The 54,522-nt window shown below is 68.9% G+C and carries 66 protein-coding genes (1 of these 66 only partly in view); 11 read left to right on the top strand and 55 right to left on the bottom strand.

What is annotated here, in order from left to right:
* Positions 1-668, top strand: the 3' portion of a protein-coding gene (locus tag AB0K18_RS17335; RefSeq protein WP_364914971.1) for a hypothetical protein. 1,174 nt of this gene lie to the left of the window's left edge; the window shows 668 of its 1,842 coding nt (coding positions 1,175-1,842); the start codon falls outside the window, past its left edge; its stop codon occupies positions 666-668.
* Between the two features lie 286 nt (positions 669-954).
* Here AB0K18_RS17335 and tsaD read toward each other — a convergent pair whose 3' ends face one another.
* From tsaD to AB0K18_RS17275, 12 genes are all read right to left on the bottom strand, one after another.
* Complete coding sequence (gene tsaD / locus AB0K18_RS17330; protein ID WP_364914970.1) at positions 955-1,986, bottom strand: tRNA (adenosine(37)-N6)-threonylcarbamoyltransferase complex transferase subunit TsaD; 1,032 nt, start codon at positions 1,984-1,986, stop codon at positions 955-957.
* On the bottom strand, positions 1,979-2,410 hold the full coding sequence (gene rimI, locus AB0K18_RS17325; protein ID WP_345409520.1) for a ribosomal protein S18-alanine N-acetyltransferase: 432 nt from the start codon (positions 2,408-2,410) through the stop codon (positions 1,979-1,981). The genes tsaD and rimI overlap by 8 nt, the downstream gene beginning before the upstream one ends.
* Before the next feature lie 11 nt (positions 2,411-2,421).
* Entirely contained in the window at positions 2,422-3,069 is a 648-nt protein-coding gene (tsaB, locus tag AB0K18_RS17320; RefSeq protein WP_364914969.1) for a tRNA (adenosine(37)-N6)-threonylcarbamoyltransferase complex dimerization subunit type 1 TsaB, read from the bottom strand.
* A gap of 27 nt (positions 3,070-3,096) precedes the next feature.
* A complete protein-coding gene (locus tag AB0K18_RS17315) occupies positions 3,097-4,065 on the bottom strand; it encodes a phosphotransferase (RefSeq protein WP_364914968.1) in 969 nt (322 codons plus the stop codon).
* A gap of 5 nt (positions 4,066-4,070) precedes the next feature.
* Positions 4,071-4,613, bottom strand: a complete 543-nt coding sequence (locus AB0K18_RS17310; RefSeq protein WP_364914967.1) for a class F sortase — start codon at positions 4,611-4,613, stop codon at positions 4,071-4,073.
* Between the two features lie 4 nt (positions 4,614-4,617).
* Positions 4,618-5,301 (bottom strand): hypothetical protein, encoded by a 684-nt coding sequence (locus AB0K18_RS17305; protein ID WP_364914966.1) that lies wholly within the window; start codon positions 5,299-5,301, stop codon positions 4,618-4,620.
* A 168-nt stretch (positions 5,302-5,469) separates the two neighbouring features.
* Positions 5,470-5,976: a tRNA (adenosine(37)-N6)-threonylcarbamoyltransferase complex ATPase subunit type 1 TsaE gene (gene tsaE, locus AB0K18_RS17300; protein ID WP_364914965.1), complete on the bottom strand. Its 507-nt coding sequence runs from the start codon at positions 5,974-5,976 to the stop codon at positions 5,470-5,472.
* Positions 5,977-7,053, bottom strand: coding sequence for an alpha/beta hydrolase (locus tag AB0K18_RS17295; RefSeq protein ID WP_364914964.1), 1,077 nt, complete (start codon positions 7,051-7,053; stop codon positions 5,977-5,979).
* Between the two features lie 45 nt (positions 7,054-7,098).
* Entirely contained in the window at positions 7,099-8,232 is a 1,134-nt protein-coding gene (gene alr, locus AB0K18_RS17290; RefSeq protein ID WP_364914963.1) for an alanine racemase, read from the bottom strand.
* Between the two features lie 56 nt (positions 8,233-8,288).
* Complete coding sequence (locus tag AB0K18_RS17285; RefSeq protein WP_364914962.1) at positions 8,289-9,740, bottom strand: NAD(P)H-hydrate dehydratase; 1,452 nt, start codon at positions 9,738-9,740, stop codon at positions 8,289-8,291.
* A 9-nt stretch (positions 9,741-9,749) separates the two neighbouring features.
* A complete protein-coding gene (locus tag AB0K18_RS17280; protein WP_355425531.1) occupies positions 9,750-10,100 on the bottom strand; it encodes a holo-ACP synthase in 351 nt (116 codons plus the stop codon).
* A gap of 18 nt (positions 10,101-10,118) precedes the next feature.
* Positions 10,119-11,525: an alkaline phosphatase PhoX gene (locus tag AB0K18_RS17275; RefSeq protein WP_364914961.1), complete on the bottom strand. Its 1,407-nt coding sequence runs from the start codon at positions 11,523-11,525 to the stop codon at positions 10,119-10,121.
* Between the two features lie 176 nt (positions 11,526-11,701).
* Here AB0K18_RS17275 and coaA point away from each other — a divergent pair, with 176 nt between their 5' ends.
* From coaA to AB0K18_RS17245, 6 genes are all read left to right on the top strand, one after another.
* Entirely contained in the window at positions 11,702-12,604 is a 903-nt protein-coding gene (coaA, locus tag AB0K18_RS17270; RefSeq protein ID WP_364915381.1) for a type I pantothenate kinase, read from the top strand.
* A gap of 163 nt (positions 12,605-12,767) precedes the next feature.
* Complete coding sequence (locus AB0K18_RS17265; protein ID WP_364914960.1) at positions 12,768-13,694, top strand: DUF389 domain-containing protein; 927 nt, start codon at positions 12,768-12,770, stop codon at positions 13,692-13,694.
* Between the two features lie 40 nt (positions 13,695-13,734).
* A complete protein-coding gene (locus AB0K18_RS17260) occupies positions 13,735-14,643 on the top strand; it encodes an ABC transporter ATP-binding protein (protein WP_364914959.1) in 909 nt (302 codons plus the stop codon).
* A complete protein-coding gene (locus AB0K18_RS17255; protein WP_364914958.1) occupies positions 14,636-15,496 on the top strand; it encodes an ABC transporter permease in 861 nt (286 codons plus the stop codon). The genes AB0K18_RS17260 and AB0K18_RS17255 overlap by 8 nt, the downstream gene beginning before the upstream one ends.
* Positions 15,493-16,407: an ABC transporter ATP-binding protein gene (locus tag AB0K18_RS17250; RefSeq protein WP_345395716.1), complete on the top strand. Its 915-nt coding sequence runs from the start codon at positions 15,493-15,495 to the stop codon at positions 16,405-16,407. The genes AB0K18_RS17255 and AB0K18_RS17250 overlap by 4 nt, the downstream gene beginning before the upstream one ends.
* The gene (locus AB0K18_RS17245; protein WP_364914957.1) at positions 16,407-17,123 is read left to right on the top strand and encodes an ABC transporter permease; all 717 of its coding nucleotides are present in this window, start codon (positions 16,407-16,409) and stop codon (positions 17,121-17,123) included. Before AB0K18_RS17250 ends, AB0K18_RS17245 begins: the two co-directional genes overlap by 1 nt.
* A gap of 74 nt (positions 17,124-17,197) precedes the next feature.
* Here the strand turns inward: AB0K18_RS17245 and glmM are convergent, their stop codons facing one another.
* From glmM to rplM, 3 genes are read right to left on the bottom strand one after another with little or no spacing between them, the layout of a single operon-like run.
* Positions 17,198-18,544, bottom strand: a complete 1,347-nt coding sequence (gene glmM / locus AB0K18_RS17240; RefSeq protein ID WP_364914956.1) for a phosphoglucosamine mutase — start codon at positions 18,542-18,544, stop codon at positions 17,198-17,200.
* A gap of 1 nt (position 18,545) precedes the next feature.
* The gene (rpsI, locus tag AB0K18_RS17235) at positions 18,546-19,070 is read right to left on the bottom strand and encodes a 30S ribosomal protein S9 (protein WP_364914955.1); all 525 of its coding nucleotides are present in this window, start codon (positions 19,068-19,070) and stop codon (positions 18,546-18,548) included.
* A gap of 26 nt (positions 19,071-19,096) precedes the next feature.
* The gene (gene rplM / locus AB0K18_RS17230; protein WP_345395704.1) at positions 19,097-19,540 is read right to left on the bottom strand and encodes a 50S ribosomal protein L13; all 444 of its coding nucleotides are present in this window, start codon (positions 19,538-19,540) and stop codon (positions 19,097-19,099) included.
* A 307-nt stretch (positions 19,541-19,847) separates the two neighbouring features.
* Between rplM and AB0K18_RS17225 the strand changes: the two genes are divergently transcribed.
* The 3 genes from AB0K18_RS17225 (at position 19,848) to AB0K18_RS17215 (ending at position 26,073) form a co-directional block, all read left to right on the top strand.
* Entirely contained in the window at positions 19,848-20,612 is a 765-nt protein-coding gene (locus tag AB0K18_RS17225) for a CAP domain-containing protein (protein ID WP_364914954.1), read from the top strand.
* 24 nt (positions 20,613-20,636) lie between these two features.
* Entirely contained in the window at positions 20,637-22,421 is a 1,785-nt protein-coding gene (locus AB0K18_RS17220; RefSeq protein ID WP_364914953.1) for a hypothetical protein, read from the top strand.
* 2,737 nt (positions 22,422-25,158) lie between these two features.
* Complete coding sequence (locus AB0K18_RS17215; protein WP_364914952.1) at positions 25,159-26,073, top strand: hypothetical protein; 915 nt, start codon at positions 25,159-25,161, stop codon at positions 26,071-26,073.
* A 293-nt stretch (positions 26,074-26,366) separates the two neighbouring features.
* On the opposite strand, the gene truA is transcribed toward AB0K18_RS17215, so the two are convergent.
* The 19 genes from truA to rpsH form a co-directional block, all read right to left on the bottom strand.
* A complete protein-coding gene (truA, locus tag AB0K18_RS17210) occupies positions 26,367-27,227 on the bottom strand; it encodes a tRNA pseudouridine(38-40) synthase TruA (RefSeq protein ID WP_364914951.1) in 861 nt (286 codons plus the stop codon).
* Positions 27,228-27,311: 84 nt separating this feature from the next.
* The gene (gene rplQ / locus AB0K18_RS17205; RefSeq protein WP_364914950.1) at positions 27,312-27,857 is read right to left on the bottom strand and encodes a 50S ribosomal protein L17; all 546 of its coding nucleotides are present in this window, start codon (positions 27,855-27,857) and stop codon (positions 27,312-27,314) included.
* A gap of 93 nt (positions 27,858-27,950) precedes the next feature.
* Entirely contained in the window at positions 27,951-28,967 is a 1,017-nt protein-coding gene (locus AB0K18_RS17200; RefSeq protein ID WP_043623495.1) for a DNA-directed RNA polymerase subunit alpha, read from the bottom strand.
* A 97-nt stretch (positions 28,968-29,064) separates the two neighbouring features.
* Positions 29,065-29,691, bottom strand: a complete 627-nt coding sequence (gene rpsD / locus AB0K18_RS17195) for a 30S ribosomal protein S4 (protein WP_344896332.1) — start codon at positions 29,689-29,691, stop codon at positions 29,065-29,067.
* A gap of 23 nt (positions 29,692-29,714) precedes the next feature.
* Positions 29,715-30,119: a 30S ribosomal protein S11 gene (gene rpsK / locus AB0K18_RS17190; RefSeq protein WP_020542285.1), complete on the bottom strand. Its 405-nt coding sequence runs from the start codon at positions 30,117-30,119 to the stop codon at positions 29,715-29,717.
* A gap of 117 nt (positions 30,120-30,236) precedes the next feature.
* Complete coding sequence (rpsM, locus tag AB0K18_RS17185; protein ID WP_132617274.1) at positions 30,237-30,617, bottom strand: 30S ribosomal protein S13; 381 nt, start codon at positions 30,615-30,617, stop codon at positions 30,237-30,239.
* A gap of 211 nt (positions 30,618-30,828) precedes the next feature.
* Positions 30,829-30,942, bottom strand: a complete 114-nt coding sequence (rpmJ, locus tag AB0K18_RS17180; RefSeq protein ID WP_003956441.1) for a 50S ribosomal protein L36 — start codon at positions 30,940-30,942, stop codon at positions 30,829-30,831.
* 23 nt (positions 30,943-30,965) lie between these two features.
* On the bottom strand, positions 30,966-31,187 hold the full coding sequence (gene infA, locus AB0K18_RS17175; protein ID WP_012887858.1) for a translation initiation factor IF-1: 222 nt from the start codon (positions 31,185-31,187) through the stop codon (positions 30,966-30,968).
* Positions 31,188-31,466: 279 nt separating this feature from the next.
* Positions 31,467-31,874, bottom strand: coding sequence for a hypothetical protein (locus AB0K18_RS17170; protein WP_364914949.1), 408 nt, complete (start codon positions 31,872-31,874; stop codon positions 31,467-31,469).
* A 102-nt stretch (positions 31,875-31,976) separates the two neighbouring features.
* Positions 31,977-32,408: a DUF1707 domain-containing protein gene (locus AB0K18_RS17165; protein WP_364914948.1), complete on the bottom strand. Its 432-nt coding sequence runs from the start codon at positions 32,406-32,408 to the stop codon at positions 31,977-31,979.
* An 18-nt stretch (positions 32,409-32,426) separates the two neighbouring features.
* Positions 32,427-33,236 carry a type I methionyl aminopeptidase gene (gene map, locus AB0K18_RS17160; protein ID WP_364914947.1) on the bottom strand — a complete coding sequence of 270 codons (810 nt, stop codon included), beginning with the start codon at positions 33,234-33,236 and terminating at the stop codon, positions 32,427-32,429.
* Between the two features lie 112 nt (positions 33,237-33,348).
* On the bottom strand, positions 33,349-33,999 hold the full coding sequence (locus tag AB0K18_RS17155) for an adenylate kinase (protein WP_355425584.1): 651 nt from the start codon (positions 33,997-33,999) through the stop codon (positions 33,349-33,351).
* Positions 33,999-35,303 (bottom strand): preprotein translocase subunit SecY, encoded by a 1,305-nt coding sequence (gene secY, locus AB0K18_RS17150; RefSeq protein WP_364554739.1) that lies wholly within the window; start codon positions 35,301-35,303, stop codon positions 33,999-34,001. The genes AB0K18_RS17155 and secY overlap by 1 nt, the downstream gene beginning before the upstream one ends.
* A 171-nt stretch (positions 35,304-35,474) precedes the next feature.
* Positions 35,475-35,930, bottom strand: coding sequence for a 50S ribosomal protein L15 (gene rplO / locus AB0K18_RS17145; RefSeq protein ID WP_345395681.1), 456 nt, complete (start codon positions 35,928-35,930; stop codon positions 35,475-35,477).
* Positions 35,931-35,932: 2 nt separating this feature from the next.
* The gene (gene rpmD / locus AB0K18_RS17140; RefSeq protein WP_080043226.1) at positions 35,933-36,115 is read right to left on the bottom strand and encodes a 50S ribosomal protein L30; all 183 of its coding nucleotides are present in this window, start codon (positions 36,113-36,115) and stop codon (positions 35,933-35,935) included.
* A 2-nt stretch (positions 36,116-36,117) separates the two neighbouring features.
* On the bottom strand, positions 36,118-36,747 hold the full coding sequence (gene rpsE, locus AB0K18_RS17135; protein ID WP_345395678.1) for a 30S ribosomal protein S5: 630 nt from the start codon (positions 36,745-36,747) through the stop codon (positions 36,118-36,120).
* A gap of 52 nt (positions 36,748-36,799) precedes the next feature.
* Positions 36,800-37,183: a 50S ribosomal protein L18 gene (gene rplR, locus AB0K18_RS17130; protein WP_345395675.1), complete on the bottom strand. Its 384-nt coding sequence runs from the start codon at positions 37,181-37,183 to the stop codon at positions 36,800-36,802.
* Positions 37,184-37,185: 2 nt separating this feature from the next.
* On the bottom strand, positions 37,186-37,728 hold the full coding sequence (gene rplF / locus AB0K18_RS17125; RefSeq protein WP_345395672.1) for a 50S ribosomal protein L6: 543 nt from the start codon (positions 37,726-37,728) through the stop codon (positions 37,186-37,188).
* A gap of 16 nt (positions 37,729-37,744) precedes the next feature.
* Positions 37,745-38,143: a 30S ribosomal protein S8 gene (gene rpsH / locus AB0K18_RS17120; protein ID WP_020542297.1), complete on the bottom strand. Its 399-nt coding sequence runs from the start codon at positions 38,141-38,143 to the stop codon at positions 37,745-37,747.
* Between rpsH and AB0K18_RS17115 the strand changes: the two genes are divergently transcribed.
* On the top strand, positions 38,142-38,291 hold the full coding sequence (locus AB0K18_RS17115; RefSeq protein ID WP_345395668.1) for a hypothetical protein: 150 nt from the start codon (positions 38,142-38,144) through the stop codon (positions 38,289-38,291). The two genes, rpsH and AB0K18_RS17115, sit on opposite strands and share 2 nt — an antisense overlap.
* A gap of 45 nt (positions 38,292-38,336) precedes the next feature.
* Here AB0K18_RS17115 and AB0K18_RS17110 read toward each other — a convergent pair whose 3' ends face one another.
* From AB0K18_RS17110 to AB0K18_RS17010, 21 genes are all read right to left on the bottom strand, one after another.
* Entirely contained in the window at positions 38,337-38,522 is a 186-nt protein-coding gene (locus AB0K18_RS17110; protein WP_020542298.1) for a type Z 30S ribosomal protein S14, read from the bottom strand.
* 2 nt (positions 38,523-38,524) lie between these two features.
* A complete protein-coding gene (gene rplE, locus AB0K18_RS17105) occupies positions 38,525-39,100 on the bottom strand; it encodes a 50S ribosomal protein L5 (RefSeq protein ID WP_345395665.1) in 576 nt (191 codons plus the stop codon).
* Positions 39,100-39,393, bottom strand: coding sequence for a 50S ribosomal protein L24 (gene rplX, locus AB0K18_RS17100; protein WP_364915379.1), 294 nt, complete (start codon positions 39,391-39,393; stop codon positions 39,100-39,102). The genes rplE and rplX overlap by 1 nt, the downstream gene beginning before the upstream one ends.
* An 8-nt stretch (positions 39,394-39,401) precedes the next feature.
* The gene (gene rplN / locus AB0K18_RS17095) at positions 39,402-39,773 is read right to left on the bottom strand and encodes a 50S ribosomal protein L14 (protein ID WP_026214151.1); all 372 of its coding nucleotides are present in this window, start codon (positions 39,771-39,773) and stop codon (positions 39,402-39,404) included.
* Positions 39,774-39,964: 191 nt separating this feature from the next.
* Entirely contained in the window at positions 39,965-40,264 is a 300-nt protein-coding gene (rpsQ, locus tag AB0K18_RS17090; RefSeq protein ID WP_345395660.1) for a 30S ribosomal protein S17, read from the bottom strand.
* Positions 40,257-40,493 carry a 50S ribosomal protein L29 gene (gene rpmC, locus AB0K18_RS17085; protein ID WP_043623744.1) on the bottom strand — a complete coding sequence of 79 codons (237 nt, stop codon included), beginning with the start codon at positions 40,491-40,493 and terminating at the stop codon, positions 40,257-40,259. Before rpmC ends, rpsQ begins: the two co-directional genes overlap by 8 nt.
* On the bottom strand, positions 40,493-40,912 hold the full coding sequence (rplP, locus tag AB0K18_RS17080; protein ID WP_111180887.1) for a 50S ribosomal protein L16: 420 nt from the start codon (positions 40,910-40,912) through the stop codon (positions 40,493-40,495). The genes rpmC and rplP overlap by 1 nt, the downstream gene beginning before the upstream one ends.
* 2 nt (positions 40,913-40,914) lie before the next feature.
* The gene (rpsC, locus tag AB0K18_RS17075; RefSeq protein WP_355425609.1) at positions 40,915-41,757 is read right to left on the bottom strand and encodes a 30S ribosomal protein S3; all 843 of its coding nucleotides are present in this window, start codon (positions 41,755-41,757) and stop codon (positions 40,915-40,917) included.
* Positions 41,757-42,110: a 50S ribosomal protein L22 gene (rplV, locus tag AB0K18_RS17070; RefSeq protein ID WP_103960883.1), complete on the bottom strand. Its 354-nt coding sequence runs from the start codon at positions 42,108-42,110 to the stop codon at positions 41,757-41,759. Before rplV ends, rpsC begins: the two co-directional genes overlap by 1 nt.
* Positions 42,111-42,134: 24 nt before the next feature.
* Positions 42,135-42,413 carry a 30S ribosomal protein S19 gene (rpsS, locus tag AB0K18_RS17065; protein WP_080043236.1) on the bottom strand — a complete coding sequence of 93 codons (279 nt, stop codon included), beginning with the start codon at positions 42,411-42,413 and terminating at the stop codon, positions 42,135-42,137.
* An 11-nt stretch (positions 42,414-42,424) separates the two neighbouring features.
* Positions 42,425-43,261 (bottom strand): 50S ribosomal protein L2, encoded by an 837-nt coding sequence (gene rplB / locus AB0K18_RS17060; RefSeq protein WP_080043237.1) that lies wholly within the window; start codon positions 43,259-43,261, stop codon positions 42,425-42,427.
* A 106-nt stretch (positions 43,262-43,367) separates the two neighbouring features.
* On the bottom strand, positions 43,368-43,670 hold the full coding sequence (gene rplW, locus AB0K18_RS17055; RefSeq protein WP_080043238.1) for a 50S ribosomal protein L23: 303 nt from the start codon (positions 43,668-43,670) through the stop codon (positions 43,368-43,370).
* Entirely contained in the window at positions 43,670-44,317 is a 648-nt protein-coding gene (rplD, locus tag AB0K18_RS17050; RefSeq protein ID WP_345395638.1) for a 50S ribosomal protein L4, read from the bottom strand. The genes rplW and rplD overlap by 1 nt, the downstream gene beginning before the upstream one ends.
* A complete protein-coding gene (gene rplC, locus AB0K18_RS17045; RefSeq protein WP_355425618.1) occupies positions 44,314-44,967 on the bottom strand; it encodes a 50S ribosomal protein L3 in 654 nt (217 codons plus the stop codon). Before rplC ends, rplD begins: the two co-directional genes overlap by 4 nt.
* A gap of 14 nt (positions 44,968-44,981) precedes the next feature.
* Positions 44,982-45,290, bottom strand: coding sequence for a 30S ribosomal protein S10 (gene rpsJ / locus AB0K18_RS17040; protein WP_012887830.1), 309 nt, complete (start codon positions 45,288-45,290; stop codon positions 44,982-44,984).
* A gap of 303 nt (positions 45,291-45,593) precedes the next feature.
* Positions 45,594-46,787, bottom strand: a complete 1,194-nt coding sequence (gene tuf, locus AB0K18_RS17035; RefSeq protein ID WP_345395632.1) for an elongation factor Tu — start codon at positions 46,785-46,787, stop codon at positions 45,594-45,596.
* Between the two features lie 153 nt (positions 46,788-46,940).
* Entirely contained in the window at positions 46,941-49,040 is a 2,100-nt protein-coding gene (gene fusA, locus AB0K18_RS17030) for an elongation factor G (protein WP_364914946.1), read from the bottom strand.
* 33 nt (positions 49,041-49,073) lie between these two features.
* Positions 49,074-49,544 carry a 30S ribosomal protein S7 gene (gene rpsG / locus AB0K18_RS17025; RefSeq protein WP_020542314.1) on the bottom strand — a complete coding sequence of 157 codons (471 nt, stop codon included), beginning with the start codon at positions 49,542-49,544 and terminating at the stop codon, positions 49,074-49,076.
* A gap of 2 nt (positions 49,545-49,546) precedes the next feature.
* Complete coding sequence (gene rpsL, locus AB0K18_RS17020; RefSeq protein WP_020542315.1) at positions 49,547-49,921, bottom strand: 30S ribosomal protein S12; 375 nt, start codon at positions 49,919-49,921, stop codon at positions 49,547-49,549.
* A 509-nt stretch (positions 49,922-50,430) separates the two neighbouring features.
* Entirely contained in the window at positions 50,431-54,306 is a 3,876-nt protein-coding gene (locus AB0K18_RS17015; RefSeq protein ID WP_364914945.1) for a DNA-directed RNA polymerase subunit beta', read from the bottom strand.
* 16 nt (positions 54,307-54,322) lie between these two features.
* On the bottom strand, positions 54,323-54,522 hold a 200-nt coding region (locus AB0K18_RS17010; protein WP_355425630.1), incomplete at its 5' end, for a hypothetical protein.

Below are 54,522 nucleotides of genomic sequence, written 5' to 3'. Positions count from 1 at the left end.
ACAAGCGCCTCGGCACCCTCGACGGCCACCTCGGGCGGCACGACGACCGCTTCGACGCCCTCGACGTCCGCATGGACACCCGCTTCGCCTCGCTCGACGAACGCCTGCAGGCCACCGACCAGCGCGCCGCCGAGATCGCGACCCGCAACGAGGGCCGCTTCAACCGCCTCGACAGCCAGGTCGACGCCATCGACGAACGCCTGGTCGAGGCCGAGGAGCACATCAGCAGCCGCTTCGACTCGCTCGACGACCACTTCGGCGGCCTCGACAGCCGCTTCAACGGCCTCAACACCCACCTGAACGGCCTCGCCACCCGCGCCGAACAGGCCACCGAACACCTGGAGTCGGTCGACGACCGCATCGAAGCGGTCAACCGCCGCGTAGGCGACCTCCCCGACCTGACCGACCGAATGACCCAACAGGTGGGCGAACTCCTCCAGACCCACGCAGGCGAACAGTCAGAACGCCTCGCCGCCGCCACAGAAGCCCTCAGCGAACTGGTCCGCTCCCGCCCCGACGGCGAGGCGATGACCGGCGCCGTCTCAGGCGTGGTCACAGAGGTCGTCCAGCCGGCAACAGACGAACTGACCAAGCGCCTGAGCGCACTGGAGGAAACCATGCTCGCCCTGGCCGAAGCCCTCCTCCGCCCCACCCGCCCCAAGGACTGAGCGGACCACTCCTGCCCGCCCCCATGATCGGGGGCGGGTAACCCTTGTCACCAAGGAAGGCGGCAGGGGCGAGGCCAGAAAGCCTCAGGGAGGCCTCTGGGCCCCTTAGGCATGGGCAACGCCCTCTCCCCTGACCGGCGGCCCGCACACGACGGCGGGGCTGAGATCTGCAGGGGTCAGGAGCGCGTCCGAGAAGACGCTGAACCCTCACTCCCCCCAACCGACGCCCGCGCACGACGGCGGGACGAGAGCTGGGGGGAGCGCGTCCGGGAAGACCCCGACCCCCTTAGACGTGGATGGTGGTGATCGGGAGGGAGGAGTCGGCGGGGATTTGGAGGGAGGACGGGGTGATGCCGGCGGCCACCAAGTCTGAGCCCAGGGCGGCGACCATGGCACCGTTGTCGGTGCACAGACCGGGACGGGGCACGCGCAGGCGGACTCCGGCCGCGTCGCAGCGCTCCTGGGCCAGGGCGCGCAGGCGGGAGTTGGCGGCGACGCCGCCGCCGATGAGCAGGTCGTGGACGTCGTACTTGCGGCAGGCCTGCAGCGCCTTACGGGTGAGTACGTCGACCACCGCCTCCTGGAAGGACGCGGCCACGTCGGGTACGTGCACGGACTGCCCCGACGCCTCCCGGGCCTCGACCCACCGTGCCACGGCCGTCTTGAGCCCGGAGAAGGAGAAGTCGAGCGTCCCGTCGTCGATCTTGCCGCGCGGGAACGCGATGGCCGCCCCGGAGCCGTCACGGGCGGCCTTGTCGATGTGGGGCCCGCCGGGGAACGGTAGCCCCAGCACCCGCGCCACCTTGTCGAACGCCTCACCGGCGGCGTCGTCGACGGTGGACCCGAGCGAGATGACGTCCTCGGCGACGTCGGGGACGAGCAACAGCGAGGAGTGCCCGCCGGAGACGAGCAGCGCGATGCAGGGCTTGGGCAGCGGCCCGTGCTCGAGCTGGTCGACGGCGACGTGGGCGGCGAGGTGGTTGACGCCGTAGAGGGGCACGCCGAGGCCGAGCGCGTAGGACTTGGCGGCGGCCACCCCCACGAGCAGCGCACCGGCCAAGCCAGGGCCCGCGGTGACGGCGATGGCGTCGATGTCGGAGAACGTCAGCCCGGCCTGGGCCAGCGCGGCCTCCACGGTCGGCGTCATGGCCTCCAGGTGGGCGCGCGAGGCGACCTCGGGCACGACCCCGCCGAACCTGGCGTGCTCGTCCATGCTGGAGGCGACGGTGTTGGCGAGCAGCGTGTGGCCCCTGACGATGCCGATGCCGGTCTCGTCGCAGGACGTCTCGATACCCAGGACCAGGGGTGCGTCAGTCATCCAGCCGTTTCCTCATCATGATCGCGTCGGTGCCGTCGTCGTAGTAGCGGCGGCGGGTGCCGATCTCCTCGAACCCGAAGCGCCGGTAGACGCTCTGGGCGCGCGGATTGTCGGCGCGTACCTCAAGGAAGATCTCTCGCGCGCCCCTGCGGCGCGCCTCGGCGAGCAGCTCGGTCAGCATGGCGCTGCCGATGCCGTTGCGCTGGTGTTTCTCCAGCACCGCGATGGTCTGCACGTCCGCCTGGTCCGCCGCGGCGGCGAGCCCGGCATAGGCGACGATCTCGTCGTCGACCAGCGCGACGACGTAGTGGCGGGTGCGCGGTATCTCGTCCAGCTCGCCGCGCATCATGCCCTCGCTCCACGCGTCGAGCGGGAACGTGACCCGCTCGATCTCCATGACCGCCGGCAGGTCGGCCTCGGTCATCGGCCTGAGTCTCACGCCGTCACCTTCTTGGGGGCGCCCGGTACGACCGCGTCGGGCCTGCGCAGGTAGATCGGACGCGGCGGGTCGAGCGCCACCCCCTTGGCCAGCCGCTCGGCCGCCAGGGCGGCGAGCGCGCCCGCGTAGGGGTAGGGGGGCGCTCCCGCACCGTCGCCGAGCAGGTCGGGGTAGAGCCGGGCGCCCGCGCCGACCACCGGCAGCCCCTCGGTGGGGACGTCGGCGGGCCGGTCGACGAAGGGACCGTCGACGCGGGTGCGCAGATCGGAGTAGCGGGCCCAGAACACCTCTTTGCGCCGCGCGTCGGTGGCGGCGATGAAGGGCTCGGTGCGCCCGCTCGCGTAGGCGACGGCGTCGAGCGAGCAGATGCCGTACGCCGGCACGCCCAGGGTGGTCGCGAGGCCCTGCGCGGTCATCAGCCCCACCCGCAGACCGGTGTAGGGGCCGGGCCCGCTGCCCGCCACGATGGCCGTGACCTCGCGCAGCGTCACCCGCGCCGCGTCGAGCACCAGCTCGATGGCGGGCGCGAGCAGCTCACCGTGGCGGCGGGCGTCGATGGTGGTGTGTTCGGCGAGCACTCGCTCGCCGTCGTGGAGAGCCGCGGTGACGGCGGGCGTCGCGGTGTCAAAAGCCAGGACCAGCACGACTGTTTAGCCTACCCGCAGGCGGGGTCACACCCAGCCGGTACGCCGCTTCAGCCAGTCGAGCGCCACCACGCCCTGCGCCCGCTGGAACGCCCTGAGCGTGGGCAGTCCAGGCGGGGCCGGCTGCCTGGACATGCGGACGAAGTAGCCGGTCATGGCGGCCACGACCCGGGTGACGTCGTCGCCGGGCAGCTCGGCCAGCTCGTGCGGCGCCGGCCCGCCCTGCATGCCGATCGACGGCAGCATGCCGACCAGGTCGAACCAGGACGCGGCGCGGGCGGCCCACGGCCAGTCCACGACGTAGACGCGGTCGTCGGTGAGCAGGATGTTGTCGGCCCGCAGGTCGGCGTGGGCGAGGGTGTCGCCGGCGGCCGCGGCGGCCCATCCGGACTCCAGCTCGGCCAGCTCGCCGAGGTGCCGCACCACCCAGGGGTCGAGCCCGGTGGTGTCCTCGTTCATGAGGTTGCGCCAGCCGTGGAACTGCTCACCGAACACCTCCTCGATCGGGGGCGCGTCGATGGGCGACGGGGTGAGCGCGGCGGACATCTCCTCGACGGCGGCCAGCACCCGGTCCAGCTCGTCGCGCCGCCAGGGCATGGCGGGGTGGCGGCCTTCGACGTCCTCGAAGACGAGCACGACCCAGCCGTCGCGCTCGAACCCGGTGAGCAGCCTGGGCGCGGGCACGGACGCGGGCAGCGCGGCGGCGTTCACCAGCTCGGAGCGGTAGATGCGGACGGCGTCGGCGTTGGGCTCGGGACCGACGGCCTTGACGAAGGCGCGCCTGCCGCCGCGCGTGCGCAGGCGGACGGCGGCGGCCGGGGAGAAGCCGCCCGGCTGCGTGACGGCCTCGGCCACGGCGTCACCCAGGAAGTCCTCGATCGCGGCGCGCACCGCCGAGGGCACGTCGGCCCAGGGTACGCGGGCACCGGTGGCGGGCGGGTTGGTCTCGATCTCGATCTCGGTGTCGGTGTCGGTGTCGGTGTCGGTGTCGGTCATGAGCCTCAGACCTGGGATGCGTAGACGATGATGTTGTCGACGTATTCGCCCTTGGCGTAGTCGAACTTGCCACCGCACGTTACCAGTTTGAGGCCGTCTTCCAGGTACACCTTTTTCGCCGGGAAGCTGTCCTTGTGCACCTGCTCGATCGCGTCCACCTTGTAGCGCACGACCTTGCCGTCACTGCGCTCGACCTTCACCGTCTCGCCTTTGCGTAACTCCCTGAGCTTGTAGAACACGGCGGGCGCCGTCTTGGTGTCGACGTGCCCGATGATCACTGAGGCGCCCTTCTCGCCGGGCACGGAGCTGCCGGTGTACCAGCCGGCCATCTTCGGCTTCTCGTACGGCGGCAGCTCGACCTCGCCGTTCTCCAGCAGCTTGAGCTTCATCAGCGGCGCCTCCACGTCGATCGACGGGATGTCGATCGCCTTGGGCACGACGGAGGCTTGCGCGGGGGTGGTGGTGCCGGTCTCCATGCTCTTGCCGAACGCGACCAGCAGCAGGCCGGTCACGGCCCCTGCGAGCACCACCCGTCCTGGACGGGCCATGACCTTATGCCCTGGTACGCCGCTTGATCGCGTAACCGATGCCGCCGGCCAGCGCCAGGGCGATGAGCGCGCCCGCGGGGCCGAGCGGGATCGACGACTCCTCGGAGGCGTCCTGCGCGTACGTGCCGCCGCCGCCCGCCCGTGGCGCCCTGGTGGGCAGGGTGGTGGTCTCGGTGGGGTCGGGCTCGGCCGCGACGACGCGCAGCGTGGCGCGGCCCATGTCGTTGGTGCCGTCGCACTTGACGTCGACCCGGTAGTTGCCGCGCCGGATCGTTCCCGAGACCTGCGCCTCGCCGCGCACCCATGGCGAGGGAGAGGCCGAAGTCGCGGTGGGGGACGTCGTGGACGCCGGCACGGGGCTGAGCGTGACGCCGTTGATGAACGCCTTGGACGTGGCCGTGCCGGTGTGGGCGGGGCCGCCGGTCGGCACCGGGCAGTTGGCCAGCACCCACACCCGAGACGTCTCGCCCGCGGTGACCCGGTCGGGGTTGACCTGGACGTTGATGTTCTGCCTTGTGGTGGTCACGCGGGGGCTGGCGGTGGTGGTGGCCGTGGTGGTGCCTGTGGGGCTGCCGCTGGCGGTCGGGGTGGGTGTGGGTGTCGGATCGGTGTCGGCCGAGGCCGAGCAGCCGGTCAGGCCGACCATGGCGATGGCTCCCGCGTACGCGACTCGTCTGACCCTGAGCACCGGCCGCACCCCACTTTGCCGTCTTGCTACCCAGCATCCACCAGAACGATGGATGTCGCCCCTCCTGATACCCAGAAATTCTGGGCGAATCACTGACCAACGATCATGTTTCAGATAGCCGGCCCGGTACGTCAAGAGTGCCAGCCTTACCGGATAGTGACCTGCGTTTTAGTCTTGTGGCGGTTCAGACGGCGTGTCGGCCCCGAAGCCAGCCCCGAAGTCGGGCACGGAGCCGGGCCCGAGCCCGGCCCAGCGGGCGCCCACGCCGCGCAGCGTGACGACGCGGGCCTCGTCGCCGGCCTCGCGGTCGATGTGGATCTCCAGCCGGTCGTCGGCCAGCCCCTCGACCAGCCCCTCGCCCCACTCGACGACGGTGACGGACTCCTCCAGCGAGGCGTCGAGGTCGAGGTCGTCGACCTCCAGGTCACCACCCAGCCGGTACGCGTCGACGTGCACCAGCGGCGGCCCCTGCCGCAGCGACGGATGCACCCTGGCGATCACGAACGTCGGTGAGGTGATGGGGCCGCGTACTTTGAGCCCCTCGGCGAGGCCCTGCACGAGCGTGGTCTTGCCGGCGCCGAGCGGGCCCGACAGCACGACCAGGTCACCGGCGCGCAGCCGGGCGGCCAGGCGGGCGCCGAAGGCCCGCATCTCCTCGGTGGTGGCGACGCGCACTTAGAGCTCCACTCTCTTCAGCAGGTCGCGCAGCGCGTCGTTGACGACGCCCGGCCGCTCCAGCTGGATCAGGTGCGAGGTGTCGGGCACTTCAGTCAGTTGCGCCTTGGGCAGGGCGGCGGCGATGGCCTTGCTGTGGTCGGGCGGGGTCAGCCAGTCGCGGTCGCCCACCAGGATCGCGGTGGGCACCGGGTCGAGCACGTGCAGCGCGGAGAGCTTGTCGTGGTTCATCAGCGCCGGGTAGAAGTCGGCGACCACCTCGGTCGGGGTGGCCCTGATCATCGACTCGGCGAAGTCGACGACGGTCGGGCTGACGTTCTTCGCGTCGCCGAAGCCGACGTAACGGGTGATGAGGAAGGCGATGTCGCTGCCCGCGTTGCGGGTCCTGTCGATGAGCGAGCCGCGCTTGCCCAGCATCGACATAGTGGTGGGGGCGACCTTGTGGACGACCTTCGACAGCATCGCGGGCAGGCCCAGCGTCAGCTCGGCCAGCTTGCCCGCCGAGGTCGCGATGAGGGCCACCGCGCGGATCTTGTCGCCGAACAGGTGGGGGTGACGGTCGGCCAGCGCCATGATCGTCATGCCGCCCATGGAGTGGCCGACCAGCACGCAGGGGCCGGGCACGTGAGCGGCGATGACCTCGGCGAGGTCGTCGCCGAGCCGGTCGATCGTGCTGTCCTCGGCGCCCGCGCGCTGGGAGCGGCCGTGGGAGCGCTGGTCCCACAGCACCACGCGGTAGTTGTCACGCAGGTCTTTGCGCTGGTAGTGCCACGACTCCATGCTGAGGCAGTAGCCGTGGCAGAAGACGACGGTCAGCGGCGGCTCGTCGTCGGCCGCCGGGTTCTTCCGCTCGGGGCCGTCGACCTCGACGTGCAGCGCCTTGCCGTCGGAGGTGATGAGCGTGTGCTCGGTGCCGCGCAGCTCGCCGAACGGCTCGCTGGCCTCGGTGTCGGGGCGCAGCCTGATGCGGCCGACCGCGTACCGCTTGGCCAGCGCCGCCGCCGCGACGCCTGCTGAGGCCGCGCCGACGAGCGCGCCGGCGATCCCTACCCGGCGCCGTCTTGTCGTCGTCGTCATGTGCCCGATCCTTCTCCACTCATGGCCGCCGCGATGTGCCCTTCGTCACTGGTGGTAGATCCTGGGCACCCGCGCTCCGATCCTCGTCACGATCTCATGTGTGATCGTGCCGAGGGTATCGGCCCACTCCTGAGCGGTCGGCTCGCCCCCGTCGCCGGGGCCGAACAGGACGACCTCGTCGCCCGCGGAGATCGGATCGTCACCCATGTCGATCATGAACTGGTCCATGCACACCCGGCCCGCGACGAGCCGGCGGCGCCCGCCCGCCAGCACCTCGGCCCGCCCGGTCGCGTGGCGCAGCACGCCGTCGGCGTAGCCGAGCGGGACGAGGGCGAGCGTGGTCTCGCACGGGGTGGTGTAGAGGTGGCCGTAGGACACGCCCGAGCCCTCCACGACCCGCTTGACCAGGCCGACCCTGGCCACCAGCGTCATGGCGGGCCGCAGGCCGAAGTCGCCCAGCTCGGGGATGGGGCTCAGGCCGTACATCGCGATGCCGGTCCTGACCATGTCGAAGCGGGCCTCGGGCAGGGTGACGACGGCGGCGGAGTTGGAGATGTGCCTGATCACCTCGGAGCCCGCGGCGCCGGCCTGCTCGGCCAGCTTCAGAGCCGTCTCGTACGTCTCCAGCTGCCGCGCGACCGACGGATGCCCGGGGATGTCGGCGCAGGCGAAGTGGGACCAGAGGCCGACGATCTCGATGGCGCCTTCGGCCTTGAGCTCAAGAGCCTTGGCCAGCAGGTCGGGCCAGGCGGCCTGCGGCGCCCCGCCCCTGCTCATGCCGGTGTCGGCCTCAAGGTGCAGCTTGGCGGCGCGGCCCGTGGCGCGGGCGGCGGCGGCGATCTCGTCGAGCAGGCCGGGGTGCGAGGCCGACAGCTCGACGTCGGCGGCCAGCGCCTCGGCGATCGGCTCATCAGGCGTGATCAGCCAGGCCAGGATCGGCGCACTCACCCCGCCGGCGCGCAGGTCGAGCGCCTCCTGGATGAACGCGGTGCCGAGCCGGCTCGCCCCCGCCCCCAGCACGGTCTCGGACGTGGGCAGCAGGCCGTGGCCGTAGGCGTCGGCCTTGACCGCGCCCATCAGCTCCGCGCCACCGGCCCGCTCTTTCAGCAGGGCCACGTTGTGGCGAATGGCGCCCAGGTCGACCCGTGCCTCGGCGGGGGTGGTCATCGGGTGGTCCATCTCTCCAGTCTGGCAGCTCGGGCTCGTGGCCGGGCACGCTTCGCCCGGCCTGGACGTCACGAAATGGCGCTGGTCACGGCCCGGATGGCCCGGGGAAGCGCGGTCGCCACGTCGCCGGCGGCCAGCGGCGCGCCCTCGGCGGCCAGCCGCCCGGCCACGCCGTGCAGGTAGGCGCCGCAGGACGCGGCGTCGTAGCAGCTCAGGCCCTGGGCGAGCAGCGCGCCCGCGAGGCCGGCCAGCACGTCGCCGGTGCCGCCGGTGGCCAGCCACGACGTGCCGGTGGGGTTGACCCGCACCGGGCGGGCGTCCTCGGCCACCACCGTGGTCGAGCCCTTGAGCAGCACCGTGACGCCCAGCTCCGCCGCCGCCCTGCGGGCGTGTTCGAGGCGGGCGCCCTCGATCGCGTCGCGGTCGGCGCGCAGCAGCCTGGCCAGCTCGCCGGCGTGCGGCGTGATGAGGACGGGGGCGTTGCGCCACAGCAGCGAGCGGTCCCTGGCGACCAGCGTCAGCGCGTCGGCGTCGACCAGCACGGGCACGTCGGAGGCGAGCACCTCGGCGGCCAGCTCGTGCGCCCAGTCGTCGGTGCCGAGCCCCGGGCCGAGCACCCACGCCTGCACCCGCCCCACGCGGGCGATGGAGGGCTCGTCGAGCTCCGTCACCACGGACTCCGGCCAGTGGGAGCGGACCTGGGCGACGGGGGCGGGGCGGCCGGCGTACCTGACCATGCCGGCGCCGCCCCGCAGCGCGCCGCCGACGGCGAGCACGGCCGCGCCGGTGAACAGGTCGCCGCCCGCCGCGACGCCCAGCACGCCTCTGCGGTATTTGTCCGACTCGTTGCCCGGCCGCGGCAGCAGCACGTCGAGGTCGGCGTCGGTGAGCGCGGCCACGTCGGGGTCGGGCAGGTAGGGCCCGAGCCCGATGTCCACCAGCTCGACCCGTCCCGTGTGCGCGGCGCCCGGATCGACCAGCAGCCCCGTCTTGTACGCCCCCATGGTCACGGTCACCCGCGCCCGCACCGCGGCGCCCTCGACCCGCCCGGTGGAGGCGTCGACCCCGCTCGGCACGTCGACCGCCACGACCTGCCCGCGCGCGGCGGCGGCCTGCTGGGCCAGCTCCGCGTACGGCTCGCGCAGCGCCCCCGACACCCCGATGCCGACCACCCCGTCGATGATCAGATCGGCCTCGTCGATGGCGGACCGATCGACGACCCGCCCGCCCGCGTCGAGCAGCGCCCGCAGCCCCGCCTCGTGCGTCTTCGACCCGGCCGCCACGACGCCCACCCTGGCGCCGCGCCTGGCCAGCCGCTGCCCCGCGTAGAGCGCGTCGCCGCCGTTGTCGCCGCTGCCGGTGAGCAGCACCACGCGGCTGCCGTAGACGCGGCCCAGAAGATCGGCGCAGACGGCGGCCAGCCCGGCCGCGGCCCGCTGCATCAGCGTGCCGTCGGGCAGCCGGGCCATGAGCGCCTGCTCGGCCTGCCTGATCTGGTCGGCTGTGTAGGCGGTCTTCATGATCTGACGCTATCCCTCCGCGATCACGTAGGCCACGGCCACCCCCGCGTCGTGGCTGAGTGAAAGGTGCCAGCGCTTGACGCCCAGCCCGTACGCGACCTCGGCCACCTTGCCGTAGACCCGCAGCTCGGGTTTGCCCAGCTCGTCGCAGCGCACCTCGGCCTCCAGATGGCCGAGCCCCTTGGGCGCGCCGAGCGCCTTGGCGACGGCCTCCTTGGCGGCGAACCTGGCGGCCAGCGAGTGGACCGGCAGCGGCTGCTCGACCTCGGTGAACAGCCGGTCCTTGAGCTGCGGCGTGCGCTGCAGCGCGGCCTCGAAGCGGGCGATGTCAACGACGTCGACGCCGATACCCAGGATCATCGTCCCAGCGTATGGGCTTCAGAAGGGGCCGCGCTCCCACGGCCCCCAGATGGCCAGGGACATGCCCTGCCTTGCCTGGACGTTGACGTAGAGGGTGTGGCCGCCCGGCCCGAACGTGGAGCCGGCGAACTCGGCGCCCGGGTCGCCCTCGATGGGCTCCAGGCGGCAGAAGTCGAAGATCTCCCCCGCCTTGCTGAGCCCGCGCAGGTAGTTGGCGCCGTCGCCGTCCTCGCAGAGCACGAGCGTGCCCCGGCGGCTGACGGTGACGTTGTCGGGCAGGTCGAGCGCCGAGGCGCGGGGCGACTCGTAGACGAGCTTGAGCCTGCCGCTCCACGTCTCGTAGCCCCACACCTGGCCGCGCCCGTCGCCGAAGCCGTCGGGCGCCTCGTCGCCGGGCGCGGTGGCACCGCCCTGGGTGGAGACGAAGTAGACCGTGCCCTGGTGCTGCACGGCACCCTCCAGCCGGGCGAAGATCGCCGCGCCCGCCTCCCTGCCCTGCCTGCCCACGGCCTGGACGGCCTCGTCGTTGGACGGCCTGCCACGGAAGTCGGGGTCGGGGTCGTCGATGTCGACCCACGTGGTCTCGTACGTGGCGCCGCGCTTCTGCCCCACCGACAGGTCCTTGCGCTTGGCGCCCTTGACGGCGAGCATCTGCAGCCGGCCGCCGTCGAGCAGCCGCCCGGCCAGCACCGGGTGCTTGGGCGGCAGGTAGCGGTAGAAGCCGGAGGGGAAGCCGAAGTTGTCCTCGGTGAGGTAGAGGGCGCCGGAGGAGGGGTCGAAGGCGACGGACTCGTGGGCGAAGCGGCCGGCCGCGCGGATCGGCCTGGCGCTCGCGGCGCGGCCGACCGGCACCTCGAAGATGTAGCCGTGCTTGCGGGTGAGCTTGGAGTTGTCGCCGCCGGAGAAGTCGTCGCCGACGTCGGGGCCGTTGACCGTCTCTTCGCAGGTCACCCAGGCGCGCCAGGCCATGGGGCCGCCCGAGCAGTTCATCATGGTGCCGGTGAGCGAGGGCGCGCTGTCGATCACCTCGCCGTGGCGGGTGACGCGCAGCGTTGAGGTGCCGCCGCCGGCCATCGGGTCGTAGGCCCGCTTCTTGTCGCCGAACGCGCCGACCGGGCCGTTGACCTCGTGGTTGCGGATGAGGATCGTGCTGCCCTTGGGTCCTGCGAAGGCGGCCATGCCGTCGTGGCGGCCGGGGACGGTCGAGCCGTCGCCGAACGTGCCGCCCGCCACGCTGAACGAGCGGTAGCGGAAGCCGTCGGGCAGGTGCAGGCGCACCTCGCCGTCGCGCAGGTCGCGTACGGGACGCAGCGGCCCGTACGCGGGCACCGGCTTGGCCCGGCCTTGATGGCTCACGCACGCGACACCCGCGAAGGGCCCGGCGATGCCGGCGGCCACGGTGGAGATGAAGCGGCGACGGTCCATGGCAACCTCCGTCAGGCACAGTACCCGCTCACGGCAGCCGAACCACTTCACTTTCCCCGAACTGAGTCTCGGTAATCCCACGCCTTCATCCACAGGTTGTGGATATCCGGGGACGCGCCCCTCCCATGATCCGTTTTGTCGGGCATCGCTACGCTGCCTAGGTGAACAACGGCTACGTGGAACTGAGCAGGGAGCAGTGGAGTGAGCTCCGCAAGAACACGCCCTTGACTCTCACCGCAGACGAGCTGGAAGAGCTGCGCGGGGTCGACGACCCCATCGACCTGACCGAAGTCACCGACATCTACCTCCCCCTGACCCGGCTGCTCAACCTCCACTTCACCGGGTCCAAGCAGCGCAGCAGCGTGCTGAGCGCGTTCCTGGGTCACGAGGAGCAGCGGGTCCCGTACATCCTGGGCATCGCGGGCAGCGTCGCGGTCGGCAAGTCGACCACGGCCCGGCTGCTGCACACCCTCCTCGCGCGCTGGCCCGAGCACCCGCACGTGGAGCTGATCACCACCGACAGCTTCCTCTACCCCAACGCGGTGCTGGAGGCAAAGAAGATCATGCATCGCAAGGGCTTCCCCGAGAGCTATGACCGGCGGGCGCTGGTCAGGTTCGTGGCGGAGGTCAAGGCGGGCGCGGCGGAGGTGAAGGCGCCGGTCTACAGCCACCTTGAGTACGACATCGTCCCCGGCGCCGCCCAAACCGTCAGAAATCCCGACATCCTGATCATCGAGGGGCTCAACGTCCTCCAGCCGGCCCCGCCCACGTCCCTCGCCGTCAACGACTACTTCGACTTCTCCATCTACGTGGACGCCAAGGTCGAGAACATCCGCACCTGGTACGTCGAACGCTTCCACAAGCTGCGCCGCACCGCCTTCGAAGACCCCAAGTCCTACTTCCGCCACATCGCCGAGCTCTCCTACGAGGAGGCCACGGCGTTCGCGCAGAACGTCTGGCGCGACATCAACGAGCGCAACCTCGTCGAGAACATCGCCCCCACCAGGGGCCGCGCCGACCTCGTGCTCAAGAAGGGCGCAGACCACTCCGTACGACGGGTGCGTCTTCGCCAGACCTGAACGCCTCCTCGTACACGTAACGCCCGAACCTGCCCGCACACCCCAGATCGTCGAGGCCGGCGAACCAGCACTCCTCGTCGTGATCATGACACCAGATCATGCGAGGAACGTTCGCGTACCGGCGTCAACACCCCGTCAACATCCGATCGACGAGAATGTCCTAGTGCTGCACCTGCGACTGATCGTCCCCGCCACGCGCACCGAAGAGGCGACGGCGGTGTTGGAGAGCTGCCCAGGCGTCACCAACATCGTCGTCCTGCCGGGCGCCGCCCGCGAGCCGCGCGGCGACGTGGTGCTCTGCGACGCGGCCAGAGAGTCGGCCAACGAGGTGCTCGGCCGGCTCGCCTGGCTGCGGACCGAGGGCTCCATCGCGGCCGAGCAGGTCGACCTCTCGCTGTCGGAGGCCGCCGACGCCGCCGTCGAGGAGGCGCCGGGCGAGCCCGACGACGCCGTGGTCTGGGCCCAGCTGGCCCAGCGGGTCTCGGCCGACTCCCGGGTCACCTGGTCGTACCTGGTGTTCCTCACCATCGCCACGCTGCTGGTCGGCATCGGCGTGCTGACGAACTCCCTCATCCTCATCGTCGGCGCGATGGTGCTCGGTCCCGAGTTCGGCGCGGTCGCCGCCGTCTGCTTCGGGCTGCTGCGCGGCGACGGGCGGCTGATCGTGACCGCGCTGCGGACGCTGGTCGTCGGGTTCTTGGCGGCGATCGCGATCGCGTACGCGTGCGCGCTCGCGGCGTACTGGCTGGGCTGGTTCGGCCCCGGCGACATCGGCGGGCACGAGGAGGTGCAGTTCATCGTCAAGCCCGACCGCTGGTCGTTCATCGTGGCCCTGCTGGCCGGCGCGGCGGGGGTGCTGTCGATCACGGCGGGCAAGTCGACGGCCCTGATCGGGGTGTTCATCTCGGTCACCACGGTCCCCGCCGCCGGTTACGTGGCGGTCTCGCTGGCCGTCCAGGAGCTGCGGGAGGTCGGCGGCTCCATCTCCCAGCTCGCGCTGAACCTCTTGGGGATGAGCATGGCGGGCACGCTCACCCTCCTGGTCCAGCGCAGATTCTGGCCTCAAGTAGGACGGCGTTCATCCCTATGACCGAGGCGGCGGCGTCGGGCGGACGGGTAGTGTCCGGCTCATGCACATCCTCGCCACCGAGGGGCTGACCAAGCGCTTCCCCACCGTCACCGCGGTCGACCGGCTCTCGGTCACCGTGGGGCCGGGGGTCACCGGTCTGGTCGGGGCGAACGGCGCCGGCAAGTCGACGATGATCAAGATCCTGCTCGGCCTGCTGCCGCCGTCCGAGGGCACCGCGCGCGTGCTCGATCTCGACGTCACCACGCAGGGCGCCGAGATCCGCCGGCTCGTCGGCTACATGCCCGAGCACGAATGCCTGCCCCCCGACGTATCCGCGACCGAATTAGTCGTCCACCTCGCCCGCATGTCCGGGCTGCCGCGCACCGCGGCCCGCGAACGCGCCGCCGACGTGCTGCGCCACGTGGGGCTCGCGGAAGAGCGCTACCGTGCCGTCGGCACCTACTCCACCGGCATGAAACAGCGGGTGAAGCTGGCCCAGGCGCTCGTCCACGACCCCAAGCTGATCTTCCTCGACGAGCCGACCAACGGGCTCGACCCGCGCGGGCGCGACGAGATGCTGACGCTGATCCGGCGCATCGGCACCGAGTTCGGCATCAGCGTGCTGGTCACCTCCCACCTGCTCGGCGAGCTCGAGCGCATCTGCGACCACGTCATCGTCATCGACGCGGGCCGGCTGCTGCGCTCCTCGGCCATCGGCGAGTTCACCCAGGCCACCCAGACCCTGACGGTCGAGGTGGACGAGGGGCTCGACGACCTGGCCGCCAAGCTGTCCGGCGACGGGCAGGCGGTCTCGCTCCAGGGGCGGCAGCTGGTCGTCAAGGTGTCGGGCGAGCAGACGTACGACGCCATCCGCGACGCCACCGCCGAGCTGGGCCTGTGCCTGATCCGCCTGGAGCAGGGACGCCACCGCATCGAGGACGTCTTCAGGGATGAGGTGGCACATGTCTGAGATCTACGACATCGGCTATCGCCACTACGACGGCCCCAGGCTCGGCCGCGGCTACTCGACCAGGGCGCTGACGGTCCACAGCCTGCGCGGCGTCTTCGGGCTCGGCCGGCCCGCGCGCAGCAAGATCGTCCCGTACTCGCTGGTCGCCATCATGTTCTTCCCGGCCATCGTGAACATCGCCCTGATGGCCCTCGCCCAGCAGCGCGGCATCGACTACAGCGGCTTCGCGGTCGTCATGCAGGCCGTCGTGGCGATCTTCCTGGCCGCCCAGGCGCCCACGGTGGTCGCGCCCGACCTGCGCCACCGCGTCCTGCCGCTCTACCTGTCGCGTCCCGTCTCGATCGCGGAGTACGTCGGCGCGAAGGTCGCCGCGATGACCATCGCGGTCTTCGCGCTCGTCGCGGCCCCGATCACGGTGGTCTACGCGGGCGAACTGCTCATCGACATGCCCGGCCCGCCCGCCACCGGCGAGTACCTCAGCGCCGTGCTGATGGCGCTGGTGCTGGCGCTGCTGCTGTCGGTCTTCGGGCTCGCGCTGGCCTCGTTCACGCCCAGGCGCGGCCTCGGCGTGGCCTCGGTGATCACGGTCTACCTGCTGTCGTTCGCCGCGGTCCCCATCATCTACGGCACCCTCTACTCGGCGGGCAACGAGGCCGCGGCCACCTACGCCTGGCTGGTCAACCCGTTCTGGCTGGTCGACTCCGTCCAGCACGCGGTGTTCGGCACGCCGTCCCACGCGATCGAGGACGGCGTCTACCCGGGCGGCGCCGTGTCGATCGCGGTGCTGCTCGTGCTGCTCGCCGCCGGCTTCGCCGCGCTGGCCCTGCGCTACAGGAAGGCGGCCGCGCGATGAAGATCGAGCTCTCACAGGTCTCCCGCTGGTACGGCAACGTCGTCGCGGTCAACGACGTCACCATGACGATCGGGCCCGGCGTCACCGGCCTGCTCGGCCCCAACGGGGCGGGCAAGTCGACGCTCCTGCACATGATGGCCGGCTTCCTCGCCCCGTCGGGCGGCACGGTCACCCTGGACGGCACCCGCGTCTGGAAGAACCACCACATCTACCGCAGCATCGGCCTGGTCCCCGAGCGCGAGGGCGTCTACGGCTTCCTGACCGGCTGGCAGTTCGTGCTGTCCGCCGCCCGCCTGCACGGCCTGCCCGACCCCGACGAGGCCGCACGCAAGGCCCTGGCCACTGTCGAGATGGAGGAGCCCAAGGACCGGCGGGTCGAGACGTACTCCAAGGGCATGCGCCAGCGCGTCAAGGTCGCCGCTGCGCTCGTCCACGACCCGCCCGTGCTGCTGCTCGACGAGCCGTTCAACGGCATGGACCCGCGCCAGCGGCTGCACCTCATGGACCTGATCCGGGCCATGGGCACGGCGGGCAAGACCATCCTGTTCAGCTCCCACATCCTGGAGGAGGTCGAGCGGGTCGCCCAGCACATCGAGGTGCTGGTGGCCGGCCGGCACGCCGCGTCGGGCAACTTCCGCGAGATCAGGCGGCTGATGACCGACCGGCCCCACCTGTTCAGGATCCGGTCGAGCGACGACAGGAAGCTGGCCGCCGCCCTCGTACGCGACGACTCCACCGGCGGCATCACGCTGCGCCCCGACGGCCTGGAGGTCCAGGCCACCGAGTTCCGCCGCTTCGCCCGCCTCCTGCCCCAGGTCGCCCGCGCCGAGGGCGTCAGCCTGCACCAGGTCTCCCCCGCGGACGAGGACCTGGAGAGCGTCTTCTCCTACCTCATCAACAGGAGCTCCTGATGAACACAGTCGTCGCGGGCATCACCTACCGGGCCCTGCTGGGACGCCGGCGGATCATCCTGCTCCTGCTGCTCCCGCTGGCCCTGATCGGCCTCGCCGTGCTGTTCAAGGTCTTCGGCGCCGCCGACCAGCGCTCGGCCGTCCTGCTGTTGCAGAACTTCGCCATCGGCACCATGCTGCCGCTGCTCGGCCTCATCGCCGGCACCGGCGTCGTCGCCCCCGAGATCGACGACGGCACCATCATCCACCTGATGTCGAAGCCGATCTCGCGCCCGACCATCGTCATGACCAAGTTCCTGGTGGCCGCGTCGCTGCTGGCGGTGTTCGCGGCGGTGCCGACGTACGTGTCGGGCTGGCTGCTCGTACGCGGTGAGGCCGGCGTCGCCGCCGGCTTCGCCCTCGGCACCCTGGCCGCCGGCATCGCCTACGCCGCGCTGTTCCTGCTGCTCGGCATCGTCACCCGGCACGCGGTGACGATCGGCATCGTCTACGCCCTGGTCTGGGAGACCCTGGTCGGCAACCTCGTGCCCGGGGCCCGCAGGTTCTCCATCCAGCACTGGGGCCAGTCGATCGCCGACCAGCTCAGCGACTCGCCCTTCCTCAAGGCGGACGTCACGCTCGGCTTCGCCATCCCCGCCCTGCTCGTCGTCACCGTGGCCGCCGTCCTCTGGGCCGGCCAGCGCCTGCGCGCCTTCTCACTCACCGGCGACGAGTGACCCGTACGAACGAAGAAGGCCCGCGGAGAGATCCCCGCGGGCCTTCTTTCATGCCGTGTATCAGACGTCGTGTCTCACACGCAGACCTTGCGGACCACGTCGGCCAGGCGGTTCGCCACCATCGTGGCGTGCTCCTCGCTGGCCGCCTCGACCATCACCCGGATCATCGGCTCGGTGCCGCTCGGCCTGATCAGCACGCGCCCGGTCTCACCCAGCTCCGCCTCCGCCGTGGCGACGGCGGCGAGCAGCTCGGGAGCCGCGGCCTTGCCCTTGTCGACGTCCTTGACGTTGATCAGGATCTGCGGCAGCGAGGTCATGATCGAGGCCAGCTCCTTGAGCGGCACCCCCGACTTGGCCACCACGCCCAGCAGCTGCAGCGAGGTGAGCAGGCCGTCGCCGGTGGTGGCGTGGTCCAGCATGATGACGTGGCCCGACTGCTCACCGCCCAGGTTGAAGCCGTCGGCCTTCATCCGCTCAAGCACGTAACGGTCGCCCACCGCGGTCTCGACCACGGTGATGCCCGCCCCGCGCATCGCGAGCTTGAAGCCCAGGTTGGACATGACGGTCGCGACCACGGTGTCCTTGGCCAGCAGGCCGTCGCCGTGCAGCGCGGCGGCCAGCACGGCCATGATCTGGTCACCGTCGATGATCGCGCCGGTGTGGTCGACCGCCAGGCAGCGGTCGGCGTCGCCGTCGTAGGCCACGCCGAGGTCGGCCCCGCGTGAGACGACCACCTGGCAGAGCTTGTCGAGGTGGGTCGAGCCGTGACCGTCGTTGATGTTGAGGCCGTCGGGCCGCGCGCCGATGGCCTCGACCCGCGCCCCCGCGCGCACCAGCGCCTCGGGAGCCACCATGTGGGCCGCCCCGTGAGCGCAGTCGACCACGACGTGCAGGCCGTCGAGGCCGGCGTTCATCGTGGTCAGCACGTGGGAGATGTAGCGGTCCGCCTCGCCGTACGCGTCGCGCACGCGCCCCACGCCGGACCCGACGGGGAAGCTCCACTCCTCGCCGAGCCGCCGCTCGATCTCGTCCTCGACCGCGTCGGACAGCTTGAAGCCGCCGCGCGCCAGGAACTTGATGCCGTTGTCGGGCGCCGGGTTGTGCGAGGCCGACAGCATGACCCCGAGGTCGGCGCCGAGCGCCGCGGTGAGGTGGGCGACGGCAGGGGTGGGCAGCACGCCGAGGCGCAGCACGTCCACTCCAGACGCCGCGAGGCCGGCGACCACTGCGGCCTCGAGGAATTCTCCCGAGGCACGCGGGTCCCGGCCTACGACCGCCACCGGACGGCGTCCGGTAGCGGCGAACGCGCCTGCATCGCCGAGGACATGGGCCGCCGCCACGGACAGGTCCATGGCGAGCTCGGCCGTGAGGTCGCGGCCCGCGACCCCACGTACCCCGTCGGTGCCGAAGAGGCGCGCCAACTCAGCGCTTGCTGTACTGCGGAGCCTTACGGGCCTTCTTGAGGCCGTACTTCTTCCGCTCCGTGGCGCGGGCGTCACGGGTGAGGAAGCCGGCCTTCTTCAGCGGCGGGCGGTTGACGTCGACATCGAGGATCGCCAGCGCGCGGGACAGGCCCATGCGCAGCGCGCCGGCCTGGCCGGTCACGCCGCCGCCGTCGATGCGCGCGATGACGTCGAACGCCTCCTCGGCGCCGAGCACCACGAAGGGCTCGTTGACGATCTGCTGGTGGACCTTGTTCGGGAAGTAGACGTCCAGCGAACGACCGTTGATCGTCCACTTACCGGTGCCGGGGACGATGCGCACGCGGGCGATCGCCTCCTTACGGCGGCCGGTGCCGTACGAGTTGCCCGTGGTGACGGGCTTGCGCACGGGAGCGTCAGCGCTGGCGGCGGACTCGGTGGTGTACTCGGACGGGAAGTCCTCGCCGGAGAATTCCTCCAGCTCGGCCGTCTCTACGACCGTCTCGACACCGGTGGGCTCAGCCACGGTTCTCCTCTAACTCTTTCGAACTACTACTGGGCGATCTGGGTGATCTGGAACGGCACCGGCTGCTGGGCCTGGTGCGGGTGCTCGGAACCCGCGTAGACCTTCAGCTTCTTGGCCATCTTCCGACCGAGGGAGTTCTTCGGCAGCATGCCCTTGACGGCCTTCTCGACGGCCTTCTCCGGCCGCTTCTCCATGAGCTCGCCGTACGTGACGGAACGCAGACCGCCCGGGTAGCCCGAGTGGCGGTACGCCTTCTTCTGCTCAAGCTTGTTGCCGCTCAGCGCGATCTTGTCCGCGTTGATGACGATGACGAAGTCACCGGTGTCGACGTGGTTGGCGAAGATCGGCTTGTGCTTGCCGCGGAGCAGGGTCGCGACGTGGCTGGCCAGCCGGCCCAGCACGACATCGGTCGCGTCGATGACGTACCACTGACGCTGGACGTCGGCGGGCTTCGGTGAGTACGTGCGCACGGTCGTAGCCTTCTTTATGCTCGCGTCTTCGGCGCTGTCGGATGCGACAGCTACATTGGTCGGTCGGTGCGGGCACACGACGGCCCGGACCTTCCGTCTCCACAATCACGGGAGATGACGCCGGACGCGCCGCGCATCGGTCTCGCAGGACCTATGCACACAACGAACCTAAGCTACCCGCCCTGAGGCGTGCAGGTCAAAAGACCGGTAACCCTGTGCGATTCTACCTGACCTCAGAACGGTTTAGTTTCGTTTCCCTGGGACCCCTTCTTTCCCAGGACCCGACATCCCTATCGTTAGCGGCGGTATGTGGCAGATCTCTCGCACCCGGCTCACCCAGCGCGGCCCCCGGCGCCGGAGCCGTCTGGGCCTGCTGACCTGCCTGCTCTCCGTCCTGTTCACGGGCGTGCTGATCGGCCGGCTGAGCAGCGAAGAAGAGCCGGCCCGCCACATCTACCTCAGCGAGACCGCGCCGCCCGCCGCGGCCACCGCCAACCCGGCGCCGACTGTGCAGAAGAAGGCGCAGCAGCAGGTCGAGAACATCCCCAGGGGCATCACCATCAAGAAGGAAGTGGGCGAGCCCACCGCCACGCACGCGCCGCGCCGCACCCCCGACGGGCAGATCCCCGGGTTCAACTCCCACGACAACCCGTCGGCGGCGTTCGAGGACGGGCGCGAGGACGTACGGGTGCTGGCGGGCCTGGCGTCCGAGGTCGTCACGCTGACGAACTCCGCCAGGGCCAAGCGCGGATGCGGGCCGCTCAGGGTCGACGCGGGGCTGACCAGGTCGGCTCGTACGCACTCGCTGGAGATGGCCCGCGCCGGCGAGCTCGCCCACAACTCCCCCGACGGCTCCTCCCCCTGGGACCGCATGGAGCGCGCCGGATACCGCTGGGGCGCCGCCGAGAACATCGGCGCCGGATACAGCACCGCCCGGGAGGCGGTGAGCGGCTGGATGGGCAGCCCTGACCACCGCAGGAACATCCTCGACTGCCGCCTGAAGGCCATCGGCGTCGGCGTCGCCGCGGGGCCCGGAGGCCCATGGTGGACCCAAGACTTCGGAACCCAATGACGAACATCACGGTAATGTCGCCGCATGGTTTCCAACGGCAGTGGGGAACGTGAGCACGGCACCGGCAGCGCCCCCTACGGCATGGGAGGCACTCCCAGGGGCGAGGGCTCACCGGCGGACGCGACGGCGGGCAGCCTGTTCACGAGCAACGGCCCCGCAGGTGGCGGGCCCGCCGACGGGGCCCCTGGCAGCTTTTTCGCGGCCGACGGCGGCTCCGAAGGCGGCCGGCCCCGCAGGGGCAGGCCGGTCGACGAGCCCTTCCCCAACAACCCGGGCGGCGGCTCTGACGCGCCCGGCAGCCTGTTCATGAGCGGCTCCGGCCGCCACGGCGGGCCCGGCGGTCCTTCTGGCCCTGGCGGTCCTGCCGGTCCCGGTGGTCCCGGTGGTCCCGGTGGTCCCGGTGGTCCCGGTGGTCCCGGTGACCCTGCCGGCCCTGCTGGTTTCGGTGGCCCTGCTGGTTTCGGCGGCCCTGACGGTTTCGGCGGCCCTGACGGCCCTGCCGGTGGGCCCGGCGGCGCTCCGGGCGGTGCTTCCGGCGGTCGCGGCCGTCACGGCGGCGGCCCTGCCGGCCCTGGTGGCCCTGGCGGCCCCGGTGGTCCCGGTGGTCCTGCCGGCCCTGGCGGCCCCGGTGGCCCGGGTGGGGGTTTCGGCGGCGGGCCTGCCGGTCCGCCGCAGGGCGGCTTCGGCACGGACCCGTTCGGCGGTCCGAGTGGGGCGCACGCGGTTCCCGGCCGACGAGCCGCCGCACCGAACGGTCCTGGCGGCGGTCCCGGTGGGGGACCCGGTGGCGGTCCTGGGGGCGACCCCTCCGCGAGCGCCGCCACCTCCGCCTTCGGAGCGCCCACCCCGCCGGAGGGCACCGACGGCAAGGACGACAAGGACAGCAAGGGCAGAGGCAAGGGCAGGGGCAAGGACGGCAAGAAGGGCAGGGGCGACGACTCCACCTCTTCCGGAAAGTCCCGCCGAGGCCGTAAAGACCGCGGTGCCGCGGCAGACCCCGAGACCGGCGGCGACACCGGCAAGGGCAAGCCCGAGGACGACTACACGAACAGGGCTCCCCAGAGCCGCATCGGCTGGAGCCCGTACGACGAGGGCAGCCGCTCCCGCGGCCCGCTGCTCGCCGGCATCGGCGGCCTGGTGGTGCTCGGCCTGCTCGGCGGCGGCCTGGCCCTGATGTACAACGCCGACGACCCGGTCACCGCAGAGACCGCCGCGGCCCGCCAGACCTCGGCGCCGCTGCCCTCGGTCCCGCCCGGCAAGTACGGCTTCGCCGCCAGCCGCAAGACCGACCCCGACCCGATCTCGGTCAAGGAGCTGTTCGGCAAGAAGCGGAAGTTCACCGTCTCGAAGCGCGGCTACGAGATGACGATCACCAGCAAGGACAAGAAGTGCACGGACGGCGCTCTCGGCGACTCCCTGCAGAAGGCGCTCAAGTCCGCCAAGTGCACCCAGTTCGTCCGCGCGAGCTTCCGTGACAAGGCCGGCGTGGTGATCGGCACGGTGGGCGTGGCCAACCTCAGCTCCGAGAAGCAGGCGGCCAAGGTCGCCAAGGCCGGCAGCACGAGCAACTACGTCAAGCCCCTGGCGGGCAAGGACGAGGTCACCAAGCAGCTCGGCTCGGGCGCAGGCGGCGCCAAGATCTCGACGTACGGGCACTACGCGATCCTCGTGTGGTTCCAGAACAAGGACGGCACGAAGCCCGACTCGAAGGGCTCGAAGCGGATCTCTCAGGCCATCGTCGACATCACCAAGGCCACCGTGTACGTGGCCCTGGACAACCGGGTTCTGACCGGCAACGCGCTCAGCTGACTGGTCTTTTGGGGCGAACCCGCTGCAAAGGGGCTCGTGATGCTCCTGGGAACGCCCATACCGGCCTAACGATCTCGCTCCGCTCGCTAGGCTCCAAGCTATGCGTGGCCAGGAACCCGGGTCTGAGCACGATCAGAGGGAGGCCGACGGTTCGGCCGCCCCAGCGACACCACCGCCGAGCTTCGGCCAGACCAACGGGCGAGACGTTCCACCGGCGTCCACTCCCTCCGGCGAGCGGACGTCGGCCCACCCACACCCATCGGGCACCTCCCCCTACCCTTCGGGCTCCCCCGGAGCTGCGGCCGCCGGCAACGACCCCGGCGACCCCAACCCTCCCCTGCCCGACGGCCCTCCAGCCACCGAGCCACGCCTCCAGGCACCGGAACCCCCGTCAACGTCCGGGAAGAGTCAGGCGACCCCGACAGCGCCCACATCCTCTGGGGACCAACCGGCACCCGCCGCCCAGGACGCCAAAAACGCGCCCGCGGACCTTCCGGCGGACGCCCAGCCCTGGGAAGTCCCCGCCAACGACGGGGCTCCCTACGACTGGCTCTCCGACCCGGCCATCTCCCAGCCTCCCTCCGGGCCCACGCCCAACGCCCCACCCCGCTTCGGCCAACCCCCCTTCACCGGCCCGCAAGCCACCCCCCAACCGCATAACCAGCCACCCTTCGGACCACCACAAGGCCAGCCACCCTTCGGTGCACCGCAAGGCCAGCCACCCTTCGGTGCACCGCAAGGCCAGCCACCCTTCGGTGCACCGCAAGGCCAGCCGCCTTTCGGACCACCGCAGGACCACCCACCTTTCGCACCACCCGAGGGCCAACCGCCTTCCGGGTCGCCGCAGGGCCGGCCACCTTTCACCCCGGCACAGGGCGCCCCCACCACGCCCCCCTTCGGCGCGCCACAAGCCGACCAGCACGCCTTCGGCCACCCTCAGGGCGACCCCGCCACCCCACCTTTCGGCGCGCCCCAGGCCGACAACCGCGCGTTCGCGCAGGGCGGCCCTGGCACCCCACCGTCCGGTCACGGCGGGCCCGGCGCCACGCCATTCGGTCAGGGCGGGCCCGGCGCCACGCCGCCAGGTGCCCAACCGCCGGGCGCCCAGCCACCAGGTGCGCAGCCACCGGGCGGACGGCCTCCGGCCCCTGACCACGGTCACCCGCACTTCGGTGCGCCTCAGGGCGGCCCGCACGCGTTCGGCCAGCAGCCGCCGGGGGCGCCGTTCGGCGTGTCGCAGCCGCACCCCGCAGCAGGCCCGCCGCACCCAGGCCAGCCGCCGTTCGCCGCGCCCCACCCCCACCAGCCGCTCGCCGCACCACACCCCGAGCAGCCACCAGCGCCACCCCACCCCATGCCCCCGAACGCCCAGCAACAGCCCGGCCAGGGCGCTTGGCCTGCGGAGGGCCCGGGATCGACAACCCCACCGTGGGAGCCACCGCCGGCGTTCACCGCAGCGGCAGCGGGCATGCCAACGTGGCCCGCACCGGTGTCGGACGCCCACGCCATGCCCCCATGGCCGGCCGCCACAGGCGAGCTGGAGGCCGTCCCCGACGCGGACGAGCCCTTCCTCCCGCCCCCCTTCAACCCGAACCCGACCCCGTTCATCCTGAACCAGGTAAGCGCCGGCGACACGGACTACCCGGCCGACGGCACCAGCCTGGACGCGATCACCACGGACCCGGAGGGCCTCCCAGCGGGGCACTACTCCGACCCGGCCGGCCAAGACGCCAAGGAGCAGGCCCAGCCAGGCGACACACCCGCGCCCAGCGCGCCTCGCTCCCTCTCCTCAAACGAGGCACCCACCCGCCCGGCCAGCACCCAAACGCCGTTCCCTCAAGTCGGCGCAACGGCCCACCAAGGCGACACCCACCCGAACGCCTTCCACCCGGCCGACACGGACACCACCCGCGCCCACACCACAAAGCCGGGCGAAACCGAGCCGGCCGACACCGACCCGGACATCACCCGACAGCACACCCCGAAACCAGCGGCCAGCAACCAGGCACATCCCCCGCGCCCAGGCACCGTCCACGCGAACACCGATCACACGGACGCCGAGCACGCGAACACCGCCTTTGCAGACACCGGCCACCCGGACGGCACCCTTTCGGACGCCGACCTTTCGGACGCGGACTACACCGACGCCAACGCCACCCGTCCGGCCCTGCCACGCCCCGACGCAACACACGGGGACGCACCCCACGGGGACGCAACCCACTCGGACACGGCAGCCACCCACGAAGGCGACGAATCTTCGCCGACGGTCGCCCACCCGACCCAGGGCTCTTCAGGCCCCGTCGGCAACGGCTCAAAGCCGGCTCAGATCGGCACAGAGCCGGCTGAAGGCGGCGCACAGCAGTCCGACGACACCACGGAGCAGCCCACCGCCGCTCACCCGCGCCCAGTCACACTCCCGCATGCGGGCTCAGCAGCGCACACGGATCCGCACCCGGACCAAGCACCGGGAACGGACTCGACCGTCGGCTCAGACAACAAGCAGCAGCCCACAGACCAGGAGAACCCCGACACCCCACACCCCACCACGCCACACACCACAGGAAAGGCCGCAGCGGCCGCCCAGGTGAACCCGGCTGCAGAAACGGACCCAACCGGCCACACAGGTTCTGCCGACCACACAGACTCGGCCGGCCCCGGTGGCGAGGTCGAGGCCGCTGCGGCGGCCACCTCACCGAATCGACCCCATGACCCCGCCCGCCCCCCGGAGCCAGGCGATGTGCCCGTCTGGCCCCCCACGCCCGCGACCGGTGACAAACTGCCCGAGCTCCCGTTCTCCAGAGACACCTGGGGCCAGAAGCCCACGTCGGCTTTCAACGTCCCCGCCCAGACGAGGCCGGGCGCTCCGGCCTTCCCACCGGGCGCCTTCAAGCAGCCCCCGTTCCAGACGCCACCACCACCCCCGCCACCGCCCAAGAGCAAGCGGGCCCTGCTGGTGACCCTGGGCGCGCTGGCCCTGGCCGGCATCGCGACGGGCGGCTTCTTCGCGTACCAGACGGTGACCTCACCGGCCCCGACGACGGCCGCCACGCGAGCGTCGGTGCCGCCACCGTCGGCGACGGCCAACGCCGCCACCCCGCCACCCGAGACCCCGGCGGCGACGTCCGTCCTCGACTCGGAGCAGACCGACCCGCAGAAGCTGTCCCTCTCGGAGGCGTTCCCGAAGAAGAAGGTGAGCGCGGCGGGCACCACGTTCACACGGGTCAAGGCCGGCATGGAGACGACGTGCGCCAAGGCCGCGACGGGCGCGTTCGCCGACGCGCTGAAGGAGCGGAAGTGCAGCCGGGTGCTGAGGGCCACGTACGTCGACAGCAAGCGCCGCTACGCGGTCACCACGGGCATGGCCGTCCTGCCTGACAAGGACGCCGCCGCCGCGGCCGACCAGGCGAAGGACCTGCCGAACAACGTCTGGTTCCGCCCCCTGCCCGGCCCTGAGAAGTCGGGCGGCGAGCGGGTGCACATCGCCGGCGGCTACGCGGCGGGCCTGGTCTGGGGCCGCTACATCGTCTTCAGCTACGCCACCCACGCCGACGGCCACACCCCGAAGGCCGACGAGAAGACGCTCCCGAAGGTGAGCGCCGAGTTCCGCGACCTGACCTCAGAGGTCCTGGAACACCGCGCCACCAAGGACTGACAACCGCAAATCGGGGCGTACGAAGAGGCACCAGCCCCCGTACGCCCCGACCCGACCACCCTCACACCAGTTGTCACCGCACGCGCCACCTCACGCCAGGGACGGGCGCATCCTCGCACTCCCCAGCACAGCGACCTCAAGCTGAGCGCGCACACAACCGCCACAGGCAGCGCGACGCCACAGAGGACCCAAAGGCACGAAGCACGGGGCCAGGAACACGGGGTCAGGAACATGCCGTCAGAAGCATGAACCCCGAAAGCACGAGACTCGAAGCACGAGCGCCGAAGCGACGCTTAGTCGGCGTCCGCCCCCACCGTACGAACCCGCCGCGTAGCCGCCGCCCGGGCGGCGAGCTCCTCAGCGGCCGGATATCCGACCTCCTCAAGGCACAGCCCATGAGCGGGCGCGACATGCACCCCGGAGTCCCGCACCCCACGGGTCAGCACCTCAGCAGGCCACTCAACGGAACGCCGCCCCTCCCCGACGGCCAGCAACGACCCCACCAGCGCCCGCACCATCGAGTGGCAGAAGGCATCAGCCACCACAGTGGCGACCAGCACGCCTGAGTCCTCGCGCACCCAGTCGAGCCGCTGCAGCTCCCGGATGGTGGTGGCGCCTTCGCGCTTCTTGCAGAAGGCCGCGAAGTCGTGCTCCCCGAGCAGCAGCGCGGCGGCGGCGTTCAGCGCGCCGAGGTCGAGCGGCCGGTTGTGCCAGACGACCTCACGCCGCCGCAACGGGTCGACGCCTCCGGGACCATCCCCCACCCGGTACGCATACCGCCGGAACAAAGCCGAGAACCGCGCGTCAAAGCCCTCAGGAGCCACCGAGACCCGATAAATCCGTACATCGGGCTCCAGGACACCACCCAGCCGCCGCACGAGCGCAGAGAGCCGCTCATCGACGCCCAGCGGCCCCCGGCGCCCGTCGAGCTCCCCCAGCGCCGCCTCAGGCACGTCCACATGCGCGACCTGCCCCCGCGCATGCACCCCCGCATCGGTACGCCCGGCAACGGTCAGCATGGCCGGCGAGGAAAGCCGCAGGATCCGCGTGAGCGCCAGCTCGATCTCCCCCTGGACGGTACGCAGCCCCGGCTGCCGAGCCCATCCGGAGAAGTCGGTCCCGTCATACGCGAGATCGAGGCGAAGCCGTACCACGATGATCCCCCCATCAAAAGGGCCCGAACTCAAAAAACGGGCCCGAACCCCGCAAAGGGGATCGGGCCCGTCCAGCCTGAAAGATCAGGCCTCGTCCTTCTTCGCCTCGCCCTCGGCGGGAGCGGACTCCTCAGCCTTGGCCTCAGCAGCCTCGGCGGGAGCCTCAGAAGCCGGAGCCTCAGCGGCCGGCGCCTCGGCAGCGGTCTCCTCGGCAGGAGCCTCAGCCGGAGCAGCGGCGGGAGCCTCGGTACGGCGGGTGGTGACGCCGTTCAGCGGCTCGGTCACCAGCTCGATGACCGCCATCGGGGCGTTGTCGCCCTTACGCGCACCGATCTTGGTGATGCGGGTGTAGCCACCGGGACGCTCGGCGAACGTCGGCGCGATCTCGGTGAACAGCTGGTGCACGACGCCCTTGTCCCGAACGACGGTCAGGACCTGACGCCGGTTGTGGATGTCGCCCTTCTTCGCCTTGGTGATCAGGCGCTCCGCCAGCGGGCGCAGGCGCTTGGCCTTGGCGACCGTCGTGCGGATCTTGCCGTGGCGGAACAGGTCCGTGGCCAGGTTGGCCAGGATCAGCCGCTCGTGCGCCGGGCTGCCGCCAAGACGTGCACCCTTGGTGGGCTTGGGCATGTCATTTCTCCTTGAGGTTCACCCGCCCCGGCCGTGCCAGGTACCGGGGTCGGGCCGCCAGGCCCCCGGACGGGGGCCCGCGCTAGCTGGGAATCAGTACTGCTCGGTCTCGACGTACGCGCTGTCGTCGTCGTCGTAGCCGCCGCCGGCCACCGCGCTCGGGTCGAACCCGGGCGGGGAGTCCTTGAGCGCCAGCGACATCTCGTGCAGCTTCTGCTTGACCTCTTCGATCGACTTGGCGCCGAAGTTGCGGATGTCGAGCAGGTCCTGCTCGCTGCGGGCGACGAGCTCACCCACGGTGTGGATGCCCTCGCGCTTGAGGCAGTTGTAGGAGCGAACCGTGAGGTTGAGCTCCTCGATCGGCAGCGCCAGGTCGGCGGCGAGAGCGGCGTCGGTCGGCGACGGGCCGATGTCGATGCCCTCGGCCTCGACGTTGAGCTCGCGGGCCAGGCCGAAGAGCTCGACGAGCGTCTTACCGGCGGAGGCCACCGCGTCGCGGGGCTTCATCGCGGGCTTGGTCTCGACGTCGAGGATGAGACGGTCGAAGTCGGTACGCTGCTCGACTCGGGTCGCCTCGACCTTGTAGGTGACCTTGAGCACCGGGGAGTAGATGGAGTCGATCGGGATGCGACCGATCTCCTGGCCCGGCTGCTTGTTCTGGGCGGCGGAGACGTAGCCGCGACCGCGCTCGACGGTCAGCTCCATCTCCAGCTTGGCCTTGCCGTTGAGCGTCGCGATGCGCAGCTCGGGGTTGTGCACCTCGACACCGGCGGGCGGCGCGATGTCGGCGGCGGTGACCTCACCCGGGCCCTGCTTGCGCAGGTACATCACGACCGGCTCGTCGTGCTCGGAGGAGACGACCAGTTCCTTGAGGTTGAGGATGATGTCGGTGACGTCTTCCTTGACCCCGGGGACGGTCGAGAACTCGTGCAGCACGCCCTCGATGCGGATGCTCGTCACGGCCGCGCCCGGGATGGACGACAGCAGCGTGCGGCGCAGCGAGTTGCCGATGGTGTAGCCGAAGCCGGGCTCCAGCGGCTCGATGACGAACCGGGACCGGGTCTCGTCGATCGACTCTTCGAGAAGAGTCGGACGCTGAGCGATCAGCATGTGCGGGTCTCCCCTTTTTTCGTGTGACGCCCGCTATATGACGCCACTCCGATGAACAGCGTAGCCGGGGTACGGCGATGCGTACCCCGGCCGAGGCTCACTTCGAGTAGTACTCGACGATGAGCTGCTCTTGAACCTGCGTGTCGATCTGCTGGCGCACCGGAAGCTGGTGAACCAGGACGCGCAGCTTGTCGGGCACGACGCCGAGCCACGCGGGAACCGTGCGCTCGCCGGCGGTGGCGCGAGCCACCTCGTACGGCAACAGGTTGCGCTTGGTCTCGCGGACCTCGATGATGTCGTGCTCGCGGACGCGGTAGGACGGGATGTCCACCTTCTTCCCGTTGACCAGGAAGTGTCCGTGACGGACCTGCTGGCGGGCGGCGTCACGCGACTGGGCGAACCCGGCGCGGTAGACGACGTTGTCGAGCCGGCTCTCCAGGATCTGGAGCAGCACCTCACCCGACTTGCCCGTGCGGCCCGCGGCCTCCTCGTAGTAGTTGTGGAACTGCTTCTCGAGGACGCCGTAGATGCGGCGGGTCTTCTGCTTCTCGCGAAGCTGAAGCTGGTACTCGGACTCCTTGGGACGTCCGCGACCGTGCTCACCCGGCGGGTAAGGACGGATCTCGATGGGGCACTTGGCGGACTCGCACTTGCTGCCCTTGAGGAAGAGCTTGGTCTTCTCGCGGCGGCAGAGCTTGCAGTCGGCGCCCGTGTAACGAGCCATTTCTTCGTATCTCCTGGGCTAAGTCAGACGCGGCGGCGCTTCGGCGGCCGGCAACCGTTGTGCGGAACCGGGGTGACGTCCTGGATCGAGCCCACCTCGAGGCCGGTGGCCTGCAGCGAGCGGATCGCGGTCTCACGGCCGGAGCCGGGACCCTTGACGAAGACGTCGACCTTGCGCATGCCGTGCTCCATGGCGCGGCGGGCGGCGTTCTCGGCGGCCATCTGGGCGGCGAACGGGGTGGACTTACGGGAGCCCTTGAAACCCACGTGGCCGGCGCTGGCCCAGGAGATCACGTTCCCGTTGGGGTCGGTGATCGAGACGATCGTGTTGTTGAACGTGCTCTTGATGTGGGCGTGCCCATGAGCGACGTTCTTCTTCTCCTTGCGGCGCACCTTCTTCGGCGCACCCTGGCGGCTCTTAGGAGGCATTGTTTGCCATTACTCCTGAGGTCTTCGGTCCGCGGCTGTGTGTGATGGTCGCCGGCCCGGCACCCGCCGGTCGCGTGTGCGACCGGGGCCGGACGGGTGGCGACATCCCGTGCGGGACTACTTCTTACCGGGCTTCTTCTTGCCGGCGACGGTCTTCTTCTTGCCCTTACGGGTGCGCGCGTTGGTCTGCGTGCGCTGACCGTGCACGGGCAGGCCCTTGCGGTGCCGGATGCCCTGGTAGCAACCGATCTCGATCTTGCGGCGGATGTCGGCCTGGACCTCGCGGCGCAGGTCACCCTCGATCTTGTAGTTCGCCTCGATGTAGTCACGCATCGGGACGAGCTCGGTGTCGCTGAGCTGGTGCACGCGCAGGTCGCCGCTGACACCGGTGGCCTGCAGGATCTCCTGGGCGCGGGTGCGGCCGATTCCGTAAATGTAGGTGAGAGCGATCTCCAGCCGCTTGTCGCGGGGGAGGTCGACGCCAACCAGGCGAGCCATGGTCGGGCATTCTCCTTCTTTGTGGCGGAGGTCTTGCGCCGCACTACCCCTCCCCAATGCCCGGGGTGAGGGCCCCGGCCTCCGACCGGGGGTCTCCTGAGCGGTTCGGCGATGCCGCCTGCTCAGGTGCGAGACGCGCTAACTGACTCGAGGCTTCTCATGCGTCGAGCCCGCTCCCTTGCGGGGCGGACTCGGAGAAGCCTTGCGGCGACTAACCCTGACGCTGCTTGTGGCGCAGGTTGTCGCAGATCACCATGACGCGACCGTGCCGGCGAATCACCTTGCACTTGTCGCAGATCTTCTTGACGCTCGGCTTTACCTTCATTGTCCTTTGATTCCTCAGACGTCTTACTTGTATCGGTAGACGATCCGCCCGCGACTCAGGTCGTAGGGGCTCAGTTCAACGACTACCCGGTCGTCGGGAAGAATCCGGATGTAGTGCATCCGCATCCGTCCGCTGATATGGGCAAGGACTTTGTGGCCGTTGTCGAGCTGCACCCGGAACATGGCGTTCGGGAGCGATTCGACCACAGTGCCCTCGATCTCGATGGCGCCGTCTTTCTTGGCCAAAATTCCTCGCGTTTCACTGATCGGTCGTCTGAGGCTCCGGTTCACTAAGCAGCCGCGACCTTCACGCTTCGAAGAGAGCGACGGCCGGCAAAGACCGCCGACGCGTGATAAGTCATAGTGAGCCGACTAAGGAGTGTACGACACCTGGGCCCAAAACGCGAAACGCGTGCCAGGTGTCCTGACACAACCACGTAGGAGTCTACCCCACCCCGCAAGCCGCGACGCCCACAACACGAGGCCCGCCAGGGAAGCTCCCCCGACGGGCCAGGCTGGACGGACCTAGTAGATGCGGTGCACCGAACCGCAGTACTTCGACTTGCCGCCCCAGCAGGTGTACGTGTAGATCCGCTTGATCCCCTTGCCCGACCAGCTGCCGTGGTGCTTGCCGTTCCATGGACGGTAGAACTTGTGCCACTTGCCGCCCGAGTAGTAGCGGAACCAGACGTAGCCGAGCTTCGAGGTGGACTCCTTGCCGTACCAGTGGGTGTAGACCTTCCCGCCCTTCTTGAAGGTCTTGCCGTAGGTGTAGGCCTTGTGGTTGCTGCTGTAGTACTTGCCCCAGCTGCCCGCAGAGCTCGCCTGGACGGCGCCGGCGGTCACCGGGGCGGCCAGGGCGGCGGGGGCGACGGCGAGGCCGGTGATGGCCATGGAGCCGGCGAGAGCGGTGGCCGCAAGGATCTTGCGCATCGATTCCTCCGAGTGGGTGGTGTTTCCCGACACCACTCACGCTAGGAATCGCCGCTTTTACGCACTGCGCACGAATGCACACAGTGCACTAGTGCACAAAGCCTAGGACTCCTTCGGCTGGTTGTTACCGCCGAAGACCGTGCTCACCAGCAAGATGACACCCCATGGACCCATCACCCACAGGGGCCACGGATAGATCAGGTCGCCCGTGGTGACGCTCACGATCAGCCAGATGACCCAGTTGATGCCGCTGGCCGCGGCCCAGGCGCTCCAGGCCGCCGCCATGCCGCTGTGCATGCCCTTCTTGTCGGGCGCCGTCGAGCCGGCCTTGACCGGCAGGTGGCGCAGATCGACGTCGGGCAGGTCGGAGGTGAGCCTGGCCAGCTCGCCGTAGGTCTTGCTCTTGTAGAGCTGCTCCAGCCGCTCGTTGAACTCGTCCATCGTGATGCGGCCCTGCGCGGTGTGCTCGCGGAGGATGGCGGCGACGCGGTCACGGTCGGCGTCGGAGGCACGCATCTCGGGGCTGTTCGCCATCCCACCACTCCCGGGGAGCTAGATCTGCAGTTGAGCGAGGCGCTCTTTGCCCCCATCTAGAGCGGTGAGCACCCAAGGTCCATTATGTGTCACAGCCACGCTGTGCTCGAAGTGTGCGGAGTGCTTGCCGTCGACCGTGACCACGGTCCAGTCGTCGGCCAGTACGCGCGTCCGCTCGGTGCCGAGGTTGACCATGGGCTCGATGGCCAGGCACATGCCCTCCTCCAGCGCCGGCCCGCGGCCCGGCTTGCCGTGGTTGGCGATCCACGGGTCCATGTGCATCTCGGTGCCGATGCCGTGGCCGCCGTACTCAGGGGGGATGCCGTAGCGGCCCTGCGACTTCACGTACCGCTCGACCGCGTGGCCGATGTCGGACAGGTGGCGGCCCGGCTTGAGCGCGGCGATGCCGCGCCACATGGCCTCCTCGGTCACCCGCATCAGCTCGGTCAGCTTGGGGTCCACCTCGCCGATCGGCACCGTGACGGCCGAGTCGCCGTGCCAGCCCTCGAGGATGGCGCCGCAGTCGATCGAGATGATGTCGCCCTCGCGCAGCTTGCGGGCGTTCGTCGGGATGCCGTGGACGACCTCGTTGTTCACCGACGCGCAGATCGTCGCGGGGAAGCCCTGGTAGCCCTTGAACGACGGGATCGCGCCCTCGTCCCTGATCGCCTTCTCGGCGATGACGTCGAGGTCGAGCGGCGTCATGCCCGGCTGCACCGAGCGCTTGAGCAGGTCGAGCGTACGCCCGACCACGAGACCTGCCGCCCGCATCTTCTCCAGCTGCTCCGGCGACTTGATCTGGATGCCGTGCCTGTTCCGTTTGAACATCTTTTGCCCCCCTGGGTCTCAACGGGCCACGATGGGGGCCCAATTCCCCCACAATAGCCGCGAGGTGGCACGGGAACCCGTGCCACCTCCGCGAATCAGTCGTACTCGGCGCTCAGCCCATGAAAGGCCGGATCGCGTCCATGGCCCGCTGAGTGACCTCTTCGACCGGCCCTGTGGCGTCCACGCCCACCAGGATGCCCTCGTCGGCGTAGTAGGAGACCAGCGGCGCCGTCTGCTCCTGGTAGACCTCCAGGCGATGCCTGACGGTCTCCTCCTTGTCGTCGTCACGCTGGAAGAGCGCGCCCCCGCACGCGTCACACTTGTCGTCCTTCTTGTCATCGAACTCGACGTGCCAGATGCGGCCGCACTGGCTGCAGGTGCGCCGGCCGGCGAGCCGCCGCACCACCTCGTCGTCGTCGACGACGAGCTCAAGCACGAGGTCGAGCTCCTGACCCCAGTCCTTGAGCATGTCGCGCAGGATCTCCGCCTGCGCGACGTTCCTCGGGAAGCCGTCGAGCAGGAACCCGTCCTGCGCGTCGTCTTCGGACAGACGGTCACGGACCATGGCGATGGTGACCTCGTCGGGCACCAGGTCGCCGCGGTCCATGTACGTCTTGGCCAGCTTGCCAAGGTCCGTGCCGCCCGAGACGTTGGCACGGAAGATGTCACCTGTCGAGATCTTCGGGATGGACAGGTTCGATGCGATGTACTGGGCCTGCGTCCCCTTACCCGCTCCGGGGGGCCCGACCAGAACGAGACGCACTACCGCAGGAAACCTTCGTAGTTACGCTGCTGCAGCTGGCTCTCGATCTGCTTGACCGTGTCCAGGCCGACACCAACCATGATCAGAATGCTCGTCCCTCCGAACGGGAAGTTCTGGCTCGCACCGGCCACGGCCAGCGCGACGATCGGGACCATGGAGATCAGACCCAGATAGAGCGCGCCTGGCGCGGTCAGACGGGTGAGCACGAAGTTCAGGTATTCAGCCGTCGGACGGCCGGGGCGGATGCCCGGAATGAACCCACCGTACTTCTTCATGTTGTCGGCGACTTCAGGGGGGTTGAAGGTAATCGACACGTAGAAGTAGGTGAAGAAGATGATCAGCAGGAAGAAGGTCGCCATGTAGATCGGCGTGTCGCCGGTGGCGAGGTTCTGCGAGATCCAGGTGATCACCGCGTTCTCGCTGGTGGAGAAGAGCGAGGTGAGCAGCTGCGGAAGGTAGAGCAGCGAGGAGGCGAAGATGACCGGGATGATGCCGGCCTGGTTGACCTTCAGCGGGATGTAGGTCGAGGTGCCGCCGTACATCCTGCGGCCGACCATGCGCTTGGCGTACTGGACCGGGATGCGGCGCTGCGCCTGCTCGACGAAGACCACCGCGGCGATCATGAAGATACCGACGACCATGACGACCGCGAAGGTGAACTTGTTCGCCTGGAAGATGTTGGCCAGCTCGGACGGGAAGACCGCGACGACCTGGGTGAAGATCAGGATGGACATGCCGTTGCCGACGCCCCGGTCGGTGATGAGCTCACCGAGCCACATGATGACCGACGTACCGGCGGTCATGATGATCACCATCGTCACGATGCCGAAGATGTTGTCGGGGTCGAGCAGCACGTCCTGCTGGCAGTTCGGGAAGAGCTGGCCGGTACGCGCGAGCGCGATGAAGGCCGTCGACTGAAGGACCGCGAGGCCGATCGTCAGATAACGCGTATACTGCGTGATCTTGGTCTGGCCGGCCTGGCCTTCCTTCTTCAGCGCCTCGAGGCGCGGGATCACGACGACGAGCAGCTGCAGGATGATGCTCGCGGTGATGTACGGCATGATGCCCAGTGCGAACACCGACAGCTTCAGCAGCGCACCGCCGCTGAACAGCTGCACCATCCCGTAAATATTGCCGGTTTCGCCACTACGAGCCTGATCGAAACAGGCGGCGAGGTTCTGGACGTGGACTCCCGGAGTCGGAAGAACCGAGCCGAGACGGAAAAGCGCGATGATGCCCAGCGTGAAGAGCAACTTCTTGCGCAGGTCCGGTGTCCGGAACGCCCGGGTAAACGCGGTCAGCACGGTCCCTCCTGCGCGCCTTTACGGCGGTGTGAGTAAGCGATGGTGCGGGGATCTGCCATCTGAAGTCTCATTGTCAAACGAGCCGGACAGAAGCCTGCCGTCTCGCGAACTCTAACGCACTACGGGCGTGGGAGCCCATTGTCAAAGCCCCCACGCCTCGTCATAGCGTCTTTACAGCTCGGTAACGGAACCACCGGCAGCGGTGATCTTCTCCTTGGCTGCGGACGAGAAGGCGTGAGCCTGCACGTTCACCGCGACGGAGATCTCGCCGGTGCCGAGCACCTTCACGAGCTGGTTCTTGCGGACAGCACCCTTGGCGACCAGCGCCTCGACGGTGACCTCGCCACCCTCGGGGAACAGCTCGCCCAGCCTGTCGAGGTTGACGACCTGGTACGTCGTCTTGAACAGGGCGTTGGAGAAGCCCTTGAGCTTCGGCAGACGCCTCTGCAGCGGCACCTGGCCACCCTCGAAGCCGAGGGGCACCGTGGTGCGGGCGTGGCTGCCCTTGGTGCCGCGACCGGCCGTCTTGCCCTTCGACGCCTCGCCGCGACCCTTGCGGATCTTGGCCTTGTTGGCGCCGGGGGCGGGACGCAGGTCGTGAATCTTCAGCGGAGCCTTGTCAGTCATGACTAGTCGACCTCTTCCACCTCGACGAGGTGCGTCACCACGGAGACCATGCCGCGAATCTCGGGCCGGTCCTCCTTGACGACGACGTCGCCGATTCGCTTCAGGCCAAGCGAACGCAGCGAGTCGCGCTGGTTCTGCTTGCCACCGATCTTCGAGCGAACCTGAGTGATCTTCAGGCGTGCCATGACTAGCTCACCGCCTTCGCCGCCGCCGCCTCGGCCAGGCCCTCGGCGCGAGCCTTGAGCATGGAGGCAGGAGCGACGTCCTCGATCGGCAGGCCACGGCGGGCGGCGATCTCCTCGGGGCGCGAGAGGCCCTTCAGAGCCGCCACGGTGGCGTGCACGATGTTGATCGGGTTGTCCGAGCCGAGCGACTTGGACAGCACGTCGTGGATGCCGGCGCACTCCAGCACCGCGCGCACCGGGCCGCCGGCGATGACGCCGGTACCGGCCGAGGCCGGACGCAGGAAGACGACACCGGCCGCCTCCTCGCCCTGCACGGTGTGCGGGATGGTGCCCTGGATGCGGGGCACCTTGAAGAAGTGCTTCTTGGCCTCTTCGACGCCCTTGGCGATGGCCGCGGGCACTTCCTTGGCCTTGCCGTAGCCGACGCCGACCAGGCCGTTGCCGTCACCGACGACGACCAGGGCGGTGAAGCTGAAGCGACGACCACCCTTCACGACCTTGGCCACTCGGTTGATCTTCACTACGCGCTCGATGTACGAGACGCCCTTGTCGGCGGCGCCACCGCGGCGATCGTCACGACGGTCCCGCCGCTCGCCACCGGTGCCGCCACCGCGACGCGGAGCTGCAGCCATCAGTGGTTCCTCATCTCAATTGCGGTCATCATTTGCGTTCCCCGGGCCCTCATCAGAATTCGAGCCCGCCCTCGCGCGCGCTGTCCGCCAGCGCGGCGATCCGGCCCGCATACCGGTTGCCACCGCGGTCGAAGACGACCTGGGTGATCCCGGCTTCCTTGGCCCGCTGAGCGAGGAGCTCGCCGACCTTCTTGGCCTTCTCGGTCTTGTCGGCCTCGAGCGAGCGCAGCGAGGCGTCCATGGTGGAGGCGCTCACCAGCGTGTGACCGACGGAGTCGTCCACGATCTGGACGAACATGTGACGGGTCGAACGGTTGACGACCAGGCGCGGACGCTCGGCCGTACCGACGACGTTCTTGCGGACGCGGCGGTGACGGCGGGCCCGCGAGACGGTGCGGGCAGCCGTGTGCTTGCTGAACGCAGTCTTCGGAGCCATGCCTACTTACCAGCCTTTCCGACCTTGCGGCGGATCTGTTCGCCCTGGTAGCGCACGCCCTTGCCCTTGTACGGGTCAGGCTTGCGCAACTTGCGGATGTTGGCCGCGACCTCGCCGACCTTCTGCTTGTCGATGCCGTCCACGTGGAACAGGGTCGGCTTCTCGACGCGGAAGGTGACGCCCTCGGGGGCGTCCACGATGACCGGGTGACTGAAGCCCAGAGAGAACTCCAGCTGCGTCGGCCCCTTGGCCTGGACGCGGTAACCGACGCCGACGATCTCAAGGCTCTTGGAGTAGCCCTGGGTGACGCCCTGCACCATGTTGGCGATCAGCGTCCTGGACAGGCCGTGCAGCGCACGGACCTTGTTCTCGTCGTTGGGCCGGGAGACGGCGATGGCGCCGTCGTCGTCGCGGACCACCTTGATGGGCTCCGCGACCTTGTGAGTGAGCGTGCCCTTGGGGCCCTTGACCTGGACGTCCTGGCCGTCGATCGTGATGTCAACGCCATTCGGCACAGGGATGGGCAGCCGTCCGATTCGCGACATGCTGTGTTCCTCCCCTCTACCAGACGTAGGCGAGGACTTCCCCGCCCACACCACGCTTGCCGGCCTGCTTGTCGGTCATGAGGCCGTGGGACGTCGAGATGATCGCGACGCCCAGTCCGCCCAGGACTCGAGGCAGGTTGTCCTTCTTCGCATAAACCCGCAGACCGGGCTTGGAAACCCGGCGCAGGCCCGCGAGCGACCGCTCACGGGTGGGCCCGAACTTGAGCTCCACCACGAGGTTCTTTCCAACCTTGGCGTCCTCGACGGTCCAAGCCTGGATGTAACCCTCCTGCTGGAGGATCTCGGCGATGTGCGCCTTGATCTTCGAGTACGGCATCGACACGCTGTCGTGGTACGCCGAATTCGCGTTGCGCAGACGCGTGAGCATGTCTGCGATCGGGTCGGTCATCGTCATGGCCAGTGGCCTTCCTCGCCGCGGTTTCCAGTCGGCCAAGCAGTTCGACTGGCTGAGTCCGCCTTTCGGCTACCTCACCCTGCTCTGCCGGTGGACCTACGGCGTGGTCACGGACGCCCCTTACGGGACGCCCTGTCTCTTCTACTGAATATGAATGCCTGAACGGGCGGCACGAGGCCGCCCCTCAGGTTACCTACCAGCTCGACTTGGTGATGCCGGGCAGCTCGCCACGGTGCGCCATCTCGCGGAAGCACACGCGGCAGAGCCCGAACTTGCGGTAGACGGCGCGCGGCCGGCCGCAGCGCGAGCACCGCGTGTACGCCCGGACCTCGAACTTCTGCTTGCGCCCCGCCTTGGCGATCAGCGACTTCTTCGCCATGATCAGGCCTCCTTGAAGGGGAAGCCGAGGAGCTTCAGCAGCGCCCGGCCCTGGTCGTCGTTCTTCGCGGTGGTCACGATCGTGATGTCCATGCCCCGCGGCCGGTCCACCTTGTCCTGGTCGACCTCGTGGAACATGACCTGCTCGGTCAGGCCGAACGTGTAGTTGCCGTTGCCGTCGAACTGCTTCGGCGACAGGCCACGGAAGTCCCTGATACGGGGCAGGGCCAGCGCCAGCAGACGGTCGAGGAACTCCCACATGCGGTCGCCGCGCAGCGTGACGTGCGCGCCGATCGGCATGCCCTCACGCAGCTTGAACTGCGCGATGGACTTGCGGGCCCGCACGACCGCCGGCTTCTGGCCGGTGATCGCGGTGAGGTCGCGAACGGCGCCTTCGATCAGCTTGGAGTCGCGAGCCGCCTCGCCGACACCCATGTTGACCTTGATCTTGGTGAGCGCCGGGATCTCCATGACGTTCTCGATGCCGAACTGCTCACGAAGCTGGTTCGCGATCTCCTCGCGGTACTTCGTCTTGAGTCGCGGCGTGGGGCGCTCGGTCTCGGTGGTCGTGGCAGTCATCAGCTGTCCTCACCCGTCTCGTCGGCCTTCTTCTCGTCGGCCTTCTTGTCGGCGGGCTTCTCGTCCTTCAGCCTCTTCACGTTCGACACGTGGATCGGAGCCTCCATGGTCTGCACGCCGCCCTGCTTGGCGCCGCGCGGGCCCTGGTGGGTCTCCTTGGTGTGCTTCTTGATCAGGTTGACGCCCTCGACCACCACGCGGTCCTCGCGCGGAAGAGCGGCGATCACGCGACCCTTGGCACCCTTGTCCTTGCCCGCGATGACCTGGACCAGGTCACCCTTCTTCACCGTCAGCTTCGGCATTACAGCACCTCCGGAGCGAGCGAGATGATGCGCATGAACTTCTTGTCGCGCAGCTCGCGGCCGACCGGGCCGAAGATACGAGTGCCGCGAGGGTCACCGCTGTCCTTGATGATGACGGCGGCGTTCTCGTCGAAGCGGATGTAGGAGCCGTCGGGCCGGCGGCGCTCCTTGACCGTACGGACGATGACGGCCTTGACCACATCGCCCTTCTTGACGCCCGTGCTGCCGGGCAGCGCGTCCTTGACTGTGGCGACGATGACGTCGCCGATACCGGCGTAGCGTCGGCCCGAGCCGCCGAGAACGCGGATGCAGAGAATCTCCTTGGCACCCGTGTTGTCGGCGACCTTGAGCCGCGACTCCTGCTGGATCACGTCTACTCCTGTTAGTCGCGCCGGTTCTCATCGCTGAGCCTGGCGGAACCTGTCATTGTCTTGTTCCCACGGCCACAGCGCCTCTAGAGCGCCGCACCGCAGGCGACGCGAGGCCCGTGGGCCTCGCGTCCTTGGACGCCGTCATGGGGGCTCTGAGAGCCCCCACGAGGCGCGGTATAGCGGAGAGAGCCTTACTTGGCCTTCTCGAGGATCTCCACGACCCTCCACCGCTTGGTGGCGGAGAGGGGGCGGGTCTCCATCAGCAGCACGCGGTCGCCGACGCCGCAGGCGTTGGACTCGTCGTGCGCCTTGTACTTGGTCGTCCTGCGGATGACCTTGCCGTAGAGACGGTGCTTGACGCGGTCCTCGACGGCGACGACGACGGTCTTGTCCATCTTGTCGCTGACGACGAGGCCCTCGCGGACCTTGCGGAAGTGCCGCTGATCCTTCTCCGCGCTCTCGGTGGTCTCAGTGGTCTCGGTCTCAGCCATCGCTCGTCTCCTTCTCGACCGTGACGATGCCGAGCTCACGCTCGCGCATCACGGTGTAGATACGGGCGATCTCGCGGCGGACGGCCCGCAGCCGCCCGTGGCTCTCCAACTGACCGGTCGCCGCCTGGAAGCGGAGGTTGAACAGCTCCTCCTTCGCCTCCTTCAGCTTCTGGACGAGGGTCTCCTCGTCCTCGAGCCGCAGCTCGCCGGCGGTCAGGCCCTTAGCCATCACGCCTCACCCACTTCACGCTTAACGATCTTGCACTTCATAGGCAGCTTGTGGATCGCACGCTGAAGCGCCTCGCGCGCGACCGGCTCCGCCACGCCGGACAGCTCGAACATCACGCGTCCGGGCTTGACGTTGGCGATCCACCACTCCGGAGAACCCTTACCGGAACCCATGCGGGTCTCGGCCGGCTTCTTCGTCAGGGGACGGTCGGGGTAGATGTTGATCCACACCTTGCCGCCACGGCGGATGTGACGGGTCATGGCGATACGAGCGGACTCGATCTGGCGGTTGGTCACGTAGGAGTGCTCAATCGCCTGAATGCCGAACTCGCCGAACACGACCCTGGTGCCGCCCTTGGCGGCTCCGCTGCGGTCAGGCCGGTGCTGCTTGCGGTGCTTGACCCTGCGCGGGATCAGCATGGTCAGCTCCCTTCAGCACCCGGCTGAGCAGCCGGGCCGGTCTCAGGGGCGGCCTGCGCGGCCGCCTCGTTACGGGGGGCGCGGTCGCCGCGGCCACCACCACGACGGGGGCGGTCACCGCCACCACGACGCGGACGGTCGCCGCCACCACGACGGTCGTCGCGGTCACGACGCTGGCCGGCACGAGCGCCGGCGGCGGCCGCCTCGCGCTCGGCGCGGCTGGTCGGAGCCTCGCCCTTGTAGATCCAGACCTTCACGCCGATGCGGCCGAAGGTCGTACGGGCCTCGTAGAAGCCGTAGTCGATGTCCGCGCGGAGCGTGTGCAGCGGCACGCGGCCCTCGCGGTAGAACTCCGACCTCGACATCTCGGCGCCGCCCAGACGACCGGAGCACTGGACACGGATGCCCTTGGCGCCGGACTTCATGGCCGACTGCATCGCCTTGCGCATGGCGCGGCGGAACGAGACACGGCTGGACAGCTGCTCGGCGACGCCCTGCGCGACGAGCTGCGCGTCGATCTCCGGGTTCTTGACCTCGAGGATGTTGAGCTGGACCTGCTTCTTGGTCAGCTTCTCCAGGTCGCCGCGGATGCGGTCGGCCTCGGCGCCGCGGCGGCCGATCACGATGCCGGGACGCGCGGTGTGGATGTCCACCTGCACGCGGTCCGTGGTGCGCTCGATCTCGACCTTGGAGATGCCGGCCCGCTCCATGCCCTTCTGCAGCATGCGGCGGATCGCGACGTCCTCAGCGACGTACGACTTGTACAGCTTGTCGGCGTACCACCGGCTCTTGAAGTCGGTCGTGATGCCGAGGCGGAACCCGTGCGGGTTAACCTTCTGGCCCACTATCGGGTCCTTCCCTTCGGCTCGCGGGACTCCACGATCACAGTGATGTGGCTCGTCCGCTTGTTGATCCGATAGGCACGACCCTGGGCACGCGGACGGAACCGCTTCAGCGTCGGGCCCTCGTCGACCCACGCGCGGCTCACGACGAGCGTGCTGGGGTCGAGATCGAAGTTGTGCTCGGCGTTCGCCATGGCGGAGCTGAGCACCTTGTAGATCGGCTCGCTCGCCGACTGGGGAGCGAACTGCAGCACGGCCTGCGCCTCCGAAGCGGGCAGCCCGCGAATAAGGTCCACCACGCGGCGGGCCTTGAGGGGCGTGACACGGACGAACCGCGCCTGAGCCCTGGCTTCCATCGCTTTCTCCTACTTCCGGGACGCTTACCGCCGGCTGCGGCGGTCTTCCTTGACGTGGCTGCGGAACGTCCGCGTCGGGGCGAACTCTCCGAGCTTGTGGCCGATCATGGACTCGGTGACGAACACCGGGACGTGCTTGCGGCCGTCGTGCACGGCGATCGTGTGCCCGAGCATGTCGGGAACGATCATGGAGCGCCGCGACCACGTCTTGATGACGTTCTTGGTGCCCTTCTCGTTCTGGGCGTCCACCTTCTTCTGAAGGTGTTCGTCCACGAAGGGACCCTTCTTAAGGCTACGTGGCATCTCGGCTGCTCCTACCGCTTCTTCCTCTTGCTCCGACGACGGATGATCAGCCGGTCGCTGGCCTTGTTGGCCTGGCGGGTGCGGCCCTCGGGCTTGCCCTTCGGGTTCACCGGGTGGCGACCACCGGAGGTCTTGCCCTCACCACCACCGTGCGGGTGATCGACGGGGTTCATCGCGACACCGCGAACGGTCGGGCGCTTGCCCTTCCACCGCATACGGCCGGCCTTGCCCCAGTTGATGTTGGCCTGCTCGGCGTTGCCGACCTGGCCGACGGTCGCCCGGCAGCGCACGTCGACCATGCGCATTTCACCGGACGGCATACGCAGGGTGGCGTACTGGCCTTCCTTGGCGAGCAGCTGGATCTGAGCGCCCGCGGAGCGGCCGAGCTTGGCGCCGCCGCCCGGACGGAGCTCCACCGCGTGGATGAAGGTACCCGTCGGGATGTTGCGCAGCGGCAGGCAGTTGCCCGGCTTGATGTCGGCAGCGGGGCCGTTCTCGATTCGGTCGCCCTGCTTCAGGCCGGTCGGCGCGATGATGTAGCGCTTCTCGCCGTCGGCGTAGTGCAGCAGAGCGATATTGGCGGTGCGGTTGGGGTCGTACTCGATGTGAGCGACCTTGGCCGGGATGCCGTCCTTGTCATGCCTACGGAAGTCGATGATCCGGTAGGCGCGCTTGTGACCGCCGCCCTGGTGGCGAGCGGTGACTCGGCCGTGTACGTTGCGGCCGCCCTTGCTGTGAAGGGGTGCAAGCAGCGACTTCTCAGGCGTGCTGCGGGTGATCTCGGAGAAGTCCGAGACACTCGACCCGCGGCGACCTGGGGTCGTCGGCTTGTACTTACGGATGCCCATCTTTTTCGTTCATCCTTCGTCGGTTACATGGGTGAGCCCGCCGCACCGGAGTGCGACGGTCTCACCCCGCGCGTGGCCCTGCGGCCCGCGCTCATTCCTATGGCTGCTAGCCGATCTGACCGAAGATGTCGATCCGATCGCCCTCTACCAGGCTCACGATCGCGCGCTTGGTGTCGGGACGCTTGCCGTAGCCGGTACGGGTCCGCTTGCGCTTGCCCTGCCGGTTGATGGTGTTCACGCTGGTGACCTTGACCCCGAAGATCTGCTCAACGGCGATCTTGACCTGGGTCTTGTTCGCGGTCTTCTTCACCAGGAACGTGTACTTGTTGTTCTCATCGATCAGGCCGTAGCTCTTCTCAGAGACGACCGGCTTGATGATGATGTCGCGCGGGTCGGCGATCTTCTCCATCAGGCGTCTTCCTTCCCGCCACTCAGCCGCGCCACGACCTGGTCGTACGCCTCCTGGGTGAAGACCACGTCGTCGGCCACGAGCACGTCGTAGGTGTTGAGCTGCCCGGCGTCCAGCAGGTGGACCTCCGGAGCGTTGCGCAGGCTCAGCCAGCTCAGCTCGTCGTCCGCGTCGACCACGACGAGGACGCGCGGGGCCTGGGTGATCTTGCGCAGAGCCTCCAGGGCGGCCTTGGTCTTGGGCGTCTCGCCCGAGACCAGCGAGCTCACCACGTGGACGCGACCGCCGCCGGCCCGGTCGGACAGGGCGCCGCGCAGGGCGGCGGCCTTCATCTTCTTGGGCGTGCGCTGCGAGTAGTCGCGCGGCACGGGGCCGTGGACGGTGCCACCGCCGGCGAACTGCGGCGCGCGGGTCGAGCCCTGACGGGCGCGGCCGGTGCCCTTCTGGCGGTACGGCTTCTTGCCGCCGCCGGAGACCTCACCACGGGTCTTGGCCTTGTGGGTGCCCTGCCGGCGAGCGGCGAGCTGAGCCACGACCACCTGGTGGATCAGAGGTACGTTGACCTTCGCGCCGAAGATGTCTTCGGGCAGGTCGACGGTGCCGGTCTTCGCGCCGCTGGCGTCGAGGACGTCGATAGTGGTGCTCACTTGGATGCCCCCTTCTTGGCAGCGGTACGGACGAGGACCAGGCTGCCGTTGGCGCCGGGGATCGCACCCTTGATCAGGATGAGACCCTTCTCGGCGTCGACGGAGTGAACCTTCAGGCTCTGCACGGTGGTGCGGACGTTACCCATCCGACCGGCCATGCGCAGACCCTTGAAAACGCGGCCCGGGGTGGCGCAGCCACCGATGGAACCCGGCGAGCGGTGCTTGCGCTGCGTACCGTGCGACGCGCCCAGACCACCGAAGCCGTGCCGCTTCATGACACCGGCGAAGCCCTTGCCCTTGCTCTTGCCCGTCACGTCGACGAACTGGCCGGCCTCGAAAGTGTCGGCCAGCAGCTCCTGGCCCAGGGTGTAGTCGCTCGCGTCGTCGGTGCGGATCTCCGCGAAGTAACGGCGCGGGGTGATGTCGTGCTTACGCAGGTAGTCGCCGAGCGGCTTGTTGACCTTCCGGGGGTCGACCTGCCCGAAGCCGAGCTGTACGGCGGAGTAGCCGTCCTTCTCAGGAGTGCGGACGCGGGTCACCACGCACGGACCGGCCTCGACCACGGTCACCGGCACCATCCGGTTGTCCGCGTCGAAGACCTGGGTCATGCCGAGCTTCTTGCCCAGGACGCCCTTGATCGTCTTAGCCATGTCAGTGCGTTCCCTCAGAGCTTGATCGAAATGTCGACACCCGCGGGGAGGTCGAGCCGCATGAGCGAGTCGACCGTCTTGGGGGTCGGGTCGATGATGTCAATCAGCCGCTTGTGCGTGCGCATCTCGAAGTGCTCGCGGCTGTCCTTGTACTTGTGCGGCGAGCGGATGACGCAGTACACGTTCTTCTCGGTCGGCAGCGGCACCGGGCCCGCGACCTTCGCGCCAGTCCGCGTCACCGTCTCGACGATCTTCTTGGCCGAGCTGTCGATGACCTCGTGGTCATAGGCCTTAAGCCGGATGCGGATCTTCTGTCCCGCCATAGTGGCCTCGGTGTCCTTCGCTGTCGTCTGAAAAAGTATCGTGCGGCCTGTTGCCGCTGTTCGTGCAGGTCGAAGCCTGCGTAACCCCACGAGGCAGACGTAGTCGATCTGCCTTTTCTTCCGTGATCCGGCAGTGACTTCGGTCACGTGATGCTTGCCGGCCGAAGCCACTGCTGGATCACGGCGCCTTGCATGGGGCCTGTGCCGCCGGCCCCCGCCCGCTCGCGCGGGCGGATTCCGGCTGTGACGTGGTACGGCGGTCGGTCCCGGAGCCCGGGGCCGACCGCCGCCCCGACGGTCTGGCTACTTGATGATCTTCGTGACCCGACCGGCGCCGACGGTGCGGCCACCCTCACGGATCGCGAACTTGAGGCCTTCCTCCATGGCGATGGGCTGGATCAGCTCAACGCGCATCTCGGTGTTGTCGCCCGGCATGACCATCTCGGTGCCCTCGGGGAGGTTCACCACACCGGTCACGTCCGTCGTACGGAAGTAGAACTGCGGGCGGTAGTTGTTGAAGAACGGCGTGTGGCGGCCGCCCTCGTCCTTGGACAGGATGTAGACCTGGCCGGTGAACTCGGTGTGCGGGGTGGTCGTGCCCGGCTTGATGATGCACTGGCCGCGCTCGACGTCGTCGCGCTTGATGCCGCGGAGCAGCAGGGCGGCGTTGTCACCCGCGTGACCCTCGTCGAGCATCTTGTTGAACATCTCGATGCTGGTGACGGTGGTCGTCGTCTTCTCCGGCTTGATGCCGATGATGTCGACCTGCTCGTTGACCTTGACGATGCCGCGCTCGATACGACCGGTGACGACGGTGCCGCGACCGGTGATCGAGAAGACGTCCTCGACCGGCATGAGGAACGGCTTCTCCGTGTCACGCGGCGGCTCGGGGACGTTCTCGTCCACGGCGTTCATGAGCTCGATGATGCTGTCGGCCCACTTCTCGTCACCCTCAAGGGCCTTGAGAGCGGAGACGCGGACGACGGGCAGGTCGTCGCCGGGGAACTCCTGAGCGGAGAGGAGCTCACGGACCTCGAGCTCGACGAGCTCCAGGATCTCCTCGTCGTCGACCATGTCGGCCTTGTTGAGGGCCACGACGATGTAGGGGACGCCGACCTGGCGGGCCAGGAGGACGTGCTCCTTCGTCTGCGGCATCGGGCCGTCGGTGGCGGCGACCACGAGGATGGCGCCGTCCATCTGGGCGGCACCGGTGATCATGTTCTTCACGTAGTCGGCGTGACCAGGGCAGTCGACGTGCGCGTAGTGGCGCTTCTCGGTCTGGTACTCGACGTGCGCGATGGAGATCGTAATGCCGCGAGCCTTCTCCTCCGGCGCCTTGTCGATCTTGTCGAACGGCGTGGCGGCGTTGAGCTCAGGGTAACGGTCGTGGAGCACCTTGGTGATCGCCGCGGTCAGCGTGGTCTTGCCGTGGTCGATGTGCCCAATGGTGCCGATGTTCATGTGCGGCTTGTTCCGCTCGAACTTGGCCTTGCCCACTGGTTCTCTCCTTAGAGAATCTGACTGACTTTCGTCTACACACTCGGGCCCGGGAGATTCCGAACCCCTTGGCGGTGCGGTGGCCGCTGTGACCACCGCACCAGGGACCAGGACGTGAGCCCGGTCCGTCCGCTCGCGCGGCCGGACCGGAGACTACTCGCCCCGGGCCTTCGCGACGATCTCCTTGGCGATGCCCGGAGGCACCTCCGCGTAGGAGTCGAACAGCATGCTGTAGCTCGCGCGCCCCTGCGTCTTGCTACGCAGGTCACCCACGTAGCCGAACATCTCAGACAGCGGCACGAGCGCCTGGACGACACGGGCGCCGGCCCGCTCGTCCATCGACTGGATCTGCCCGCGGCGACCGTTGAGGTCACCGATGACATCACCCATGTAGTCCTCGGGCGTGGTCACCTCGACGGCCATCATCGGCTCGAGGAGCACGGCGTCCGCCTTGCGCGCGGCCTCCTTGAAGGCCATCGAGCCAGCGATCTTGAACGCCATTTCCGAGGAGTCAACGTCGTGGGCCGCACCGTCGGTCAGCGTCACCTTCACGCCGACCATCGGGTAACCGGCCAGCACGCCGAACTCGGCGGCCTCCTGGGCGCCGGCGTCGACCGACGGGATGTACTCCCTCGGGACGCGGCCACCGGTGACCTTGTTCTCGAACTCGTAGCCGTCGTTGCCTTCGCCCAGCGGCTCGAGGTCGATGATCACCCGCGCGAACTGACCGGAACCACCGGTCTGCTTCTTGTGGGTGTAGTCGATCTTCTCCACCTTGCGGCGGATGGTCTCGCGGTAGGCCACCTGCGGGCGGCCCACGTTGGCCTCGACCTTGAACTCGCGACGCATGCGGTCGACGAGGATCTCCAGGTGAAGCTCGCCCATGCCCCAGATGACCGTCTGACCGGTCTCCTCGTCACGACGGACCTGGAAGGACGGGTCCTCCTCGGCCAGCCGCTGAATGGCGGTGGACAGCTTCTCCTGGTCGCCCTTGGTCTTGGGCTCGATGGCGACGTTGATGACCGGAGCCGGGAACGTCATCGACTCGAGCACGACCTGGTTCGACGGGTCGGACAGGGTGTCGCCGGTCGTGGTGTCCTTCAGACCCATGACCGCGACGATCTGGCCGGCGATCGCCGTCGGGCGCTCCTCACGCTTGTTCGCGTGCATCTGGTAGATCTTGCCGATCCGCTCCTTCTTGCCCTTCACAGAGTTGACGACCTGTGAACCGGCCTCGAGCGTGCCCGAGTAGATGCGGATGTAGGTGATCTTGCCCAGGTGCGGGTCACTCGCGATCTTGAACGCCAGCGCCGAGAAAGGCTCGGTCGGGTCGGCGTGCCGCTCGATGACCTTCTCCTCGTTGCCGACCGCGTGGCCCTTGAAGGAGGGGATGTCGGTCGGGGCGGGGAGGTAGGCGACGATCGCGTCGAGCAGGGGCTGCACGCCCTTGTTCTTGAACGCGGTGCCGCACAGGACCGGGTTGATGGCGCTGGACAGGGTCGCCCGGCGGATGGCCGCGACCAGCTGCTCCTCGGTGGGCTCGGTGCCCTCGAGGTAGAGCTCCATCAGCTCGTCGTCGTTCTCGGCGACGGTCTCGATGAGCCGGTCACGCCACTCGCGGGCGGCGTCGGCGTGGTCGGCCGGGATGTCGACGGTGTCGTACATCTCGCCCTTGGCCGCCTCGGCGCTCCAGACGAGACCCTTCATCTTGATCAGGTCGATGACGCCCTTGAAGTCGGCCTCGACACCCAGCGGAAGCTGGATGACGGCCGGCGTGGCGCCGAGACGGCTGATCATCATGTCGACGCAGCGGTGGAACTCCGCGCCGACCCGGTCCATCTTGTTCACGAAGCAGATGCGCGGAACGTTGTAGCGGTCAGCCTGCCGCCACACCGTCTCCGACTGGGGCTCGACACCCGCGACACCGTCGAAGACGGCGACGGCCCCGTCGAGGACGCGGAGCGAACGCTCCACCTCGATGGTGAAGTCGACGTGGCCGGGAGTGTCGATGATGTTGATGGTGTGACCGAGCCACTCGCACGTCGTCGCGGCAGACGTGATGGTGATGCCGCGCTCCTGCTCCTGCTCCATCCAGTCCATCGTGGCAGCGCCCTCGTGGACCTCACCGATCTTGTAGTTGATACCGGTGTAGAACAGGATGCGCTCGGTCGTGGTGGTCTTGCCCGCGTCGATATGGGCCATGATCCCGATGTTGCGGACCTTGGCCAGGTCAAGAGCGGTCGTGGTGGCCACTTCTCTCGCGTCCTCGTCGTCTCGTCGGGTCCACTACCAGCGGTAGTGGGCGAAGGCCTTGTTGGACTCGGCCATCTTGTGGGTGTCCTCGCGCTTCTTCACGCTCGCCCCGAGGCCGTTGCTGGCGTCGAGGAGCTCGTTCATGAGGCGCTCGGTCATGGTCTTCTCGCGGCGGGCGCGGGAGTACTGCACCAGCCAGCGCAGGGCCAGGGTGGTGCTGCGCGCGGCGCGCACCTCGACCGGCACCTGGTAGGTCGCGCCACCGACGCGACGGCTGCGGACCTCGAGGGTCGGCTTGACGTTGTCAAGCGCGCGCTTCAGGGTGACGACCGGGTCGTTGCCCGTCTTCTCCCTGCAGCCCTCAAGGGCGCCGTAGACGATCGACTGCGCGATGGAGCGCTTGCCGTCCAGAAGCACCTTGTTGATCAGGGCGGTCACCAGCGGCGAGCTGTAAACCGGGTCAGCCATCAGCTGACGACGGCCAGGAGAACCCTTACGCGGCATTGTTAGCTCTTCTCCTTCTTCGCGCCGTAGCGGCTGCGGGCCTGCTTGCGGTTGCGGACACCCTGGGTGTCGAGCGAACCGCGGATGATCTTGTAGCGAACACCAGGCAGGTCCTTCACACGACCGCCACGCACGAGCACGATGGAGTGCTCCTGCAGGTTGTGGCCCACACCGGGGATGTAAGCCGTGACCTCGATGCCGTTCGTGAGCCGAACGCGGGCCACCTTGCGCAGTGCCGAGTTGGGCTTCTTCGGGGTGGTGGTGTAAACGCGCTGGCACACGCCGCGCCGCTGCGGACTCCCCTTGAGGGCAGGAGTCTTGGTCTTGGAGACCTTGTCCTGCCGGCCCTTGCGGACCAACTGCTGAATAGTGGGCACTGCCACTCCGTTTCGTGCCTTGGCCGGTGTTACGTCATGGGTCTTGCGTCGCAGGTACTGCCGGTGTCATGACCTGCTGGTTTTTCTTGTCTCGGTGCCCCCGCGCTCGGGCGTGTCGCGCTATTCGCACAGACACATCCGCGAGGATTACGAGCCAGGAAGCCGTCCCGCGCCCGCAATTGAGCGCACGGTCGAGAGCCCGTTAGAAGACGGGCACGATGCTCAAGACTACCCAGGCCCTGGCGACACGTCAAAACGGCGCGGCAATGCGGGCAAGCCTTGCCACTCCGGGTCGCCTGGGCCTATTCATCCAGCCCATCCACAGCTCCGGACCAATGATATAGGCCCCCGGGGTGTCCCGTCCCCAAGTCGGCGAACCGCCACCTGACCGTAACCGTGTTTTGTCCCACTCCACGCCGGATGACTACGTACGCGCCTGTGAGCGTGCCGGAAAAGGGACGCGCCCGAGCCCCTCGCCGAGGGACCCGGGCGCGCCGCCCTGAGCCGTCTTACCGGTTGTACTGGCCGAAGTCGTACTCCTCCAGCGGCACGGCCTCGCCGCTGCCGGTGCCGAAGGTGTAGTCGGCCGCGGAGCCGTCGTAGCCACCGACGGTGTACATCGCCGCCTTGGCCTCCTCGGTCGGCTCGACCCGGATGTTGCGGTATTGGGGCATGCCCGTACCGGCCGGGATGAGCTTACCGATGATGACGTTCTCCTTCAGGCCCAGCAGCGAGTCGGACTTGGCGTGGATCGCCGCGTCCGTCAGCACCCTGGTCGTCTCCTGGAAGGAGGCCGCCGACAGCCACGACTCGGTGGCCAGCGACGCCTTCGTGATGCCCATGAGGACCGGACGGCCGGCGGCCGGCGAGCCGCTCTCCGCCACCGTCTCGCGGTTCATCTGCTCGAAGCGCGGACGCTCCACGAGCTCGCCGGGCAGCAGGTCGGTGTCACCGGACTCCAGCACGTTCACGCGCTTGAGCATCTGCCGCACGATGATCTCGATGTGCTTGTCGTGGATCGACACACCCTGCGAGCGGTAGACCTGCTGGACCTCCGCCACCAGGTGCAGCTGCACGGCCCGCGGGCCGAGGATGCGCAGCACCTCGTTGGGGTTGACCGCACCGGCCACCAGCTGCTGGCCGACCGTGACGCGCTGGCCCTCCTGCACGAGCAGGCGCGAACGCATCGAGACCGGGTAGGCGATCTCCTCCGACCCGTCGTCGGGGGTGATCACGATCTTCCTGGTCTTGTCGGTCTCGTCAATCCTGACCCGGCCCTCGGCCTCGGAGATCGGGGCGACACCCTTGGGGATGCGCGCCTCGAACAGCTCCGTGACACGCGGCAGACCGTGGGTGATGTCGGCGCCCGCCACACCACCGGTGTGGAAGGTCCGCATCGTCAGCTGCGTGCCGGGCTCACCGATCGACTGGGCGGCGATGATGCCGACGGCCTCGCCGACGTCCACGAGCTTGCCGGTGGCCAGCGACCGGCCGTAGCAGGTCGCGCAGACACCGATCTTGGCCTCGCAGACGAGCGCGCTGCGGGTGCGGACGGTCTCGACGCCCGCCTCCACCAGCTTCGTCACGTGGATGTCGTTGATGTCGACGCCCGCCGGGACGATGACCTTGCCGTCGACCTCGACGTCCTCGGCCAGGATGCGGCCGTGCACGTTGGACTCGGCGTTCTCCGCCTTGACCAGGTTGCCCGAGGCGTCGCGGTCGGCCACGTGGAGCGGGACCGCGCGGTCGGTGCCGCAGTCGATCTCGCGCACGATGACGTCCTGGGCGACGTCGACCAGACGACGGGTCAGGTAACCCGAGTCGGCGGTACGCAGCGCGGTGTCGGCCAGACCCTTCCGCTGACCGTGGGTGGAGATGAAGTACTCCAGCACCGACAGGCCCTCGCGGAACGAGGCCTTGATCGGCCGCGGGATCGTCTCACCCTTGGTGTTGGACACCAGACCACGGATGCCGGCGATCTGCCGGACCTGCATCTTGTTACCACGGGCGCCGGAGTTGACCATCATCCAGACCGGGTTGGTCGCCGGGAAGGCGTTGACCATGTCGGTCTCGACGTCGGCCGTGGCGTGGGTCCAGATCTCGATGAGCTCCTGACGGCGCTCCTCGTCGGTGATCAGACCACGCTCGTACTCGCGCTGGACCTTGTCGGCCCGGCGCTCGTAGTTCTCCATGATGTCGGTCTTGTTCGGGGGCGCGACGACGTCCTCGATCGAGATCGTGACACCGGAGCGGGTCGCCCAGCGGAAGCCGGCGTCCTTGAGCGCGTCGAGCGAGTTGGCGACCTCGATCTTCGGGTAGGTCTCCGCCAGCTCGTTCACGATCGTCGACAGCTGCTTCTTGCCGACCTGGAAGTCGACGAAGGGGTAGCTGTCCGGCAGCGTCTGGTTGAACAGGCACCGCCCGAACGTGGTCTCGAGCCGGATCGGGTCACCCTGCTCCCAGCCCTCGGGAGCGACCCACTCGCGCGGCGGCAGGACGTCCTTGAGCCGGATCTGGATCTTCGCCTGGATCTCCAGCTCGCGGCGGTCGAAGGCCATCTGCGCCTCGGCGATCGAGCCGAACACGCGGCCCTCACCCTTGGCGCCCTCCTTCATGGTGGTCAGCCAGTAGAGGCCGATCACCATGTCCTGCGTCGGCATGGTGACGGGCTTGCCGTCGGCCGGCTTGAGGATGTTGTTGGTCGAGAGCATCAGGATGCGTGCCTCGGCCTGGGCCTCAGCCGACAGCGGCAGGTGCACCGCCATCTGGTCGCCGTCGAAGTCCGCGTTGAACGCGGTGCAGACGAGCGGGTGGATCTGGATGGCCTTGCCCTCCACGAGCTGCGGCTCGAACGCCTGGATGCCCAGGCGGTGGAGCGTCGGCGCGCGGTTGAGCAGGACCGGGTGCTCGGTGATGACCTCTTCGAGCACGTCCCACACCACGGGGCGGGCGCGCTCGACCATCCGCTTGGCCGACTTGATGTTCTGGGCGTGGTTGAGATCGACCAGCCTCTTCATCACGAACGGCTTGAACAGCTCCAGCGCCATCTGCTTGGGCAGACCGCACTGGTGCAGCTTGAGCTGCGGGCCGACGACGATGACCGAACGGCCGGAGTAGTCGACGCGCTTGCCCAGAAGGTTCTGGCGGAAGCGACCCTGCTTACCCTTCAGCATGTCGCTGAGGGACTTCAGCGGCCTGTTGCCGGGACCGGTGACCGGGCGACCGCGACGGCCGTTGTCGAACAGCGCGTCGACGGCCTCCTGCAGCATCCGCTTCTCGTTGTTCACGATGATCTCGGGCGCACCGAGGTCGAGCAGACGCTTGAGGCGGTTGTTCCGGTTGATGACCCGGCGGTAGAGGTCGTTGAGGTCGGAGGTCGCGAACCGGCCACCGTCGAGCTGCACCATCGGGCGCAGGTCCGGCGGGATGACCGGGATGCAGTCGAGCACCATGCCGCGCGGCGAGTTGGTCGTGTTGAGGAACGCCGACACGACCTTGAGCCGCTTGAGCGCGCGGGCCTTCTTCTGGCCCTTGCCGCTGCGGATGGTCTCGCGCAGGTTCTCGGCCTCGGCGTCGAGGTCGAAGCTGATCAGGCGGTCCTGGATCGCCTGCGCGCCCATGCCGCCCTTGAAGTAGCGGCCGAAGCGGTCACGCATCTCGCGGTAGAGCAGCTCGTCGCCCTCGAGGTCCTGGACCTTGAGGTTCTTGAAGCGGCTCCAGACCTCGTCGAGGCGGTCGAGCTCGCGCTGCGCGCGGTCGCGCAGCTGACGCATCTCGCGCTCGGCGCCCTCACGCACCTTGCGGCGCTGGTCGCCCTTGGCGCCGGCGGCCTCGAGCTCGGCCAGGTCGGACTCGAGCTTCTTCTGCCTGGCCTCGATGTCGGCGTCACGGCGCTGCTCGATGTGCTGCCGCTCGACGGAGATCTTCGCCTCCAGCGAGGGCAGGTCACGCTCACGCAGCTCGGTGTCGACATGCGTGATCATGTACGCCGCGAAGTAGATGACCTTCTCCAGGTCCTTCGGGGCGAGGTCGAGCAGGTAGCCGAGGCGCGACGGAACGCCCTTGAAGTACCAGATGTGCGTGACCGGCGCGGCCAGCTCGATGTGGCCCATCCGCTCACGACGCACCTTGGCGCGAGTCACCTCGACGCCACAGCGCTCACAGATGATGCCCTTGAACCGGACTCGCTTGTACTTACCGCAGTAGCACTCCCAGTCGCGGGTCGGACCGAAGATCTTCTCGCAGAAGAGCCCGTCCTTCTCCGGCTTGAGGGTGCGGTAGTTGATCGTCTCCGGCTTCTTGACCTCGCCGTGCGACCACTGACGGATGTCGTCGGCCGTCGCCAGCCCGATCCGAAGCTCGTCGAAGAAGTTGACGTCCAGCATTTGTGCGATCTCCCCCTCAGACTTCTTCCACGCTGCTCGGCTCACGCCGGGACAGATCGATACCGAGCTCCTCCGCTGCGCGGAAGACGTCCTCGTCGGTGTCGCGCATCTCGATGGACATGCCGTCGCTGGAGAGCACCTCGACGTTGAGGCACAGCGACTGCATCTCCTTGATCAGCACCTTGAACGACTCGGGAATGCCCGGCTCGGGGATGT

The sequence above is a fragment of the Nonomuraea sp. NPDC049421 genome (genome assembly GCF_040677005.1).
GTDB classification, from domain to species: Bacteria; Actinomycetota; Actinomycetes; order Streptosporangiales; family Streptosporangiaceae; genus Nonomuraea; species Nonomuraea salmonea.
This window is presented reverse-complemented; position numbering and strand designations above follow the sequence as displayed.

What these genes read in the sequence shown, in the direction of transcription:
- tsaD (WP_364914970.1), bottom strand. Translation starts at nt 1,986, where the DNA reads ATGACTGACGCACCCCTGGTCCTGGGTATCGAGACGTCCTGCGACGAG.
- rimI (WP_345409520.1), bottom strand. Translation starts at nt 2,410, where the DNA reads ATGACCGAGGCCGACCTGCCGGCGGTCATGGAGATCGAGCGGGTCACG.
- AB0K18_RS17315 (WP_364914968.1), bottom strand. Translation starts at nt 4,065, where the DNA reads ATGACCGACACCGACACCGACACCGACACCGACACCGAGATCGAGATC.
- AB0K18_RS17310 (WP_364914967.1), bottom strand. Translation starts at nt 4,613, where the DNA reads ATGGCCCGTCCAGGACGGGTGGTGCTCGCAGGGGCCGTGACCGGCCTG.
- AB0K18_RS17295 (WP_364914964.1), bottom strand. Translation starts at nt 7,053, where the DNA reads ATGACGACGACGACAAGACGGCGCCGGGTAGGGATCGCCGGCGCGCTC.
- alr (WP_364914963.1), bottom strand. Translation starts at nt 8,232, where the DNA reads ATGGACCACCCGATGACCACCCCCGCCGAGGCACGGGTCGACCTGGGC.
- AB0K18_RS17285 (WP_364914962.1), bottom strand. Translation starts at nt 9,740, where the DNA reads ATGAAGACCGCCTACACAGCCGACCAGATCAGGCAGGCCGAGCAGGCG.
- AB0K18_RS17280 (WP_355425531.1), bottom strand. Translation starts at nt 10,100, where the DNA reads ATGATCCTGGGTATCGGCGTCGACGTCGTTGACATCGCCCGCTTCGAG.
- AB0K18_RS17275 (WP_364914961.1), bottom strand. Translation starts at nt 11,525, where the DNA reads ATGGACCGTCGCCGCTTCATCTCCACCGTGGCCGCCGGCATCGCCGGG.
- AB0K18_RS17260 (WP_364914959.1), top strand. Translation starts at nt 13,735, where the DNA reads ATGCACATCCTCGCCACCGAGGGGCTGACCAAGCGCTTCCCCACCGTC.
- AB0K18_RS17255 (WP_364914958.1), top strand. Translation starts at nt 14,636, where the DNA reads ATGTCTGAGATCTACGACATCGGCTATCGCCACTACGACGGCCCCAGG.
- AB0K18_RS17250 (WP_345395716.1), top strand. Translation starts at nt 15,493, where the DNA reads ATGAAGATCGAGCTCTCACAGGTCTCCCGCTGGTACGGCAACGTCGTC.
- AB0K18_RS17245 (WP_364914957.1), top strand. Translation starts at nt 16,407, where the DNA reads ATGAACACAGTCGTCGCGGGCATCACCTACCGGGCCCTGCTGGGACGC.
- AB0K18_RS17225 (WP_364914954.1), top strand. Translation starts at nt 19,848, where the DNA reads ATGTGGCAGATCTCTCGCACCCGGCTCACCCAGCGCGGCCCCCGGCGC.
- AB0K18_RS17220 (WP_364914953.1), top strand. Translation starts at nt 20,637, where the DNA reads ATGGTTTCCAACGGCAGTGGGGAACGTGAGCACGGCACCGGCAGCGCC.
- rplQ (WP_364914950.1), bottom strand. Translation starts at nt 27,857, where the DNA reads ATGCCCAAGCCCACCAAGGGTGCACGTCTTGGCGGCAGCCCGGCGCAC.
- AB0K18_RS17200 (WP_043623495.1), bottom strand. Translation starts at nt 28,967, where the DNA reads ATGCTGATCGCTCAGCGTCCGACTCTTCTCGAAGAGTCGATCGACGAG.
- rpsD (WP_344896332.1), bottom strand. Translation starts at nt 29,691, where the DNA reads ATGGCTCGTTACACGGGCGCCGACTGCAAGCTCTGCCGCCGCGAGAAG.
- rpsK (WP_020542285.1), bottom strand. Translation starts at nt 30,119, where the DNA reads ATGCCTCCTAAGAGCCGCCAGGGTGCGCCGAAGAAGGTGCGCCGCAAG.
- rpsM (WP_132617274.1), bottom strand. Translation starts at nt 30,617, where the DNA reads ATGGCTCGCCTGGTTGGCGTCGACCTCCCCCGCGACAAGCGGCTGGAG.
- rpmJ (WP_003956441.1), bottom strand. Translation starts at nt 30,942, where the DNA reads ATGAAGGTAAAGCCGAGCGTCAAGAAGATCTGCGACAAGTGCAAGGTG.
- AB0K18_RS17170 (WP_364914949.1), bottom strand. Translation starts at nt 31,874, where the DNA reads ATGCGCAAGATCCTTGCGGCCACCGCTCTCGCCGGCTCCATGGCCATC.
- AB0K18_RS17165 (WP_364914948.1), bottom strand. Translation starts at nt 32,408, where the DNA reads ATGGCGAACAGCCCCGAGATGCGTGCCTCCGACGCCGACCGTGACCGC.
- map (WP_364914947.1), bottom strand. Translation starts at nt 33,236, where the DNA reads ATGTTCAAACGGAACAGGCACGGCATCCAGATCAAGTCGCCGGAGCAG.
- rplO (WP_345395681.1), bottom strand. Translation starts at nt 35,930, where the DNA reads ATGACTGACAAGGCTCCGCTGAAGATTCACGACCTGCGTCCCGCCCCC.
- rpmD (WP_080043226.1), bottom strand. Translation starts at nt 36,115, where the DNA reads ATGGCACGCCTGAAGATCACTCAGGTTCGCTCGAAGATCGGTGGCAAG.
- rpsE (WP_345395678.1), bottom strand. Translation starts at nt 36,747, where the DNA reads ATGGCTGCAGCTCCGCGTCGCGGTGGCGGCACCGGTGGCGAGCGGCGG.
- rplR (WP_345395675.1), bottom strand. Translation starts at nt 37,183, where the DNA reads ATGGCTCCGAAGACTGCGTTCAGCAAGCACACGGCTGCCCGCACCGTC.
- rplF (WP_345395672.1), bottom strand. Translation starts at nt 37,728, where the DNA reads ATGTCGCGAATCGGACGGCTGCCCATCCCTGTGCCGAATGGCGTTGAC.
- AB0K18_RS17115 (WP_345395668.1), top strand. Translation starts at nt 38,142, where the DNA reads ATGGCCAGTGGCCTTCCTCGCCGCGGTTTCCAGTCGGCCAAGCAGTTC.
- rpsH (WP_020542297.1), bottom strand. Translation starts at nt 38,143, where the DNA reads ATGACGATGACCGACCCGATCGCAGACATGCTCACGCGTCTGCGCAAC.
- AB0K18_RS17110 (WP_020542298.1), bottom strand. Translation starts at nt 38,522, where the DNA reads ATGGCGAAGAAGTCGCTGATCGCCAAGGCGGGGCGCAAGCAGAAGTTC.
- rplE (WP_345395665.1), bottom strand. Translation starts at nt 39,100, where the DNA reads ATGACTGCCACGACCACCGAGACCGAGCGCCCCACGCCGCGACTCAAG.
- rpsQ (WP_345395660.1), bottom strand. Translation starts at nt 40,264, where the DNA reads ATGGCTGAGACCGAGACCACTGAGACCACCGAGAGCGCGGAGAAGGAT.
- rpmC (WP_043623744.1), bottom strand. Translation starts at nt 40,493, where the DNA reads ATGGCTAAGGGCCTGACCGCCGGCGAGCTGCGGCTCGAGGACGAGGAG.
- rplP (WP_111180887.1), bottom strand. Translation starts at nt 40,912, where the DNA reads ATGCTGATCCCGCGCAGGGTCAAGCACCGCAAGCAGCACCGGCCTGAC.
- rplV (WP_103960883.1), bottom strand. Translation starts at nt 42,110, where the DNA reads ATGGAAGCCAGGGCTCAGGCGCGGTTCGTCCGTGTCACGCCCCTCAAG.
- rpsS (WP_080043236.1), bottom strand. Translation starts at nt 42,413, where the DNA reads ATGCCACGTAGCCTTAAGAAGGGTCCCTTCGTGGACGAACACCTTCAG.
- rplB (WP_080043237.1), bottom strand. Translation starts at nt 43,261, where the DNA reads ATGGGCATCCGTAAGTACAAGCCGACGACCCCAGGTCGCCGCGGGTCG.
- rplW (WP_080043238.1), bottom strand. Translation starts at nt 43,670, where the DNA reads ATGGAGAAGATCGCCGACCCGCGCGACATCATCATCAAGCCGGTCGTC.
- rplC (WP_355425618.1), bottom strand. Translation starts at nt 44,967, where the DNA reads ATGGCTAAGACGATCAAGGGCGTCCTGGGCAAGAAGCTCGGCATGACC.
- rpsJ (WP_012887830.1), bottom strand. Translation starts at nt 45,290, where the DNA reads ATGGCGGGACAGAAGATCCGCATCCGGCTTAAGGCCTATGACCACGAG.
- rpsG (WP_020542314.1), bottom strand. Translation starts at nt 49,544, where the DNA reads ATGCCGCGTAAGGGTTCTCCTGGCCGTCGTCAGCTGATGGCTGACCCG.
- AB0K18_RS17015 (WP_364914945.1), bottom strand. Translation starts at nt 54,306, where the DNA reads ATGCTGGACGTCAACTTCTTCGACGAGCTTCGGATCGGGCTGGCGACG.